The organism is Pseudomonas sp. PARCl1 (genome assembly GCF_947311875.1).
GTDB classification, from domain to species: Bacteria; Pseudomonadota; Gammaproteobacteria; order Pseudomonadales; family Pseudomonadaceae; genus Aquipseudomonas; species Aquipseudomonas juntendi.
Genome location: NZ_CAMZMX010000037.1, coordinates 1 through 55,732, shown reverse-complemented (window position 1 = coordinate 55,732; position 55,732 = coordinate 1). Strand labels below are relative to the sequence as shown.

Genomic DNA, 55,732 nt, shown 5'->3' with positions numbered 1-55,732 from the left:
CAGCTTCTTCTGCACCTTCCCGGGCCACATCTCGATGATGAAAGGCAAGGTTGTCGTCAAGTAATCAGCTGACGCCGAGCCCTGTAGGGGCGGGTAAACCCGCTCCTACAGGCATTGTTACAGCCTGATCAAGGGGCGAACGGCAATTCGCGCTTGTGCTGGGTCTTGCGGTAGGTGGCCACGATGATGTCGAACGCTGCCTGGTCGACCGGCTGCCCATGCAGGAACGCGTCGATCTGCTGGTAGGTCACCCCATGCGAGGCTTCGTCCGGTTTGCCCGGTGCCAGGTCTTCCAGGTCTGCAGTCGGCACCTTCTCCACCAGTGACTCCGGCGCGCCAAAACTGCGTGCAATGGCCCGCACCTGGTTTTTTACCAGGCCGCTCAGCGGCGCCAGGTCGCAGGCACCATCACCAAACTTGGTAAAGAAGCCCATCACCGCTTCGGCGGCGTGGTCGGTACCGATCACCAGCCCTGCGCGCGCGCCGGCGATGGTGTATTGGGCCACCATGCGCGTGCGTGCCTTGACGTTGCCTACCACGAAGTCCACCAGCGCCGGCGAGCCGCTTTTCAATTCCACCACTTCAGCCGCCAAGGCGCGCACTGCCGGGGCGATGTCCACGGTGTGCACTTCGTCGGCCCTGATCACGTCCAGGCAGGCCTGGGCGTCATGTTCATCATGCTGCACCTGGTACGGCAGGCGAACGGCGATGAAGGTATAAGCCTGGTCACCGGTTTCGGCGCGCAGTTCGTTGATGGCGCGCTGGGCGAGCAGGGCGGCGGTCAGCGAGTCGACCCCGCCGCTGATGCCCAGTACCAGGGTCTTGAGCCGGGCGTTGGCCAGGCAGTCCTTGATGAACGCCACGCGCCGGGCAACTTCTGCCTCTAGCGCGGCCGCGTCGGCGAACGGCGGCTGGACCTTCAGCGCCTGGGCAATTTCTTGCTGAACCGCTTGCATGGGTTACTCCTTGCTGGGGACTTTGAATACGTGACGCATGTAGGCAACGAAGTTGGCGTCGCGGCACTGGGTCTTGGCCGCTTCGTCGGAAATCTTGGCCACCGGTGCGCCGTTGCAGTCGGTCATTTTAAGCACGATGCTCATGGGGACCACACCCGGTATGTCGCAGGTCAGGTTGGTACCGATGCCAAAGCTGACGTTGATGCGCCCGCGCAGGGCCCGGAAGATTTCCAGCGAGCGGGTAAGGTTGAGGCTGTCGGAAAACACCAGGGTCTTGGTCATCGGGTCGATACCCAGTTTCTGGTAATGGGCGATCGCTTTCTCGGCCCAGGCTACCGGCTCGCCGGAGTCGTGGCGCAAGCCATCGAACAGCTTGGCGAAGTACAGGTCGAAATCGCCGAGGAAGGCATCCATGGTGATGCAGTCGGTCAGGGCGATACCGAGCAGGCCGCGGTACTCGCGCACCCAGCAGTCCAGCGCGGCGATCTGGCTGTCGATCAGCCGAGGGCCCAGCTGCTGGTGCGCCATGATCCACTCGTGGGCCATGGTGCCCAGCGGCTTGATATCCAGTTTCCATGCCAGGTCAACGTTGCTGGTGCCGACGAAACGGCCAGGGAAGTCGTCGCGCAGTACCCGGACCACTTCCTCCTGCACGCGGCTGGAAAAGCGCCGGCGGGTGCCAAAGTCGGCTACCTGCAGTTCCGCCAGTTCGTCGTCGCTGGCGTGGGCGCGCAGCCAGTCGAACTTGCGGTACAGCTGGTCGCGTGCCTCGGCCAGGCGCATATGCGGGTGCAGGTGGCGGTTGCGCACTTCGCTGATGATCGCCAGCAAAGGCACTTCGAACAGGATCACATGCAGCCAAGGGCCTTTGAGGCGCAGGAACAGCTGATCGTGCTCGATGCCGAGGTGCACATAGCGCAGGTTGAAGCGAAACAGCCGCAAAAACCGCAGGAAGTCGGGCTTGAGGAAACTGATGCGCTCCAGAAAACCCAGCTGGCCATCATCGAGCGTGAGGTCGTTGAGCACCTCCAGCTGGTGGCGGATTTCGCCTAGATACGGCCGCAAGTCCTCGCCGTTGCGGCAGCGGAATTCCCATTCGACGTCGGCGTCCGGGTAGTTGTGCAGCACACCCTGCATCATGGTGAGTTTGTAGAAATCGGTGTCGAGCAGGTTGTGCACGATGCGCTCGGCGAATGCGCTCTCGCTCATCAAAGGGGCTCCGGAGGCGGCGAATGGGGGACATTGTGCCAGCCTTTTCGGCCTTGTTGTGTCTGCGCTGGCCTGTTCGCGGGTGAACCCGCGCCTGCAGGGCCGCGTATCTGCCAAATCCGCGTGTTTTTCGGTGCACCCGCCAGCCTTGTAACGGTGCTGCCTGTAGCAGTCGCGCACCACGGGTGTGCAGTTCGGTGACGTCTGCTGTTACAGGCCGGTTGCACGTAAACACCCGGCAGGGTTGCAATGATGGCGCGCGGCGGTTGCGCCTTGTCTGTACGGGTGGTGGCGCCCGGCGCGTGGCAGACGGTTGCACGCTCAATAAAGAAAAGGCCGTCGGTCGCTTCTACGTGCCGATGGTGGTGTGATTTTCCGTAAGACAAAACTGATGGCACGGCCCTTGCTCTGAGCATTGGGCTGAGAAGTTGTAGTGCCAACCAAAAAAACTCTAGGAGCACCACCTCATGTCGCAGACGTTTTACAAGAAAGGTTTCCTGGCGCTTGCCGTAGCCACGGCACTGGGTGTTTCTTCGTATGTCCAGGCCGACGTCAAGATCGGCGTAGCGGGGCCGATGACCGGAGCCAACGCAGCGTTCGGCGAGCAGTACATGAAAGGTGCGCAAGCTGCGGCCGACAAGATCAACGCCGCGGGTGGCGTGAATGGCGAGAAAATCGTGCTGGTCAAAGGCGATGACGCCTGCGAACCGAAACAGGCCGTTGCCGTAGCCAACCGCCTGGTCGACCAGGACAAGGTGATCGGGGTGGTCGGCCACTTCTGTTCGTCCAATACCATCCCGGCCTCCGAGGTGTATGACGAGGCCGGCGTGATCGCCATCACGCCCGGTTCGACCAACCCACAGGTCACCGAGCGCGGCCTGAGGGCCATGTTCCGCATGTGTGGCCGTGACGACCAGCAGGGCGTGGTCGCCGGCGACTACATTGTCGACGTGCTCAAGGGCAAGAAAGTCGCGGTGCTGCACGACAAGGACACCTACGGCCAAGGCCTGGCTGATGCCACCAAGGCACAGCTGGAAAAACGTGGCGTCAAGCCTGTGTTGTACGAAGGCCTGACCCGTGGCGAGAAAGACTTCAGCGCCGTGGTTACCAAGATCCGTGCTGCCGGTGCCGATGTTGTCTACTTCGGCGGCCTGCACCCGGAAGCCGGCCCGCTGGTGCGCCAACTGCGCGAACAGGGCCTGAAGGACGTCAAGTTCATGTCGGATGATGGCATCGTCACCGACGAGCTGGTGTCTACCGCCGGCGGTGCGCAGTACGTCGATGGCGTGTACATGACCTTTGGCGCCGACCCGCGCCTGCTGCCAGACAGCAAGGCCGTGGTCGAGGAGTTCCGCAAGGCGGGCACCGAACCGGAAGGCTATACGCTGTACGCCTACGCCTCGCTGCAGGCGCTCGCCGCCGCCTTCAACGGCGCCAAGTCGAACAAGGGCGAAGACGCTGCCAAGTGGCTCAAGGCCAACCCGGTGCAGACCGTCATGGGCGAAAAGAAGTGGGACAGCAAGGGCGACCTGACCGTGTCCGACTACGTGGTCTACCAGTGGGACAAGGACGGCAAGTACCACCAGCTGGACAAACAAAAATAATAACGGCCACCCGCCCGGGTTGCGCATGCGCCCGGGCCTGAGCCCCTGCGGTACCTGTCCTTATTCGGAGACCTGCACGGTCGTGCACTGCTGGGGCCGCATTGTCCGTGGCCTTGCGTGGTCGGCATGCGTGCAGTCTCGCTCAGTGAGATTGCGTTATGGATGGTATTTTCCTGCAGCAACTGGTCAACGGCCTGACCCTCGGGTCGGTCTATGGCCTGATCGCCATCGGCTACACAATGGTCTATGGCATTATCGGCATGATCAACTTCGCGCACGGCGAGGTGTATATGATTTCCGCCTACCTGGCGGCGATCAGCCTGGCATTGCTGGCCTATTTTGGCGTCGAGTCGTTTCCCCTGCTGATGCTGGGCACGCTGTTGTTCACCATCGTCGTCACGGGGGTGTACGGCTTCACCATCGAGCGCATCGCCTACAAGCCGCTGCGTAACTCTACCCGCCTGGCACCGCTGATCAGCGCCATCGGCATTTCGCTGATCCTGCAGAACTACGCACAGATCAGCCAGGGCGCTCGCCAGCAAGGCGTGCCAACCCTGCTCGAAGGCGCCATGCGCATCGATGTCGGCACCGGCTTCGTGCAACTGACCTACACCAAGATCTTCATCCTGGTGGCGGCATTCCTGGGCATGGGCCTGCTGACCTATGTGATCAAGTACACCAAGCTCGGTCGCATGTGCCGCGCTACCCAGCAAGACCGCAAGATGGCCTCGATCCTGGGCATCAACACCGACCGGGTCATTTCCTACGTATTCGTCATTGGCGCAGTGATGGCCGCCCTGGCAGGCGTGCTGATCACCATGAACTACGGCACCTTCGACTTCTATGCCGGCTTCATCATCGGTATCAAGGCATTCACCGCTGCAGTGCTCGGTGGCATTGGCTCCTTGCCGGGCGCCATGCTCGGCGGAATCATCCTGGGGATCTCCGAATCGCTGTTCTCCGGCCTGATCAACTCCGACTACAAGGACGTGTTCAGCTTCTCGCTGCTGGTGATGATCCTTATCTTCCGCCCACAAGGCCTGCTGGGTCGCCCGCTCGTGGCTAAGGTGTGAACATGTCGATTGCCAAAATTGCTTCTGCCTCTGAAACCAAAGGTTTCGATATCAAACGCAGCCTGCTCGAAACCCTCGTCGCCGGCCTGCTGGCGCTGATCGTGTTCGGCCCGATCGTAGGCGTGGTGCTCGACGGTTATACCTTCAACGCCGAACCCCGCCGCGTGGCCTGGCTGGTAGGTGGCGTGATGCTCGGGCGTTTCCTGCTCAGCCTGTATGTGCAGACCGCTGCCGGCCGGCGCATGCTCGAAGGCTTCGACAGCGGTGGCTCGGGCGTGCATGTGCGGGCGCCGAACTATGTGTCGCGGCTGCGCTACATCATCCCGGCGCTGATCGTGATTGCCATCGTCTTCCCGATCTTCGCCAACAAGTACCTGCTGACCGTGGTCATCCTCGGCCTGATCTATGTGCTGCTGGGCCTGGGCCTGAACATCGTGGTCGGCCTGGCCGGCCTTCTCGACCTGGGGTACGTGGCCTTCTACGCCATTGGCGCCTACGGCCTCGCACTGGGTTACCAGTACCTTGGCCTGGGCTTCTGGAGTGTGTTACCGCTGGCAGCCATTGCGGCGGCCCTTGCCGGTTGCATCCTGGGCTTCCCGGTGCTGCGCATGCACGGTGACTACCTGGCAATCGTGACGCTGGGCTTTGGCGAGATCATTCGCCTGGTGCTGAACAACTGGCTGTCGTTCACCGGCGGCCCCAACGGCATGCCGGCGCCGTCGCCAACCTTCCTTGGCCTGGAGTTCGGCCGCCGGGCCAAGGACGGTGGGGTGCCCATCCATGAGTTCTTCGGCTTTGCCTACAACCCCAACCTCAAGTTTGTGTTCATTTATGCGGTGCTGTTCATGGTCGTGCTGGCCGTGCTCTACATCAAGCACCGCTTGACCCGCATGCCGGTCGGCCGGGCGTGGGAAGCGCTGCGCGAAGACGAGATCGCCTGCCGTTCGATGGGCCTGAACCACGTGCTGGTCAAGCTCTCGGCCTTCACCCTGGGTGCTTCCACCGCGGGTTTGGCCGGCGTGTTTTTTGCCACTTACCAAGGCTTCGTCAACCCCTCGTCGTTCACCTTCTTCGAGTCGGCCTTGATTCTCGCCATCGTCGTGCTGGGTGGCATGGGCTCCACCGTGGGCGTCGTCATTGCGGCATTCGTGCTGACCGTGGCGCCCGAGTTGCTGCGCAGCTTCTCCGAGTACCGGGTGCTGCTGTTCGGGGTACTGATGGTGTTGATGATGATCTGGCGACCGCGGGGGCTGATCCGCATCAGCCGTACCGGTGTGACCCCGCGTAAAGGAGTGGCGCCATGAGCGACGAAATCATTCTGTCGGTCGACAACCTGATGATGCAGTTTGGCGGCATCAAGGCGCTCAGCGACGTGAGCCTGAAGGTCAGGCGCAACCAGATCTTCGCCCTGATCGGCCCCAACGGCGCCGGCAAGACCACGGTGTTCAACTGCCTGACCGGCTTCTACAAGGCCAGTGGCGGGCGCATCGAACTGAATGTGCGCGGTAGCCACACCAATGTGATCCAGCTGCTGGGCGAGCGTTTCCAGGCGGCCGACTTCGTTTCGCCGGCACGCTTTGCCAGCCGCCTGTACTACAAGATGTTCGGCGGCACCCACCTGGTCAACCGCGCGGGCCTGGCGCGCACCTTCCAGAACATCCGCCTGTTCAAGGAAATGTCGGTGGTGGAGAACCTGCTGGTGGCCCAGCACATGTGGGTCAACCGCAACCTGCTGGCGGGGGTATTCAATACCAAGGCCTACCGCAAGGCCGAAAGCGATGCGCTGGACCACGCCTTCTACTGGCTGGAGGTGGTCGACCTGGTCGACTGCGCCAACCGCCTGGCCGGTGAGCTGTCGTATGGGCAGCAGCGCCGCCTGGAAATCGCCCGCGCCATGTGCACGCGACCAAAGATCATCTGCCTGGACGAACCGGCGGCGGGCTTGAACCCGCAGGAGACCGAGGCACTTAGCCAGATGATTCGCGTGCTGCGTGACGAGCACGATATCACCGTGGTGCTGATTGAACACGACATGGGCATGGTCATGAGCATTTCCGACCATATCGTGGTATTGGACCACGGCAACGTGATTGCCGAGGGTGCGCCACAGGACATCCGCAACAACCCGACGGTGATCGCTGCCTACCTGGGTGCAGACGAAGAGGAACTGGTATGAGTGCACCCATTCTCGAGCTGAAGGACCTGGACGTGTTCTATGGGCCGATCCAGGCGCTGAAAAAGGTATCGATGCACATCAACGAAGGTGAGACGGTCAGCCTTATCGGCGCCAACGGGGCCGGCAAGTCGACCCTGCTGATGTCGATCTTCGGGCAGCCGCGGGCGGCTTCCGGGCAGATCGTCTACCGTGGCACCGACATTACCCGCAAGTCATCGCACTACATTGCTTCCAACGGCATCGCCCAGTCGCCGGAAGGGCGCCGGGTATTCCCCGACATGAGCGTCGAGGAAAACCTGATGATGGGGACCATCCCCATTGGCGACAAGCATGCCGACGAAGACATGCAGCGCATGTACGAACTCTTCCCGCGCCTAAAAGAGCGGCGTAACCAGCGGGCCATGACCATGTCCGGTGGCGAGCAGCAGATGCTGGCGATTGCCCGGGCGCTGATGAGCCGGCCAAAATTGCTGTTGCTGGACGAGCCCTCGCTGGGGTTGGCACCCATCGTGGTCAAGCAGATCTTCTCGACCCTGCGGGAACTGGCGAAGACCGGCATGACCATTTTCCTGGTGGAGCAGAACGCCAACCACGCCCTGAAACTGTCGGACCGTGCCTACGTGATGGTCAACGGGCAAATTCGCATGACCGGGACTGGGCAAGAGTTGTTGGTCAACGAAGAAGTGCGCAGCGCTTACCTGGGTGGGCATTAGTTCCCCCTAGGGGCCGCGATCCATGCCCGGTCGCGGTCCCCTGTAGGAGCGGCCTTGTGTCGCGATGGGCTGCAACGCAGCCCCCTTCCCATGTGGACAACTCAACCTAACCGGGCCCTCAACCCGTTCACCCACAGCTACCCAACCCCGCTTCCCGCAAGCCAAATCTTTTCCACCGATAATGTGGAACCGCCTGTGGAAAACATGGTGGTATCCCCCTCCAACCCAACACCATCAAGCCCTACAGCGGCATGATCATTTTTTGATCAGTGCACCCCTGTGGATTGTTTTCCCAGGCAAATCACGTCATTCCAACCACTCCCAGCACTGCGCAAATTCTGTGGATAACTCTGTGTAAAAGCCTTGGACACCCCGCTACAGGCGGCATGCTTGAAAGCTTTCGCCACCACCGAAAAGAATGCCGCCGACCACGACGGGCTGAAAGGGTTCCGCCGGACAGCGAAGTTGCCCCCAATCCGTGGGGAAAGCCCTGTGGATAACATGCGCATAGCTGGCGCGGAGGCTTCTGCCACAAGGGTTTGCCGCACATGAACAAAAAATGACCAGCTGCCTTTTCGGCTTGCCGCCAGCGTTGGCCACGGGCATGCTGCAAAGCTGCCATGACCACCCACTGCGAGGAACAGAGCATGTCATCCACCGTATTCATCACTGGCGCCACGTCGGGTTTCGGCGAGGCCACAGCCCGCCGTTTCGCCGAAGCCGGCTGGAAGCTGGTGCTAACCGGTCGTCGCAAGGAGCGCCTGGACGCCTTGTGCGCCGAGCTTTCTGCCAAGACCGAAGTACATGGCCTGGTGCTCGATGTGCGTGACCGCAAAGCCATGGAGCAGGCCATTGCCAGCCTGCCAGCCGGCTTCGACAAGCTGCAGGGCCTGGTCAACAACGCCGGCCTGGCGCTGGGCGTGGATGCGGCGCAGAACTGCAGCCTGGACGACTGGGAAACCATGGTCGACACCAACATCAAGGGCTTGATGTACACCACCCGCCTGCTGCTGCCACGGTTGATTGCCCATGGCCGTGGGGCGTCGATCCTCAACGTCGGTTCGGTGGCCGGCAACTATCCGTACCCGGGCAGCAACGTGTATGGCGGCACCAAGGCCTTTGTCGGGCAGTTCTCGCTGAGCCTGCGCTGCGACCTGCGTGGCACAGGTGTGCGCGTGAGCAACATCGAGCCGGGCCTGTGCGAAAGTGAATTTTCGCTGGTACGGTTTGGTGGTGACCAGGCCAAGTATGACGCCACCTACGCCGGCGCCGAGCCTATCCAGCCGCAGGACATTGCCGAGACCATCTTCTGGATCCTCAACCAGCCCGCGCACATCAACATCAACAGCCTTGAGCTGATGCCGGTGAGCCAGGACTGGGCCGGGTTCTCGATCGACCGGTCGGTCAAGGGCTGAGCCAGGGCCGCTCGGCGGCCACAGCCGCGAAGGCTTCAGCTCAGGCGCTGCAAGCCTTCCAGGCAAGTTGCCAGGTGGTAGGGCGTAGTCGAAGGCATGTCATGCCGGCTGACGGCACCCTCGCCATCCCGGCATTCGTACCAGCCAGCCTCGCGCAGGAACCGCGCTTCCAGCACCTGCAACTGTTCAGGCAACCTGGCTTCACCGCCAGCGCGCAGCACCAGCGCACGCAGGTACTCCGCCTGTGCCCAGATGCGCTGGGTGGCGTCCAGCACCTGGCCGTCCACGCCCAGCATGGCGAGCACTGCGCCACCCTGCACCCCTTGTTGTTCGGCGTAGCTGAACGCCCGGTCGATCGAGGCATGCAGCGGCGTATCTCGCAGCAGCGGGGAGGTGTGCAAGAGGTAGAACCATTCGAACTGGTGGCCAGGCTCGTACCAGTTATCCACAGCCCCGCGCGGTTTCTCCAGCATCAGCCCATGGGCCGGTTCGACGAAATGCGCCTGGAGTGCTGCACACAGTTGCAGCAGTGACTGCCGGGTATGTTCGTCGTCGCGAACAGCCAGTACCTGCAGGAAGGCCTCGGCCAGGTGCATCTGTGGATTCTGCAGGGGCCCGCTGCCCAGGTCTGCCCAATCCTCGCCCAGGCTTGCTTCGTACAGGCCATCGTCCCTGGCGAACTGCTGGTCGATGATGTCGAGGCCGGCATTGAGTGTGGATTCCACCAGGCTTTCGCCGACCTTGCCCCAGTAATGCGCGCAGGCAAAGACGATGAAGGCGTGGGTATACAGGTCCTTGCGCCGGTCCAGCGGGTTGCCCTGGGCATCAATGCTGTAGAACCAGCCCCCGTGCTCCGCGTCGTGAAAGTGCTTCTGCAACGAGCGGAACAGCGCGGCTGCACGCTCGGCGGCGCCCGGTTGTTCGATGCGGCTGCTGAACAGGTACAGCTGGCGGGCGCAGGCCATGGCCCGGTAGCGCTGTACCGGTAACGGCCGGTGCTGGGCGTCGAGGGCTTCGTAGGGCAGTGCCATGTCGGCATTCCAGCCAGGGCCTTGCCACATTGGCACGATGCGCTCGGCGAAGTGCTGGTTGAAACGGGCCAGTGCGGGCAGGGTAGGGCGGGGGTCGGACATGTCGGCGCTCGTGGCTGTCGGGCAGGGCGCCATGGTAGCAGAAGTGGGGTTTTCGGTAGCCGGTGGTGCGCTTGCCCGGCTGGCCGGGCGGGGTTGAGCGAAAGGCGATCAGCCCGGGTTGCCTAACCCTTGCCAATGCCGCGCCCCGACGAAGATGAAGCGCAACTGCTGAGTGATCTTTTCCTGTGGCGACAGGGCCTGTGGATAACCCGCTTCTGGGCTGTCGATCAGCTCGGGCAGGGTGGCGAACACCGTTTTCACCACCAGGTCGGCCATCACCGTCAGCGCCGCGCTGTCCAGGTGCTGCCAGCGTTTCATGCGCGCAAGGTCGGTGGCCAGGTCGTCGCTTATGTTCTGACGCAGGCGGGCAATGGCCTGGCGCACCGGCTGTGACCCACCATACTGTTCCCGCGCCAGGAACAGAAACAGTGCGCGGTGGGCGGCGACTACATCGAGAAAGATGCGCACCGAGGCGTCGGTGATGCCGCCCAGCTCGAATTCGTTGTGGCGGACCAGGCGAATGGTCTGGCGGAAGGTGGTATCGATCTCGGCCACCAGGGCCAGGCCCAGGGCGTCCATATCCGGGAAATGCCGGTAGAAGCCGGTTGGCACGATGCCGGCTGTTTTCGCCACTTCGCGCAGGCTGATGCTGCCAAAGCCCCGGCCACTTTCCATGAGCTGGCAGGCGGCATCGAGCAGGGCCTGGCGAGTCTGTAGCTTCTGTTCGGCGCGCGGCAGCATGGTGCGGGCTTCTGTGACGGTGAGGCTGGGCACTCTAGTTAAAAAAACGAAGCCCGGTCAATGACCGGGCTGGGAGGGGAGCAAGCGGTGTGACACAGGTTGTTCTTTTCAGCCATGGCAATCAGCTCACGTGGCTGATTGCAACCAGGCGATCCGAACCACCTTCGGCCACGCGGCCGGACTGTTCGATGAGGCGATCCGAACCACCTTCGGCTACGCGGCCGGACTGTTCGATGAGGCGATCCGAACCACCTTCGGCCACGCGGCCAGATTGTTCGATCAGGCGATCCGAGCCACCTTCGGCCACGCGGCCGGACTGTTCGATGAGGCGGTCCGAACCACCTTCGGCCACGCGGCCGGATTGTTCGATCAGGCGGTCCGAGCCACCTTCGGCGACTGTTTTCAGCGGTTGGGCAATTTCGACAGCGCTCGAACGCGATTCCGCAGTGAGGTGTTGTTCTGCCGCTGGCAGGGCAAAGGCGTTGGCGGCCAGGATGGACAGGGTCAGGGTCAGCAGTTGGCGTTTCATGATTCGGTGCTCCTTTCGGGGGCTGGAAAGTGGGTACGAAGCCAATGCTACGCCGGGTAACGCCAGAGAGAAGTTCATACGGGTAATGGTAACAATCGACCATATTGATAGAGCTCGGCGAGCGCTCTGTTAAGCGCCTTGCAGGCTCGTTGATGGCAAAATGCCGAGGCTGTTGTGGGGTAACATGAGCGCGGCCGCGCCACGATTTGCTGAGCGAATGGCCAGGAAAAACTTCGCTAAGATGACGCTCCCGATAAAACCCCACGGGTTTTCATCAGTCCCAGATACTAAGTGCCCCGCCGCGCCTGTTTCGAGCCCCGCAAGGAGAATCACGCAATGACGCGTCCCGCCAGAATCCTCGTCTGGACCCTCGCCACCCTGCTCACGCTGCTGGCAATACTGGTAGTGGTGATCGCCACCTTCGACTGGAACCGCGTCAAGCCGTTGCTCAACGAGAAGGTGTCCGAGGCCTTGCATCGGCCGTTCGCAATCAACGGCAACCTCGCCGTGCATTGGCGTACCGAGCCAGAAGAAGGCGGTTGGCGTGCCTGGGTGCCATGGCCGCACTTCACCGCCGAAGACCTGACCCTGGGCAACCCGGAGTGGTTGCAGGAGCCGAAGATGGTGGGCCTGGAGCGCGTAGAGTTCCGCCTGGCGCCACTTGCGCTATTGGTGCAGAAGATCAGCATTCCGCGCATCAACCTGACCAAGCCCACGGCCAGCCTGACCCGGTTGGCAGATGGCCGGGCCAACTGGACATTCGATTTCGGGCCGAAGGACGAAAACGAGGCACCGTCCAAATGGCAGTTGGACATTGGTGCCATCGGCTTTGACCAAGGCAATGTCAGCTTCGACGACCAGACCTTGAAAACCCGCATGAAGGTGCAGGTTGACCCATTGGGCAAGCCAATCCCCTTCAGCGAAATCGTTGGCAAGGCCAGCGCTGAAAAAGCCGGCGGAGCGCAGGATTACGCCTTTGCTTTCAAGGCCCAGGGCCGCTACAAGGGGCAGCCGGTGTCTGGCACCGGCAAGATCGGTGGCCTGCTGGCGCTGCAGGACGCCACCCAGCCGTTCCCGTTGCAGGCCGACGTGCGCATTGCCGATACGCACGTGGTACTTGCCGGCACCCTGACCGACCCACGCAACCTGGGTGCCCTTGACCTGCGCCTGCGCCTGTCGGGCGCCAGCCTGGGCAACCTCTACCCCTTGACGGGGGTGACCTTGCCCGACACCCCGGCCTATTCCACGGACGGCCGGCTCAGCGCCAACCTGCATGCAGCCGAAGGTGCGCGTTTCAAGTACGAGGGTTTCAACGGCAAGATCGGCGACAGCGACATCCACGGCGACCTGGCCTTCGTCGCCAGCCAGCCACGGCCCAAGCTGACGGGCAAGCTGGTGTCCAACCAGCTGCTGTTCAAGGACCTGGCGCCGCTGATCGGCGCTGACTCCAATGCCGAGCAGAAGGCCCGTGGCGGGGCCAGCAAGCAACCGGCCGGCAAGGTGCTGCCGGTGGAAGAGTTCCGCACCGATCGCTGGGGCGCCATGGACGCCGACGTCACCTTTGCCGGCAAGCGCATCGTGCACAGTGCGCAACTGCCGTTCAACGACCTGGCGGCGCATGTGATTCTCGATGACGGGCTGCTACGCCTGGAGCCGCTGCGGTTTGGCGTGGCCGGTGGCAACCTGGCCTCCAACATTCGCCTGGATGGGCGCAGCGTGCCGCTGCAAGGGCGGGCACAGTTGACCGCCCGTGGCTTCAAGCTCAAGCAATTGTTCCCCGGTTTCGCGCCCATGCAGACCAGTTTTGGTGAGCTCAATGGCGATGCCGATATCAGTGGCCGTGGCAATTCCGTCGCTGCCCTGCTAGGCACGGCCAATGGCGACCTGCGCATGTTGGTCAACGATGGCGCCATCAGCCGCAGCCTGATGGAGATTGCGGGTTTGAACGTGGGCAACTATGTGGTCGGCAAGCTGTTTGGCGATGAGGACGTGCAGATCAACTGCGCGGCGGCCGATGTTGGCATCAAGGACGGCTTGGCCTCGACCCGGCTGTTCATCTTCGACACCGAGAACGCGATCATCTATATCAATGGCACGGCGAATTTTGCCAGTGAGCAGTTGGACCTGAAGATCACCCCTGAATCGAAAGGGCTGCGGCTGTTCTCGCTGCGTTCGCCGCTGTATGTACGCGGGCCATTTGCCAAACCCAATGCGGGTGTACAGGCGGTGCCCTTGGCGTTGCGCGGTGCGGGCATGGTGGCGTTGGGGGTTGTGGCAGGGCCTGCAGCCGGTTTGCTGGCGCTGATTGCACCCAGCAGTGGCGATGATCCGAACCAGTGCACACCGTTGTTGCAGCAGATGAAGGCAGGCAAGGCACCCGCTGCGGTGAAAGGGCGTAAATAGCAGCTAGCTGTGTTGCCGGCCATTGCCACCCGCGGGCGCTGTTTGAGGTGCGGGTTTACCCGCGAATGCGGTGGCGGAGGCGACGGTGAATGGCCAGGAGAGAGCCGCCGGTAGGCCCGGCCTCTTCGCGGGTGAACCCGCCCTTACAAGGGGCGCTAAGCACCTAATGCCAGTCAGTTAAGTAATTTGGGGCCGCTTTGCGACCCTTCGCGGGCACGCCCGCTCCTACAGGTAATCGCGCATGCCTTGAGTTCAGCGCCAAACCTGTGGGAGCGGGCGTGCCCGCGAAGGGCTGCAAAGCAGCCCCAGTAACGCTTAACTGACTGGCATTCCGCTAAGCGCCCCCTGGTCCTTACAAGCCTTGCAGCAAGTCGGACATGTCGTCTGCGTGCTCTTCTTCCTGCGCCAGGATGTCTTCGAAGATGCGGCGGGTGGTAGGGTCTTTGTCGCCGATGTACTGGATGATTTCGCGGTAGCTGTCGATTGCGATGCGCTCAGCGACCAGGTCTTCCAGCACCATCTCCTTCAGGGAGTTACCGGCCACATACTGAGCATGTGAGTTCTTGGTCAGGTTGTCGGGGTTGAAATCCGGCTCGCCGCCCAACTGCACGATGCGCTCAGCCAGCTTGTCAGCGTGCTCGGCTTCCTGGTTGGCATGCTCAAGGAATTCGCTCGCGGCAACGCTTGCCTTGATACCGCTGGCCATGAAGTAGTGGCGCTTGTAACGCAGCACACACACCAGCTCGGTGGCCAGGGACTCGTTCAGCAGGCGCAGGATCTGTTCGCGGTCGGCGTGGTAACCCTCGGTCACGGCGCCTTGCTCAACATGCTGGCGGGCACGTTCGCGCAGGGTTTTTACATCGGTCAGTTCTGTAGCACTCATATTCATCTCCGAAAGCATCAGGGTGGTCGTGGCATGCAGGGTGAGACTTACGCGCCGTGAACGGCCTCGCTGTCTTCTTCGCGTTGTTTACAGGTTTTGAAGCCCTTGGCATCAACATGGCCGGTGGCGTCGAAACGCACGTAATACGGTTGTTGCTTGCCATCGTGGTTAAGAATGTAGTCGTTGCAGGTGCCCCCGTGCGGCAGGTCGATCACATTCGATGGGCTACCGCCAATGGCGATGACCTTCTGCATGGTCATGCCGTGCTCCACCTGCTTGACCAGCGGTTCGTCACGGTAGGTGACGTAGTCGACCGGGTTTTCCGGGCGGCTGCCGCAGGCGGCCAGGGTGGCGCTTGCCAGAAGGATTGCCAGGGTCTGCTTGTACATGGTCCCGCTCCTTGCAAAGGGTCTGTGTGGTTTTGAACAACAGCGCGCGCTAGGAGTTCGATTGCGATGCCCACGAAAGCCGCTGTAGGGTTGGCCAAACCTCCACGCAAAGGGTCAGGGGCAATGCAGCAGGATTTGGCTACGCAATACCCCTTGGTACTGGTGCCAGGGATGCTCGGGTTCGTCCGGGCGGGGTTCTATCCCTACTGGTTCGGTATTGTCCCGGCCTTGCGCAAAGGGGGCGCGCGGGTGTTCCCGGTACAGGTTTCGCCGCTGCACAGCAGTGAGGTGCGCGGCGAGCAACTGCTGACCATCATCGAAGACATCTGCAGGCGCACAGGCGCCGCCAGGGTCAACCTCATCGGCCACAGCCAAGGCGCCCTGAGTGCGCGTTATGCAGCCGCCAGGCGGCCAGCCAGGGTGGCATCGGTCACCTCGGTGGCCGGGCCCAACCATGGCTCGGAGCTGGCCGACTACCTGCAACGCACAGCGCCGGGGAATTCGCCCCAGGGGCGTATGCTGAGGGCGGTGCTGCATGCCTTTGCCGTGGTGCTGGGGTGGCTGGAAACCGGTTGGCGGCGCGACCCGTTGCCGGTGGATGTGCATGCCTCGCATCAGTCGCTGACCAGCGCCGGGGTGGCACTGTTCAACCAGGCTTACCCACAGGGCTTGCCGGCCACCTGGGGCGGGGAAGGCGCCCATGAAGTCAACGGAGTACGCTATTACTCATGGTCCGGCACCTTGCAGCCCGGGCTGACCGACCGGGGGCGCAACCGCTTCGATGGCAGCAACCGTTTCTGCCGCCTGTTCGCCCGCAGCTTCGTCAGGGAAAAGGGCCAGTGCGACGGTATGGTGGGGCGCTTCAGCTCGCACTTGGGGCAGGTGATCGGTGACGATTACCCGCTCGACCACCTGGATATCGTCAACCAGCAGTTCGGCGCCGTAGGGCGGGGTGCCGAGCCGGTGCGGCTGTTCACCGAACACGCCGCGCGGCTCAAGGCGGCAGGCCTTTAACGGCGGATGTGGGGGGGCTGGGGGCTGAAATTCTTGGCTACACTCTCACCTCGACACCCGTGCATCGGGCACGGAGCCCAGGAGACCACTCCATGAAAGTGCTGCACATCCCGTTACTGGCCCTGGCGTTGATGTTCAGCGCCCAAGGCTTCGCTGCCAACACCGCGCAGCAGGAGAAAATGAAAACCTGCAATGCCGACGCCACCGCCAAGGCCCTCAAGGGTGATGAGCGCAAGGCCTTCATGAGCACCTGCCTGAAGAAGAGCGCCCCGCAAACCCAGCAGGAAAAGATGAAAACCTGTAACGCCGACGCCACCACCAAAGCCCTGAAGGGGGACGAGCGCAAAGCGTTCATGAGTGACTGCCTGAAGAAGAAGTGACCTACGCCTATGCCTGCGCCGTCAAGGCTGGCAGACTGCGGGCATTCCCGCTGTCTGCCTTCGAGGCTGTATGACCTTTACCCCGCGTCAGATTACCTTGGCCAGCCTGATCATCGTCATGGCCGGCCTGCTGCTAGCTTTGCCGCTGAAGTTATTGCCCAGCCTGCTGGCCGGCTTGCTGGTATTTGAACTGGTCAACATGCTGACCCCGCGCCTGCAACCCCTGCTGGCCGGGCAACGCGCGCGCTGGCTGGCGGTGGCGCTGCTGGGCACGCTGGTGGTGCTCAGCCTGAGCCTGCTGATTGCCGGCGCGTTCAGCTTCCTGCTGCACGAGGCGGAAAACCCCGGCGCCTCGTTGGACAAGTTCATGGCCCTGGTCGAACAGGCCCGCAGCCAGCTGCCGCCGTTCATCGAAGCCTACCTGCCCGCCAGTGCTGCCGAATTCAAGGTCGCCATCGGCGACTGGATCAAAAGCCACCTCAGCGACCTGCAACTGGTCGGCAAGGGCATGGCGCACATGTTCGTCACGCTGCTGATCGGCATGATCCTCGGCGCCATCATTGCCTTGCAGCGCATTCCCGATGTGTCCCGGCGCAAGCCGTTGGCGGCGGCATTGTTCGAGCGCCTGGCCTTGCTGGTACAGGCGTTTCGCAACATCGTCTTCGCCCAGATCAAGATTTCGCTGCTCAACACGGCCTTTACCGGCATTTTCCTGGCAGTGGTGATGCCGCTGTTCGGGGTGCACCTGCCGCTGACCAAGACGCTGATCGTACTGACCTTCCTGCTGGGGCTGCTGCCGGTGATCGGCAACCTGATGTCCAACACCCTGATCACCATCGTCGGCTTGTCGCTGTCGATCTGGGTGGCGGCGGCGGCGCTGGGCTACCTGATCGTCATCCACAAGGTCGAGTACTTCCTCAACGCCCGTATCGTGGGTGGGCAGATCAGCGCCAAGGCGTGGGAGCTGCTGCTGGCGATGTTGGTGTTCGAGGCGGCGTTCGGGCTCCCTGGGGTGGTGGCGGGGCCGATCTACTATGCCTACCTGAAAAGTGAGCTGAAGCGGGCCGAGCTGGTTTGAAGCGGCAAGCTACAAGCGGCAAGCTACAAGTTGCAAGTTGCAAGTTGCAAGTTGCAAGCTGAGCACCTATAGATGCACTAACACCTCTCAGCTTGTAGCTTGTAGCTTGTAGCTTGTAGCTTGTAGCTTGTAGCTTATCCGTACCGCTTGCGCGCTTCGATCGCCAGCCCACTACCAATACTGCCAAAGATATTGCCCTCCACATGCCGCGCATTGGGCAACATCGCCGACACGCTGTTGCGCAATGCCGGAATCCCGCTGGAACCACCGGTGAAGAACACCGTGTCGACCTGGCCTTCGCTCACCCCGGCCTTGGCCAGCAGCTCGCTCACGCTGCCGCGCACACGCTCCAGCAACCCCTCAATGGCCTCTTCGAACAGCACCCGGGTCAGTTCGGCAGACAGTTCAGGCTCGACCCGGTGCAGGTCGATGCGGCGGCTGTCGCGCTCGGTCAGTTCGATCTTGCTGGCTTCCACTTCCATCGCCAGCCAGTGCCCGGCACGCTGCTCGATCAGCTTGAACAGCCGGTCGATGCCGAAGCTGTCCTCGATGTCGTAGCGCATGCTGCCCAGCGCCAGCTGCGACTTCTGCGAGTACAGCGCGTTGATGGTGTGCCAGGTGGCCAGGTTGAGGTGGTAGCTGGTCGGCATCAGGGCGCCGCTTTTCATGCGGCTGCCGTAGCCGAACAGCGGCATCACGCCCTGCAGGCTCAGCTGCTTGTCGAAGTCGGTACCGCCGATGTGCACGCCGCCCGTGGCCAGGATGTCGCCCTGGCGCTCGGCCAGCAGGTGGCGCTCTGGCGACAGGCGGATCAAGGTGAAGTCCGAGGTACCCCCGCCAATGTCGACAATCAGTACCAGCTCTTCGCGGCTGATGGTCGACTCGTAGTCGAACGCGGCGGCAATCGGTTCGTACTGGAACGACACGTCCTTGAAGCCGAGCTTGCGTGCCACCTCGGCCAGGGTGTCCTCGGCCTCCTGGTCGGCGGCCGGGTCTTCGTCGACGAAGAATACCGGGCGCCCCAGCACGACCTGGTCGAACTCGCGGCCCGCGGCCGCCTCGGCACGCTTTTTCAGCTCGCCGATGAACATGCCCAGCAGGTCCTTGAACGGCAAGGCACTGCCCAGCACGCTGGTGTCGTGCTTGATCAGCTTGGAGCCCAGCAGGCTTTTCAGCGAGCGCATCAGGCGGCCTTCGTAGCCTTCCAGGTACTCGTGCAGTGCCAGGCGGCCATAGACCGGGCGCCGCTCTTCAATGTTGAAGAACACCACCGAGGGCAAGGTGATCTTGCCATCTTCCAGGGCGATCAGCGACTCGACCCCAGGGCGGTGCCAGCCAACCGTGGAGTTGGAGGTGCCAAAGTCGATGCCCAGGGCACGGGCCGGGGTTACGTCAGACATGGGAAAAGGCTTCCGGAGGCAAAACGGCCGCGCAGTTTATGCCAGTTGGCTACAGAATCAAGACCAGTCGTCTGCGATGGAGCAAAGCCAAGGCGGTCTTGAAAGGCTATGCTTGACCCCTATCTTCAGTAGCATCTTCAGTTGCAACACGCACTTTCACATTGGTGATCCACAGATGGACTTCAAAGACTATTACAAGATACTTGGCGTAGAGCCCACGGCGGACGAGAAGGCGATCAAGGCCGCGTACCGCAAGCTGGCACGCAAGTACCACCCCGATGTCAGCAAGGAACGCGACGCCGAGGAAAAATTCAAAGAGGCCAATGAGGCCTACGAGGTGCTGGGCGACGCGCAGAAACGCGCCGAGTTCGATGAGATCCGCAAGTATGGCGGCCAGCACGGCCGGCCATTCCAGGCGCCACCGGGCTGGGAAAACCGCGGTGGCGGTGGCGGCTTCGAGGGCGGCGATTTCTCCGACTTCTTCAGCTCGATATTCGGCAACCGTGGTGGCAACCCCTTCGGTGGTGGCCGGCAGCAGCAACGCAGTGCCGGCAGGCGGGGGCAGGACGTGGAACTTGAATTGGCCGTATTCCTTGAAGAAACCCTGAGCAAGGAGTCCAAGCAGATCAGCTTCCAGGTGCCGCAAACCAATGCCATGGGCCAGCGCACCGGTTTCACCACCAAAACCCTGAACGTGAAGATTCCGGCCGGGGTCACCGATGGCGAGCGTATCCGCCTCAAGGGCCAGGGCGCGCCGGGCAGTGGCGGCGGGGCCAATGGCGACCTGTTCCTGACCATTCGCATGGCACCGCACCCACTGTTCGATGTTGAAGGCCATGACCTGATCATCACCGTGCCGCTGGCGCCATGGGAGGCTGCGCTGGGCACCAAGGTTGCGGTACCCACCCTGGACGGCAAAATCAACCTCACCATCCGCCCGGACAGCCAGAGCGGCCAGCGCCTGCGTGTACCGGGCAAAGGCCTGGCGAGCAAGAACGGTGAGCGCGGTAACCTGTATGCACAGCTGAAGGTGGTGATGCCGCCGGCATCCGACGAGTCTGCCCGCGAACTGTGGGCAAAGCTCGCCGAGAAAGCGGCGTTCAACCCGAGGACACAATGGAGTAAGTGATCATGAGCAGCACCCTGATCGTTCAACTGGACATGCGTACCCTGTGTCAGGAAGCCGATGTCACGGCGGACTGCGTGATCGAAATCGTCGAACACGGCATTGTCGAGCCTTCTGGCCGAACGCCAGAGGACTGGCTGTTTGACGATCAGGCGCCGTTGTTGGCCAAGCGCGCGGCCAAGCTGCACCGGGAACTGGAGCTGGAGTGGGAAGGGGTGGCGCTGGCGCTGGAGCTGTTGCAGGAAGTGCAGCAGCTGCGCAGCGAGAACAGCATGTTGAAGCAGCGGCTGGGCAGGTTTACCCAGATGTAGGCTTGCGCGCCGGCCTTTGTGGGAGTGGCCTTGTGTCGCGAAAGGGCCCTCCCACAAGCGGCCGCATTTCAGCCTGGTTCAGCTCCCGGGTTCAGTACCCGCTGCATGAAGGTCAAATCCAGCCAGCGGCCGAACTTCACGCCAACCTGGGGCATCTGCCCGGTCACCACGAAACCCAGCCGCTCGTGCAGGCGGACCGACGCCGCATTGCCACTTTCGATGGCCGCGACCATCACATGCTTGCCGCAGCCTTGTGCACGCTCGATCAGCGCCGCCATCAACACCGCCCCCAGCCCCTTGCCCCGCTGGTCGCCGCGGATGTACACCGAGTGCTCCACGGTCAGGCGGAAACCCTCGAACGGCCGCCAGTCGCCAAATGAGGCATAGCCCAGCACGCCCGTGTCATCCACAGCCACCAGGATCGGATAGCCCTGCTGCGCACGTGCTTCGAACCAGGCCTGGCGGTTGGCCAGGTCTACCGGGGTTTCGTTCCAGATCGCCGTGGTAGTGCGCACGGCGTCGTTGTAGATATCGAGGATGCCCGGCACGTCGGCGGGCAGGGCATCGCGCAGCTGGTAACTCATGACAGGGTCTCGCAAGTACGGTGCTTGCAGGTTAAATGGTTACCAGGCCGCGCACACCCTCGGCTTGCATGTTTTCGCCGCGCCCGCGCTGCACGATCTCGCCACGGGCCATGACCAGGTACTGGTCGGCCAGCTCTTCGGCAAAATCGTAGAACTGCTCCACCAGCAGGATCGCCATGTCCCCCCGTGCGGCAAGGCGCCGGATGACGGCGCCGATTTCCTTGATAACCGACGGCTGGATGCCTTCGGTCGGTTCGTCGAGGATCAGCAGGCGCGGCCGGCTGGCCAGGGCGCGGCCGATGGCCAGCTGTTGCTGCTGCCCGCCAGACAGGTCGCCGCCCCGGCGCTGCTTCATTTGCTCAAGCACCGGGAACAGCTCGTAGATGAAGGCTGGCACTTCGCGGGCCTCCCGCGCGGGGAAACGCGACAGGCCCATCAGCAGGTTCTCCTCGACGGTCAGGCGCGGGAAAATCTCACGGCCCTGGGGCACGTAGGCGATGCCGGCGTGTACGCGTTGCTGGGGTTTGAGCGCGGTAATCGGCTTGCCTTCCCATTCGATGCTGCCATCCCGGGCGGGCACCAGCCCCATCAGGCAGCGCAGCAGGGTAGTCTTGCCGACCCCGTTGCGGCCCAGCAGGCAGGTCACTTCGCCGACTTTGGCTTCGAAGGAGAGGCCGCGCAGAATGTGGCTGCCGCCGTAGTATTGGTGCAGGGCGTCGATCTTGAGCATGTTGGTGTTCCTGAAAGTGTTGCTGTGCCTGTGCCGGCCTATTCGCGGGTGAACCCGCTCCTACAGGGACCGCACAGATTTCAAGACTTGTGCATTACCTGTGGGAGCGGGTTTACCCGCGAATAGGCCGGCACAGGTATCCCTGTCTAGCGGCCCAGGTACACCTCGACCACCCGCTCATCCGCCTGCACCTGCTCCAGCGACCCTTCTGCCAGCACACTGCCCTGGTGCAGCACGGTCACGTGGTCGGCGATGCTGCCGACGAACCCCATGTCGTGCTCGACCACCATCAGCGAATGCTTGCCGGCCAAGCCCTTGAACAGCTCGGCGGTGAACTCGGTCTCGGCATCGGTCATGCCCGCCACGGGTTCATCCAGCAACAGCAACTGCGGCTCTTGTACCAGCAGCATGCCGATTTCGAGGAACTGCTTCTGCCCGTGCGACAGCAGGCCCGCCTGGCGCTGGGCCAGCGGCAGCAGGCGCAAGGTGGTCAGTACCTCTTCGATGCGCTGGCGCTGCTCGCCGCTCAGGCGCGCAGCCAGGCTGGCCCATACCGATTTGTCGGTCTTCAGCGCCAGCTCCAGGTTCTCGTACACCGTCAGCGCCTCGAACACCGTGGGTTTCTGGAACTTGCGGCCAATCCCGGCTTGGGCGATCTGGTACTCGCCCAGGCGGGTCAGGTCGAGGGTGTCGCCAAAGTAGGCCGTGCCGCTGTCTGGGCGGGTCTTGCCGGTGATCACGTCCATCAGGGTAGTCTTGCCGGCGCCATTGGGGCCGATGATGCAGCGCAACTCACCCACCCCGATGTACAGGTTGAGCGCGTTCAGCGCCTTGAAACCGTCAAAGCTGACACTGATGTCTTCCAGGCTCAGCACCGTGCCGTGGCGGGTATCCAGGCCCGCCTTGCGGGTGTGGCCCAGGCCAATGGCGTCGCGGCCGGCGCCGAGCGGGTCGAATACCGGTTCAAGCATGAATTCGGGATGCACCGGGGGCACGCCTCTCATGGCTGGCTCCTTTTTTTCAACAGGCCGACCACGCCCTTGGGCAGGTACAGGGTGACGAGAATGAACAGCGCACCGAGGAAAAACAGCCAGAACTCCGGGAAGGCCACGGTGAACCAGCTTTTCATGCCGTTGACCAGGCCGGCGCCGAGCAACGGCCCGATCAGCGTGCCACGGCCACCAAGGGCTACCCACACGGCGGCTTCGATGGAGTTGGTCGGTGACATCTCGCTGGGGTTGATGATGCCCACCTGGGGCACGTACAGCGCCCCGGCCAGGCCGCACAGCACGGCGCTGAGCACCCATACCAGCAGCTTGAAACCGCGCGGGTCGTAGCCGCAGAACATCAGCCGGTTCTCGGCGTCGCGCACTGCGGTCAGCAGGCGGCCAAACTTGCTGCGGGTCAGCCGCCAGCACAGGTACAGGCTGGCCAGCAGCAGGCCGACCGTCAGCAGGAACAACACGGCGCGGGTACCTTGCGCGGTGATGTCGAAGCCCAGAATGGTGCGGAAGTTGGTGAAGCCGTTGTTGCCGCCGAAGCCGGTTTCGTTGCGGAAGAACAACAGCATGCCGGCGAAGGTCAGGGCCTGGGTCATGATCGAGAAGTACACACCCTTGATCCGCGAGCGGAAGGCGAACCAACCGAACACCAGCGCCAGCAGCCCGGGGGCCAGCACCACCAGGCACAGGGCCCAGGCAAAATGCTGGGTTCCGGCCCAGTACCATGGCAGCTCGGTCCACGACAGAAAAGCCATGAACCCGGGCAGGCCGTCCCCGGCCGCCTGGCGCATCAGGTACATGCCCATGGCATACCCGCCCAGGGCGAAGAACAGGCCGTGGCCCAGTGACAGCAGGCCGGCGTAGCCCCAGACCAGGTCCAGGGCCAGGGCGACGATGGCGTAGCAGAGAATCTTGCCGACCAAGGTCAGGGTATAGGCCGACACTTGCAAGGCGTGATCCGCCGGGAGCAGCGACAACAGCGGCAGGGCGACCAGCAGCAGGGTGACGACGGCGCCGATGGCCAGCGACAGGCGCGGCCCGGCCTTTTGCGTAGCGGTGACTAGCAGTGGCTGGTTCATCAGTCGATTACCCGTCCCTTGAGGGCGAACAGGCCTTGCGGGCGCTTCTGGATGAACAGAATGATCAACGCAAGGATGAGGATCTTGCCGAGTACGGCGCCGATCTGGGGTTCCAGCAGCTTGTTGGCAATGCCAAGGCCGAACGCCGCCCACAGGCTACCGGCCAGTTGCCCGACCCCGCCGAGCACCACCACCAGGAACGAGTCGATGATGTAGCTCTGGCCCAGGTCCGGGCCGACGTTGCCCACCTGGCTCAGGGCTACGCCGCCCAGCCCGGCAATGCCCGAGCCAAGGCCGAAGGCCAGCATGTCGACGCGCCCGGTAGACACACCGCAGCATGCCGCCATGTTGCGGTTCTGGGTCACCGCCCGCACGTTCAGGCCCAGCCGCGTGCGGTTGAGCAGCAGCCAGGTCAGCAGCACCACCGCCAGGGCGAAGCCGATGATCACCAGGCGGTTGTAGGGCAGCACCAGGTTGGGCAGCAGCTGGATGCCGCCCGACAACCATGCCGGGTTGCTGACTTCGACGTTCTGCGCGCCGAACAGCAGGCGGATGGCCTGGATCAGGATCAGGCTGATCCCCCAGGTGGCCAGCAGGGTTTCCAGTGGGCGGCCATATAGATGGCGGATGACCGTGCGCTCCAGCGCCATGCCGACCCCGGCGCTGATGGCGAAGGCCACCGGCAGGGCGATCAGCGGATAGAACTCGATGGCACCCGGGGCATAACGCTGCACCAGCACCTGGACCATATAGGTGCTGTAGGCGCCGAGCATCAGCATCTCGCCATGGGCCATGTTGATCACGCCCAGCAGGCCGAAGGTGATCGCCAGGCCGAGCGCCGCCAGCAGCAGGATCGACCCCAGCGACAGGCCACTGAACGCCTGGCCGAGCAGCTCGCCGAACAGCAGCTTGCGCTGCACCTGGGCCAGGCTGGTTTCGGCAGCGGTGCGCACGCCCGGGTCGCTTTCCGCGTTGGGTTGCAGCAGCGCTTCAAGGCGGGTGCGGGCCAGCGGGTCGCCGGTCTCCCCCAGCAGGCGTACGGCGGCCAGGCGTACGGTGGGGTCGCTGGCGCCCAGTTGCAAATTGGCCAGGGCCAGGCCCAGGGCTGCGTGTACGGCAGCGTCCGGCTCGCTGGCGAAGCGCCGGTCGAGGAACGCCATTTGCGCCGGTTGTGCGCTTTTTTGCAGTTGCTGGGCGGCAGCCAGGCGGGTGTCGCTGTCGTCGCTGAGCAACTGGTGGCTGGCCAGGGCATTGTCGATCAAGCCGCGCAGGCGGTTGTTCAGGCGCAGCTTGCGGGTGTCGTCGGCGGCGATGCGGCCCTGGCGCAGGTTTTCCAACAGCGGTAGGCGTGCAGCATCGGGTTGCGCTGCCCAGTTTCCGAGCATTTGGGCCTGCTCCGCGGGCTTGGCGGTGAGGAAGAATTCGCCCTCGCTGGCGTGGGTTGCCAAGGGCATTAGCAGCAGAAGTGTGAGCAGGAGTCTGAGCATGCGGGCAATCCTGGAAATCGGTGTTGGATTCTTCGCGCGTAAACCCGCTTCTACAGGGATTTCACCGGTCCAGAGGGCAGTGGGGATCCTGTGGGAGCGGGCAAGCCCGCGAATGGGCTGCAAAGCAGCCCCCTGCACTCAGTTACCTTTCACGGCGTAATCTGGCCGCTTGTCATTGCCCGGAATGAACGGGCTCCATGGCTGCGCCCGCAGCGGCTGCTCGGTTTCCCAGACCACGCTGAACTGCCCGTCATCCTGGATCTCGCCGATCATCACCGGCTTGTGCAGGTGGTGGTTGGTCTTGTCCATGGTCAGGGTGAAGCCTGACGGTGCCTTGAAGGTCTGGCCGGCCAGGGCCTCGCGGACCTTGTCCACGTCGGTGGACTTGGCTTTCTCGACCGCCTGGGCCCACATGTGGATGCCCACGTAGGTGGCCTCCATCGGGTCGTTGGTTACCGCCTTGTCGGCACCGGGCAGGCCTTTGGCCTTGGCGTAGGCTTTCCAGTCGGCGACGAACTTCTGGTTGACCGGGTTATCCACCGACTCGAAGTAGTTCCACGCCGCCAGGTGGCCCACCAGCGGCTTGGTATCGATACCGCGCAGCTCTTCTTCGCCCACCGAGAACGCCACCACCGGCACGTCGGTGGCTTTCAGGCCCTGGTTGGCCAGTTCTTTGTAGAACGGCACGTTGGAGTCGCCGTTGACCGTGGAGATGACCGCCGTCTTGCCGCCTGCGGAGAACTTCTTGATGTTGGCGACGATGGTCTGGTAGTCGGCGTGGCCGAACGGCGTGTACACCTCTTCGATGTCCTTGTCGGCCACGCCCTTGCTGTGCAGGAAGGCCCGCAGGATCTTGTTGGTGGTGCGAGGGTAGACGTAGTCGGTGCCCAGCAGGAAGAGGCGCTTGGCGCTGCCGCCGTCTTCGCTCATCAGGTATTGCACCGCGGGGATGGCTTGCTGGTTGGGGGCGGCGCCGGTGTAGAACACGTTTGGCGACATCTCTTCACCCTCGTACTGCACGGGGTAGAACAGCAGGCCGTTGAGTTCCTCGAACACGGGCAGCACCGACTTGCGCGACACCGAGGTCCAGCAGCCGAACACCACCGCGACCTTGTCCTGGGTCAGCAGCTGGCGGCTCTTCTCGGCGAACAGCGGCCAGTTGGAGGCCGGGTCGACCACCACCGGTTCGAGCATCTTGCCGTTGACCCCGCCTTTGGCGTTGATTTGCTCGATGGTCATCAGCGCCATGTCCTTGAGCGACGTCTCGGAAATGGCCATGGTCCCCGACAGCGAATGCAGGATGCCGACCTTGATGGTCTCGGCGGCCTGGATACTCCAGCTCAGGCCCATTGCCGCAATCGATGCGCTGAGGGTAAAGGCCTTGATCAGACTGCGACGCTTCATGTGCTCTCTCCGCTGGTTTTTATGTGTTGGGCAAGCGGGAGGAGCTTTGCAAGGGGTGTGCCTAACGGCGAAACGGGCGGGATAGAGCAGTGGTGCGAGGTGTTGGGGCGTTGGCGCGGGCCAGCATGGTGCTTGTGGGGTTTGCGTGCACAGGATTGGGGCTGCAACGCAGCCCCCAAGGTCATTAACCGTTGCGCACTGTGGAACGCGGCTGACGGCGGCTGCGCACGCCCTGGTAAGTGGATGCCAGCAACAGGAACCAGATCGGCGTTACCACCAGCGCCGAGCGGGTGTCGGCCTCCAGGCTCAGCAACACCAGGATGAAGGCAAAGAACACCAGGCACACGTAGCACATGAAGCGCCCGCCCGGCATCTTGTACTTCGACGCCTGGTGCAGCGCCGCCCGTTGCTTGCGGTACTTCAGGTACGACAGCAGGATCAGCGTCCAGATGAACATGAACAGCACCGCCGACACCGTGGTCACCAGGGTGAATGCCTCGACCACGTTCGGCACCAGGTAAATCAGCACCGCCCCCAGCAGCAGGCAGGTGCAGGAGAAGTACAGGCCGTTGGCAGGTACCGAGCGGCTGGACAGTTTCTCGAACGCCCTGGGCGCATCACCTTCCTGCGACAGGCCGTACAGCATGCGGCTGGTGGAGAACACGCCGCTGTTGGCCGACGAGGCGGCCGACGTCAGCACCACGAAATTGATGATGCTCGCCGCGGCCGGCAGGCCGGCCAGCACGAACAGCTCGACGAACGGGCTCTTGCCCGGTACCACGTCGCGCCACGGGGTCACCGCCATGATCGCGATCAGTGCCAGCACATAGAACACGATGATGCGTACCGGGATCGAGTTGATCGCCCGCGGCAGGGTGCGCTCGGGGTTTTTCGCTTCGGCAGCGGTGGTGCCGACCAGCTCGATGCCGACGAAGGCGAACACGGCGATCTGGAAGCCGGCGAAGAAGCCCATCACCCCGTTGGGGAACATGCCGCCGTCATTCCACAGGTTGGCCAGCTGCGCCGTGCGCCCGCTGGGCGAGGTGAAGCCGGTGATGACCATGTACAGGCCGGTGGCGACCAGGCCGAGGATGGCGACGATCTTGACCAGGGCGAACCAGAACTCCAGCTCACCGAACATTTTCACCGTTACCAGGTTCAGCGACAGCAACAGCGCCACGCAAGTCAGCGCGGGTATCCACTGCGGCAGGTCGGGGAACCAGAACTGTGTATAGGCGGCGATGGCGACCACATCGGCGATGCCGGTGACCACCCAGCAGAACCAGTAGGTCCACCCGGTGAAGTAGCCAGCCCAGGGCCCGAGCAGGTCGGCGGAAAAATCGATGAAAGACTTGTAGTTGAGGTTCGACAGCAGCAGCTCGCCCATGGCGCGCATGACGAAGAACAGCATGAAGCCGATGATCATGTAGACGAAGATGATCGATGGGCCGGCCAGGCTGATGGTCTTGCCCGAGCCCATGAACAGGCCGGTGCCGATCGCGCCGCCGATGGCGATGAGCTGGATATGGCGGTTGGTCAGGTTGCGCTGCAGATGCGGTTCATCTGGCGCTGTGGGTGAGGTTTGCGTCATAGGCAGCATTCCCTTGTAAAGGTCAGTCTTCTTGTCAGAGGTAGCCGGCTAGGCTAACACGGGCGTCCCAATTCGGCGCGTGACAGATCGACTCTGCATTTGGGTAGCAGTGTGATGCCTGTGCCGCCCTCTCTACAAAGCCAACGCAGTTCGTTGTAGGAGCAACGGTCTTTCCCAAAATTTGACAAGCCTGCGCGATTCATTGTGGGAGCGGGCAAGCCCGCGAAGCAGGCGACGCGGTGTCTGGCACCGGCTGCGCCGGTGTTCGCGGGCACGTCCGCTCCCACAAGTGGAGCGGTGAATGGCAGCTTCTGCTCCTACTCGTGCTCTAGGCACCTACGGCATTCAGCTTGTCATTCACCGCTCACGCACAATTAGGCGCTGGCCAACACCCGGCGGCGCCTCACCACCAGGCTGTCCACCGCCCACATCACTACCATCGACACCCCCACCAGCGGGAACATCACCCCCAGCACCAGCATCACCGCCACCGCTGCCTTCCAGCGCGGCAGGTCATGGCGCAGCGGCGGTACGCCCAGGCCGCCCTCGGGCCGGCGTTTCCACCACATCACCAGCCCGCTCACCGAGCCCAGCAGGATCATCAGGCACACCAGCAGGATGATGACCTGGTTGACCACGCCAAACATCCTGCCTTCATGCAGCATCACCCCCAGTTCGGTGGCGCGGGCGACCGGGCTGTAGTCCTGCCAGCGCACGTCGGCCAACACCTTGCCGGTGTACTGGTCGACATGCAGGGTGGCGTCATTGCGCGGGTCATCGGCGAACACGGCGACGGTGAACACCCCATCGGCGGTGGTGGGCAGGGTAATGCTGTAGCCCGGCTCGACCTGCCGCGCGGTGGCGATGTCTTCGACCTGCTGCAGGCTTACCTGCGGCGCTGCCGGTTTGGCCGACATCATGTGGTGCCCGGCGTGTTCGGCATGCGCGCCAGACTGCGGCATGGGCGTATTTTCCATGGCCCACGGCACGGTCTGGCGGTGCGCGTCGTTCAGTTCGCCTGCCTGCTGGTCCGACTTGGGCACGTTGGTCCACATGGCCGCCGGGAAGCGGTTCCACAGCTCGGCGTACTGCTTGCCCCACAGGCCGGTCCAGGTCATGCCGCTGAGCAGCATCAACAGCAGCAAGGCCGAACCCCAGAACCCGGTTACCGCATGCAGGTCGCGCCACAGCAGGCGGCCACGTGCCGACAGCCGGGGCCACACTACCCCTGCGCCGGTGCGCCCGCGCGGCCACCACAGGTACAGGCCCGAGACCACCAGCACGATGCCCCAGCCGGCAGCCAGTTCCACCAGACGGTCACCGACGGTGCCGACCATCAGTTCGCCATGCAGGGCACGGGCGATGGCCTGCAGGTTCAGCTTGCCGTCCTGTTCGCCGAGGACCTTGCCGCTGTAAGGGTCAACGAAGACGTTCAATTCCCGCCCGCCGTCATGCACCACGAACTGCGCGCTGCGCTCGGCATTCAACGGTGGCAGGTATTGGCCCACGTGGCCCTTGGGGTAGGCCTGGTGCACCTCGGCCAGCAGCGTATCGGCGGCCTGGCGATGATGGCCGGCTTCGACCACCATCAGATCGCGGTACAGCACTGGGTCGAGTTGCGGCTTGAACAGGTAGATGATCCCGGTGATGGCCAGCAGGATCATGAAGGGGGCCACGAACAGCCCCGCATAAAAGTGCCAACGCCAGGCCAGGTTATAGAAACTGATGCGTGTTCCTCTCATGGGAACCTCCTTTTGACCCGCAGATGGGCGCAACCGAAGCTGCGCCCGTGGTTAGTGTCAGAAGCTGAAATCGACCTTGGTCCAGAAGGTCCTGCCTGGCTCGTTGACCGGCTGTGGGTCGCTTGCCGGGTAGCCGAACCCGGCGTTGCCGGCCAGGTTCAGGTGCTCGGCGTATGCCTTGCCGAACAGGTTGTCGACCCCGGCGCTGAGCTTGAGGTTGGTGTTGACCTTGTAGGCGCCGTTGAGCGAGAACACGCCGAAGCCGGCGCTTTTTTCGTAGTCCTTGCCGACCACGTTGCCCTGGTTCTCGGCGATGCGGTTCTGCGCCGCCACCAGCCGCCACAGCGCACCGACGCTCCACACATCACGGCTGTAGGTCAGGCCCAGGCGGCTTTCCAGCGGGGGCATCTGTGGCAGCGCCTTGCCGTCACTGCTGTTCTTGCCCCACGCGTACGCCAGGCTGGCATCGGCCTTCCAGTGCTCGGTCAGCTGGTAGGCCGCGCCCAGTTCGCCACCCATGATACGCGCATCGACATTCTGGGCCTGCGAGGTGCTCATGCCCATCATGCCGGGGCGGTAGTCGAACAGGATGTAGTCACGGATCTGCCCAACATAACCCGAGGCCCAGGCTTCCAGGCGTTCGCTACGGTACTGGATGCCGAAGTCCAGCTGGGTGGTCTTCTCGGGCTTGATGCCGTCGAAAGCGTTGGCCGCACCGGGTGGTGCCAGCTTGGGCGAAAACAGCTCCCAGTAGTCGGGGAAGCGCTGGGCATGGCCCAGGCCAATGTAGGTGGTGGCTGGCAGGCCTGCCAGGTCATGTTCGTAGCGCACGAAGCCGCTGGGCAGGGTGGCCGCGCGGGTGTCGCCCTGGGTGGCGCTGCCTTGGCGGAAGTCGCGGGCCGAGGCGCGGTCCAGGCGGGCACCGCTGACCAGGCGGTCCTCACCCGTGGCGTACCAGGTCAGTTCGCTGAAGGCACCGTAGTTGTGGAAGTCGGCGTCCTTGGTCCAGGCCTGGCCCTTGTGCGCGTCCACGCCCATCCCGCCACGCTGGCGGTGCTCGTTGGTTTGCGCGTCGAGGCCGCTGATCAGTTGCACGTCGGCCCAGCGCCAGGTGGCCTTGATGCGTGCGCCCAGGGTTCGGCGGTCTACGTTGCTGACCATGGGCATGCCCATCATGCCGCTGCCCGAGGGCGTGCGCAGGCTGTAGTTGTCCATCACGTGGTCGGCGTAGTTGTAGTAGACCTGCGCTTCAAGCGTGTCCAGCACCTCGCCGAGGTTGGACTTTTCAAAGCGCAGGCCCAGGCTTTCGCGCTTGAACTGCGAGCCGTCCATGCCACGCCCGGCGTAGCGGGCTTCGCCATCGCCCTTGCCGGCAGTCAGCTCCAGCAGGGTGTCCTGGTCGGGCGTCCAGCCCAGGGCGACATCGCCGTTCCACTTGTCCCAGCGTGACGGCACGGTGTCGTTGTTACCGTCGTGATAGTCGTCCGAGCGCGACTGGTTGCCGACGAACCGTGCATAGGCCTGGCTGTTCCCGGCAGCGGCATCCAGCACTTTGTCGAAACGGCCGTTGGAGCCGGCCAGCAGGCTGGCATTGACCCGGCTGCCGAGGCTGCCGAACTGCTCGGGTTCGCGTTCGAACAGTATCGTGCCCGCCGAACCGCCTGGCCCCCAGATCACGCTCTGCGGGCCCTTGATAACGGTCAGCCGGTCATAGGTTTCGGGGGAAATGTAGGAGGTCGGCGCGTCCATGCGGTTGGGGCAGGCGCCGAGCATCAGCCCGCCATTGGTGAGGATGTTCAGGCGCGAGCCGAACATGCCGCGCAGGACCGGGTCGCCGTTGGTACCGCCGGCGCGGATCGCCGAGAAACCGGGAATGGTTTTCAGGTAGTCGGCGCCATCGCTGGCCGGCACCGGCTGGCGTGGGTCTTTCGGGTTGGTGACCACGGTCAACGGCGAACTCGGTGCCACGGCGGTGACGACCGTCGGGCTCAGCTCGGCGGCCAGGGCTACCGGCGCAAGCAGCGAGCCGCACAGTGCGGCGATGGTCCCACGCAGGGACAAGGCAAAAACAGGGGTGCAGCCAGACATAATGATTCCAGTCGATCAGTCATGAGGTAGCACGAAGCCCGCTGGCTTCGTGCACAAAATGTCGGTTCAGGTGCTGATCGAGGAAGGCGGTGCACGGCTGCGCGCACCGGGGAATACAGCCTGCCGGGCATGGCCCTGGTGCGTGGGTGCAATCAGGTGGCTGGTGGGGACGACGCTGCCGGCGCTGAGTGGGCTGAGGGCCTGCGGCAGGGCCGGGCAGTTGAACAACAGGCTGCAGTAGCCGCACTTTTCCCACATCACATGCAGCTGGCCGTCGCTGCCGTGGCCGTGATGGCTGTCGCCAGCGTGCTGATGGGCAGCCGGCATGGGCATGTCCATCGGCATGGCCATGCCGGCGTGGTGGTTCATCGGCATCGCCTGGGAAATCAGCGGGCCGATGAAGATCATCCACATGGCGAACAGGCTCAGCCATCCGCCACCGGCGCGCCTGCGGTCAGGGCGGGTGGTACGGCGCATGCGGGGGGAGGGCAGGCTCATGGCCAGCGCCTGTCAGCTGCGGTCAGTGTGCGTGTTCGTGCGCTTGCGGCTGGTTCGCTGGCGCTTGCTTCTGCACGGCCACTTCGACGGTGACATCGCCGGCCTTCTCGAAGTGCAAGGTCAACGGGAAGCGCTTGCCGTCGACCAGCAGGCTGCGATCCTTGGGCTGCATCAGCATCACGTGGTAGGCACTGGGGGCGAAGGTCAGGTCCTTGCCGGCGGGCACCACCACGCTGGGTACCTGTTGCATTTTCATGGCGCCGTTGGCGCTCATGGCATGTTCGTGCAGTTGCGCATCATCGCTGATCGGGCTGTTGACGCTGAGCAGGCGGTCGTCGGCCTGGCCGTTGTTGTGCACCACGAAATACGCCGCCACGTTGGGCGCATTGGGTGGCAACTGCAGCGACCAGGGGTGGGCAATGTGCAGGTCACCCACGCTGTATTCGTGGGCATTGGCGAAAGCGCCAGGCAGCATCAGGGCGGCCAGGACGAGGGCGTGCTTGAGCATGGTGAATCTCCGTTCTGTTTCAGGTTCAGGCAGTCAACGACGGAACTCAGGCCAGCGGAGAGGCACGAGGGTTTAACGCAGGCCAGAGCTGGCGCGGCGTGGGTTGGTAGTCAGCCGGTGGCGGCAACAGCCCGGCGAATAGTGTCGGCGGGTTGTGCAATTGCGGCGGGTATGCCGGCAGGGCCAACAGCGGCGCGGCGCCAGAGCAGCACCAGCAGTTCATCAAGGCGGCGCTGTCGTCGCTTTGCGGGCCCAGGTCGATCTTGGCCAGTGCCTGGACATCGACCTTGGCCTTGTTGGCCATGCTGGAACAGAAGGCCCCCCACAGCAGCTGCTCGGCCGGGCCCTTGGGCGCGGCAGAGGACAGCGGCATGGCCAGCAGGTTGAACAGCACTGCAAGGCAGGCTATCCAGGCGATGTGCCGACGTGGGGGCATGGAGAGATCCGGTCAGGAATCGTGGTGGGTATTGTAAGGCGGAGTATAGGTAAATACGCGGGGTGCGGTGAAGTGACGCAGCGCGTGGTGCTATCAAGCCTTGCCACGCCCCATCAGCCCACGCACGGTTTCCTGCAGGTCCGCCGGCAACACCACCACCTTGGCATTGTTGCTCCCGGCCAGGTTTTCCATCGCCCCGACATAGCGCTCACCCAGCAGGTACATGGCCGGCACGGTTTCGTTGCCCACGGCTTCCTTGACCAACGAAATAGCCCGGGCCGAAGCCTCGGCCAGGCTGATTTGCGCCTCGGCGTCCAGCCTGGCGGCTTGCAGGCGCGCTTCGGCTTCCAGGATGGCCGCCTGCTTGGCGCCTTCGGCACGGGTCACGTCGGCCTTGCGCTCCCGTTCGGCGGCAGCCTGGCGCTCCATGGCCAGTTGCATGTTTTCCGAGGGCTTGATGTCCTGGATTTCCACCGAACGCACGGTCACGCCCCAGTCTTCGGTCTGCTCGGACATCGCCTCGCGCAGGCGTGCCTTGATCTGCTCGCGGCTGGACAGCGCTTCGTCCAGGTCCATGGCACCGACGATCGCGCGCAGCGAGGTCATGGTCAGGCTGGTGACGGCGAAGGAGAAGTTCTGTACGCCATACGAGGCTTTCTGCGGGTCGACCACCTTGGCGAAGCACAGGGCATTGGCGACGATCACCGCGTTGTCCTTGGTGATGATTTCCTGCTCCTGCACATCGAGGATGATGTCCTTGGTGGGCAGGCGGTAGGCGACCACGTCCATGTACGGGATGACGATGTTCAGGCCGGGCTTGAGGGTGCTGTGGTAGCGGCCCAGGCGCTCGACGATCCATTCCTCGCCTTGGGGCACGATGCGAACCCCCTTGAACACGGTGATCAGAACGAACAGCGCGATGGCGCCAACGACGATGAGGCTGGTCATGATGCAAAATTCCTTTTTGTGCGGTTTCAGGCCCGGATGACGCGGGCGGTATTGCCCTCGATGGCGGTCAGGCGCACCCGCTCGCCGGCGGCGATTTCGCTGTCGGCGATGCAGGTCCATTCTTCATTGCCGAGGATCGGCTTCTGGAAGCGCACGCGGCCCTTGTGGAACTCCGACACCGCGGCGGTCAGCAGGCCCACTTCGCCGATCACGCTGTCGGCGGTCCAGCGCACATCCGGCTGCTTGCGCCGGAACAGCTTGAACCACAGTGCGGTGGTGGCCGATGACAGCACCACCCACAGCAGTACCTGCATGTCCAGGGCCAGGCTGGGCGCGGCCAGGGCAACCAGCGCGACCAGCACGGCACCGATGCCGAACCAGAGGATGAAGAATGTCGGCAGGACCAGTTCCAACAGGATCAGCCCGATGCCGAACAGCAGCCAGATCCACCATTGCATTTCCATATGGGTTGCGCCTTCCAGGGGGAGGTGCTGAGTGTAAGGCAGCGGGGCGCTACTGGGCCACTTGCAGGGCGTACGGAAAAATCCGAAAAAGCTGTCAGTGCAGGCCCAGCGCGGCCAGCAGCGCCAACGGCGTGTCGAATGCACGATCCACCGCTGGCAACGCCGGGCGTTTCAGGACCAGCACCGGCACCCCCAGCTCACGCGCCACTTCCAGTTTGGGTTCGGTCGCCACGCTGCCGCTGTTCTTGCTGATCAACACGTCGATGCTGCGCCGCTGGAACAATGCCCGTTCATCCTCGAGAACAAACGGCCCGCGCGCACCGATCACCTCGCAGCGCTCATTGCCGGGGCAGGCCTCCAGTGCCCGCAAGGTCCAGAACTGCTGTGGCGGAATTTCGTCCAGGTGCTGCAGCGGCTCACGGCCCAGCGTGAACAGCGGCCGGCGAAACGGCTGCAGTGCTGCGATCAAGTGCGCCCAGTCTGCCACTTCGCGCCAGTCATCCCCCTTTTGCGCCTGCCAGGCCGCGCGGCGCAGGGCCCAACAGGGGATGCCGGCGCTGCGTGCGGCCTGGGCGGCATTGCCGCTGATCTGTGCTGCATAGGGGTGGGTGGCGTCGATCAGCAGGGTAATGCCCGAGTCGCGCAAGTAGCGCGCCAGGCCTTCGGCGCCACCGAAGCCACCGACCCGCACCTGGCATTGCAGGTCCTGCGGCACACGGCCGATACCGGCCAGGCTGTAGACATGCTGGGGGCCGAGGCGGCGGGCGATGGCCAGGGCCTCGGTGATGCCACCCAGCAGCAGGATACGGGCGGTCATGCCACGCCAGCCTTGCCGACAATGCCGCCCTGGCGGTCGATGGCGAACACTTCCACCTGCACTGCCGCCGGCACCACGCTGCGGGCAAAGGCCAGGGCATGGGCGCACACCGCATCACCCAGCGCGATACCGGCCGCATGCGCCAGTGCGAGAGCCTGCTGGCTGGTATTGGCGTCGATGATCGCGGCTTGCAGGGCTGTGTCAGCACCGATCGCCGCTGCCCAGCCGGCCAGCTGCGGCAGGTCGATGCTGGAATGGCGGCTGTGCAGGTCCATGTGCCCGGCAGCCAGCTTGCTGATCTTGCCAAAGCCGCCGCACAAGGTCAGGCGCGGCACCGGCACCTTGCGCAGGTGCTTGAGCACCGCGCCGACGAAGTCGCCCATTTCGATCAGGGCGATTTCGGGCAGGCCGTAGACACGGCGCATGGTGTCTTCACTGGCGTTGCCGGTGCAGGCGGCGATGTGGGTGTAGCCGTTGGTGTGAGCCACGTCGATGCCCTGGTGGATCGAGGCGATATAGGCGGCGCAGGAGAATGGCCGCACGATACCGCTGGTGCCGAGGATCGACAGGCCGCCGAGGATGCCCAGGCGCGGATTCATGGTCTTCAGCGCCAACTGTTCACCACCCTGCACGTTGACCGTGACCTCGAAGCCTCCAGGGTGGCCACACTCATCGGCCAGGCGCTGCAGGTGCTCGCTGATCATGCGCCGGGGCACCGGGTTGATGGCAGGTTCACCGACCGCCAGCACCAGCCCGGGGCGGGTCACGGTGCCGACGCCGCTGCCAGCGACAAAACGCACCCCAGGTTCGCCCAGCAGGCGCACCCGGGTGTACAGCAGCGCACCATGAGTCACGTCGGGATCATCGCCGGCATCCTTGACGGTCCCGGCTTCGGCGCATTCGCCCACCAGGCGACAGAATTCCAGGCGCATCTGCACCACCTTGCCTTTGGGCAGGGTGATAGCCACGGCGTCGTCACGCTGCCCGGTGAGCAACAGCTTGGCTGCCGCCAGGCTGGTGGCGGTAGCGCAACTGCCGGTGGTCAGGCCGCTGCGCAGTGGGGCGGGCTGTTCGCGGGTTTCTTCACGCATCGACGGGTTTCTGCACTTCCAGCAGGGTGATCGGCAGCGCCTGGCGCCAGGTGTCGAACGCGCCCAGTGGCTGGGCATGGGCGACATGCACGCGGGTCAGTTCGCCGCCGTGCTGTTGGCGAAAATGCGCCAAGGCCAGTTCGCTTTGCAGGGTCACCGCATTGGCCACCAGGCGCCCGCCAGGGCGCAGGCTGGCCCAGCACAGGTCGAGCACCCCTTCGCGGGTGACGCCGCCGCCGATGAAAATGGCATCGGGCGGCTCCAGCCCATGCAACGCTGCCGGCGCCTTGCCGCGAACCAGCTGCAGGCCGGGAACACCCAGCGCATCGCGGTTATGTTCGATGAAGCCCTGGCGGCCTTCGTCGGCCTCGATGGCCAGGGCGCGGCAGGCCGGGTGGGCGCGCATCCATTCGATACCGATCGAGCCGCAGCCAGCACCCACGTCCCACAGCAGTTCGCCTGGCTGCGGCGCCAGGCGCGCCAGGGTCATGGCGCGGACATCGCGCTTGGTCAGCTGGCCGTCGTGGCGAAAAGCGCTGTCGGGCAGCCCGGCCAAGCGATGGTGACGGGGGGCGTGGGGCGTGGCCTTGCAATCGATGGCCACCAGGTTGAGCGCAGCGATATCGGTGTGCGGCCAGTCCTGGGCAGTGCCGACCAGCGTGCGTTCGGCTTCGCCACCGAGGTGCTCGAACACCTGCAGGCGGCTGGGCCCGAAGCCACGTTCGCAGAGCAGTGCAGCGATGGCCGCCGGGCTGTCGCCATCGTTGCTCAGCACCAGCAGGCGCAGCCCGCTGTGCAGGTGGGCGTTGAGGGCAGCCAGCGGCCGCGCCACCAGTGACACCACGTGCAGGTCCTGCACTGGCCAGCCCAGGCGGGCCGCTGCCAGGGCGCAGGAGGAAGGCATCGACAGCACGCGCATTTCGGCCGCGGGCACCAGGCGCGCCAGGCTGGCCCCGACGCCGTAGAACATGGGGTCGCCGCTGGCCAGCACGCACACCGGCTCGCCACGCAGGGCCAGTACCGGGTTCAGCGAGAATGGGCTGGGCCAGGGCAGTTGTTCAGCGCGCGTGCAGTGCGGCAGCAGGGCCAGCTGGCGGGGGCTGCCGACAATCTTCGTGGCACCCAGCAGGGCGCGCCGGGCTTGTTTGCCCAAGCCAGGGAAGCCGTCTTCGCCGATGCCTACTACTGTCAGCCAGGGTGTCATTCATACCTCTTAAAGATTCTGGGGCGCACAGCGCACCAGAATTTCTGCTCAAACCCGAATGATGCTCGACCACCGGCTTTTCATGCCGCCGGCCAAAGCAGGCATAATACCGCGCCTTCTACACTCAAGCGCACTTTCACAGATTGCCGGATACTCCATTGACCCAGGCCGATGCCCCCGCTGTTACCCCACGTCCCTCGGCTTGCCCGGGGTTGTGGCGCATCGTCAGTGCCCGGGATGGCGGTATCTGCCGGATCAAACTACCGGGCGGCCTGCTGCTGGCCGACCAGGCCGATGCAGTAGCCGCCGCTGCCGAGCGATTCGCCGGCGGCGTGATCGAGGCCACCAACCGTGGCAACCTGCAGATCCGCGGCATCGGCAATGCACACCACGCCCTGGTCGAGACCTTGCTCGCGGCAGGCCTGGGCCCGCGCGATGCGGCAGGCGACGATGTGCGCAACCTGATGCTCAGCCCGCTGGCCGGGCATGATCCGGCCATGCTGCTGGATGCACGGCCCCTGGCCGGGCAGGTTCTAGACCTGCTCGAAAGCACCCCGCGCCTCCACCAGTTGTCGGCCAAGTTCGCCGTGCAGCTCGATGCCGGCGAGGCCCTGGCCATGCTCGAACACCCTCACGACCTGTGGTTGTCGGCCTTGCGCCTGGGCCGGCAAACCTGGCTGGCGTTCGGCCTGGCGGGTTGCCCGGCAGATGGCCAAGTGCTGGGTGCGGTGCCGCTGGCCGATGGCCTGGCCTTGGTGCGTGCCGTGCTCGACCGTTTCCTCGACCTGGCCAGCCCCGCGCATTCGCGCATGCGCCAGCTGCTGGAAGCCTGCCCGGCCGGCGAGTTTGTCGAAGGCCTGCCTCTGGATATCCGCCGCGACGCTGCCGTGCTCGGCTGGCGCCGGCACCAGCCTGCTCCCGTGTGGTTGGGCAAGCTGCCCCAGGCCCGCGGCCTGGCCCTTGGCGTTGCCCCGGCGCAGGGCCGCCTGACCCCGGCCATGCTGCGCGGCGTCGCCCAGGTCTGCCGTGAGCTGGGCGACGGCAGCCTGCGCCTGAGCCCATGGCAAAGCCTGGTGCTGACCAACCTGCCGGCGCAGCACATCGAGCAGGCCCAGGCCGGGTTGTCTGCCCTGGGCCTGCTTTGCCACGTGGATGAGCCGCTGGCACGTATCAGCGCCTGCACCGGCAGCAGCGGCTGCGCCAAGGCCCTGGGCGAGACCAAGGGCGATGCCGTGGCCCTGGCCGCGCTGCTCGGCCCTGGCGCCCCGGGCAGCGTGCACTTGTCTGGCTGCCCCCGTTCCTGCGCCGTGGCCCACGTTGCCCCGGCCACCCTGTTGGCCCGTTCACCGGGCCGTTATGACCTGTACCTGCGTGACGCGTGCCAGCCAGGCTTTGGCGCCCTGCGCGGCACCGACCTTACCTTGAATGAAGCAGGCGCCATGCTCGACCTGCCGACGGAGCACCTTGATGATTGACTACATCCGCGATGGTCAGGAGATCTATCGCAATTCCTTCCGGATCATCCGCGAGGAAGCCCGGCTCGAGCGGATCCCCGCAGACCTCGAAAAGCTCGCCGTGCGGGTGATCCACGCCTGTGGCATGGTCGAGGCCATCGATGGCCTGCAGTTCTCTGCAGGCGCTGGCCATGCCGGGCGCGAAGCGCTGCGCAACGGCGCACCGATCCTGTGCGATGCGCACATGGTCGCCGAGGGCATCACCCGGGCCCGCCTGCCAGCCGACAACCAGGTCATCTGCACCCTGCGTGACCCCAGCGTGCCTGGCCTGGCCAAAGAGGCCGGCAACACCCGTTCGGCCGTGGCCCTGGAGTTGTGGCGCCCGCACCTGGAGGGCAGCGTGGTGGTCATCGGCAACGCCCCCACCGCCCTGTTCTACCTGCTGGAAATGCTCGACGCCGGTGCGCCCAAGCCGGCGCTGATCCTCGGCTTCCCGGTCGGCTTCGTCGGTGCTGCCGAGTCCAAGGCGATGCTCGCTGCCGACAGCCGCGGCGTGCCGTTCGTGATCATGCAAGGCCGCCTGGGCGGCAGCGCAATGGCTGCTGCCGCGGTCAACGCCCTGGCCACGGAGGTGGAATGATGGCGCCGCGTGGACGACTGCTGGGCCTGGGCGTAGGCCCCGGCGACCCCGAGCTGATCACCGTCAAGGCCCTGCGCCTGCTGCGCGAGGCCCCGGTGGTCGGCTACTTCGTGGCCAAGGGCAAGCGTGGCAATGCCTTCGGCATCATCGAGGCGCACCTGCAGCCTGCCCAGACCCTGCTGCCGCTGGTCTACCCGGTGACCACCGAAGCCCTGCCGGCGCCTTTGTCCTATGAACAGGTCATCAGCGACTTCTACGACGAAGCCAGCGTGCAAGTGGCCGAGCACCTGGATGCCGGCCGTGACGTGGCGGTGATCTGCGAAGGCGACCCGTTTTTCTACGGCTCGTACATGTACCTGCACGACCGCCTGGCACAGCGTTATGAGGCCGAGGTGATTCCTGGCGTGTGCTCCATGCTGGGGGGCGCTTCGGTGCTGGGCGCGCCCTTGGTGTACCGCAACCAGAGTTTGTCCGTGCTGTCGGGGGTGCTGCCGGCCGATGAGCTGAAGCGCCGCCTGGCCGACGCCGATGCGGCGGTGATCATGAAGCTTGGCCGCAACTTCCCCAAGGTCCGCGACGTGCTGGCCGAGCTAGGCCTGGACGGGCGCGCGCTGTACGTTGAACGGGCGACCATGGCCAACCAGAAAATCGTGCCGCTGGACCAGGTCGACCCGCTGTCGTCGCCGTACTTTTCGCTGATCATCGTGCCGGGGGAAAAATGGCAGGGCTGACCATGAACCCGGCACCGGCCATCGTCATTCTCGGGCCAGGCAGCCTGTTGACGGCACAGCGCATCCAGCAGTGTTATCCACAGGCTTTGATCCATGGCCTGCAGGGCCGGGTGGAGGGCGCCGACTGCTACTACAGTGCCTTTGGCGACACCCTGCGGGCGCTGTACCAGCAAGCCACCCCGATCATTGCACTGTGCGCAGCCGGTATCGTCATTCGCAGCCTGGCGCCCCTGCTCGGCGAGAAGGGCAGCGAACCGCCGGTGCTGGCCGTGGCTGAAGATGGCAGTGCGGTGGTGCCATTGCTCGGTGGCCTGGGCGGGGTGAACGTGATGGCGCGGAAAATCGGCGCGGCGCTGGGTGTTGCCGCCGCTATCACCACCAGCGGCGAACTGCGTTTCGGCACCTGCCTGCTGAACCCGCCGCAAGGCTATGCCCTGGCCGATGTCGAGCAAGGCAAGCGCTTTGTTTCCGACCTGCTGGCTGGCGAGTCGGTGCGGGTCGAGGGGCATGCGCCCTGGCTGCAGCAGGCGCAATTGCCCGCCAGCGAGGTGGCCCGGCGCACCATTCATGTGGGGCACCTGGCGCGCCCTGCCAGCCGCGACGAGTTGCTGATCCACCCGCGCTCGGTGGTCGTGGGGGTTGCAAGCGGCGCGCTGCACACTATCCGTGCTGCCTTGCAGCAGGCCGGCATCGCCGAGCCAGCTGTGGCCTGTGTGTTGGCGGGCGAGCACGCCATGGCCGACACCACCCTGCACGAAGCGGCGCAGGCTTTGGGGGTTGCCCTGCGCTTCGCGGCCCAGCCAGGCGATGTTGCCAGCATGCTGGCGGCGGCATTGCCCGGTGCCCAACTGATCGGGCAGGGCGACGTGGTCATCGCGGTGGCTCCCGCCCCGGTCGAGGTGGAGCGGCTGGGCCGCCGCCGCGGCCGTTTGGCCGTTATCGGCCTGGGGCCGGGCGCTGCCGAGCTGATGGTGCCAGCGGTCAAGGCGGAATTGGCCCGGGCGCAGGACGTGCTTGGCTATGAAACCTATGTGCGCATGGCCGGGCCGTTCCGTAGCGACCAGGTGCTGCACTGCACCGACAACCGCGAAGAGATGCAACGCGCCAGGCATGCTTTCGAGCTGGCGGCCCAAGGCCGTTCGGTGGTGGTGGTGTCGTCGGGCGACCCGGGGGTGTTCGCCATGGCGGCGGCAGTGCTCGAAGCGCTGCACGCGTCGACCGACCCGGCGTGGCACCGGGTCGACCTGGAGATCCTGCCGGGGGTATCCGCCTCGCTGGCGACCGCTGCCCAGGCAGGTGCACCGCTGGGCCATGACTTCTGCGTGATGTCGCTGTCGGACAACCTCAAACCCTGGTCCATCATCGAGAAGCGCCTGGACCTGGCCGCCCAGGCTGACCTGGTGTTGGCATTCTACAACCCGATTTCCCGCTCGAGGCCGCATCAGCTCGGCGTGGCGCTCGAGGTGGTTCGGCGGCACCGTGCTGGCAACACGCCTGTAGTCCTGGGGCGTGATATCGGTAGGCCAGGGCAGACGCTCAAGGTAGTCACATTGGCCGAGCTGCTGCCAGAAATGGTCGACATGCGCACCATGGTGCTGGTGGGCTCCTCCACAACCTGCGTGTTTCCTCGCCTCACGGGTGGGGTGTGGGCCTACACGCCACGTTGGTACCCTTCGGCCAGCTAGCTGCCGCGGAAACCCTTCAGCGCGCTGTCTTGCGAGCACGCTGGCTAAGGTGGCTGCCCCTGATTCAGGGGTAACCACCAAGGAGTTTCCCGATGTCTGAAACACAAGCCACTACCCGCGACGCCGCCGTCCTGGTCGAAGGCAACCTGCTTGCCTGTGGCGCGGGTATGTCCGTGCAAAGCCGCCATGACTGCAAGAATGCATACCACTTTGCCACCTTGGTGGCGGACAAAGCCTTCGATGCCGAAAAGCAGAGCAGGGAGTGGTATGACAAGCTCATCGATGTGATGCGTGACCTGGGCTTCACCATCCCCAAGCGCAGCTTCGAGCAGGAAACATCGGCTGAGCTGTCGGTCACCGTCGGCGCCATTGCTGTACGTGCTATAGCCGTTGCCGGCAACGCAATGTTGGGCGGCACCCCACTGGGCAGCCTGGCCAAAAAGGCCTTCGACAAGATGGCCACCGTCGAGAGCGACGCCAAAGTGCTCGACCACAAGCGCAAGAACAAGACCCGGGGCATGGTCGGCCTGGCTGCGTGCATCGAGACCGAACAAGGTGATGTGGTCATGGTGATCAGTTGCATCCAGGCGTCTGCCCCGCAGCTGGACGACGACGTGCTGGGCATCCAGTGGAAGCTGAACAAGAGCCGCTACTACGCCGGTACGGCGGTGCTCACCCTCAACAACTTCGTCTACGACAAAGTGCGCGAAACCGTGGAAAACAAACTGGGCGTGCGCAGCGTCGAGAACGTTCTGCAGTACGACATCTGATTGCCTGGCGGCATTTCGCCGATGCCGCCTTTTCGACTCTCCTTGAAATGAGGCAACACACATGGATAAAGCATCCGAGCAACTGATGCTGATCGGTGGCACGGCGTTGGTTTACCCGCAGAGGGCGGGCGAAATACTGCGCCAGGCCGCTTTCGACTCGATACTGTACGCCCAACTGGTGGCCAACAAGCACGCCGGGTCGCGTTTCGAGCAGTATGACGCCTGGTACGCGGCCAACCGCGAGGCATTTCGCCAATTGGGCTGGATCAAGCTGGCCAGCACCCACGACCTCAAACAGCTGGGGCAACCCGTTCGCAGCACCCAGCCCCAGCCGCTGGAAGCCTGGTTGAAAATGCGCGCGATCAGCCCCGAAGCCCTTCTGAGCACGGTAAGGGCAGGCCTGCGCCGCTCTGCCCAGGGTGTTGGCCATTTGCTGAAGTTCAGCGCCCAGGAGCAGGGCCAGCGCTCCAGGCTGGTCGTGGAGGTGGGGCTGCTGAAGGCCGGGCCGACCCTCGATCTTTGCAGCATCACGCTGCAGGTCGACGAGCGTATTTCTGCCGTGCCCTTGGATGTGCTGCTGAGCGAGCAGGTACTCAGGGGCGAAGCCGAGTTCGATGGTATTTCCCTGGCACTGGATAACGGGCGCTTCGAGCACCAGCGCACTGCACTGCAGGCGCTGATGGAGGACAGGAATGCCCGGGGTGACTACCGCTTCGACCCTTATGCGCCAGTAGTGGGGGCAACACCATGACGAACGTTGCCCCTGCGGTAATCGGTGCCGGTATCGTGTCGTTCTTGCCAGGAATGGACGCAGCCCAGGCGAGCAAGGTGAAGCTGGCCCTGGCGATGGCCGAGCGGGCCACGCAAACAGCGTACAGGGAGGGCTTGATCGAGAACTGGTTCGACTACTACCGCAACCAGCTCAAGTTCATGGGCTGGGACTCGGTGTCTCCCGAGCAGGCGCATTGCCCCGACCCGCGCCGTGCCAAACAGACCGATCAGGTTCTGGAAACCATCGCTGACAAGGCGGGGGAGCGCTATGCAACGGCGACCGGGCTCTCCATCCGGAAACTGTTGAGGCAGCCCTCGGTGCTGCGTGAGCTGGAACGGTGTGCATACGAGCGCCAGCATTTCCAGCTACTGCCATGTGCGCCCGCCGGTGCCGGCCGGGTCGACATGGTGCTTTACCATGAGGTCGACAGCCACGCGGCATTCAAGGCTGGCTTCCTCAGCCACAAGCGTAGCCACCGGGTGGTGCGGGCGGAACTGGTGCGGTTCAATGTGCTGGCCTTCGAGAACAGCTTCTTGGGCAAAGTGCAGGAGCGGGTGGTGCAAGCCTCGTTGAACCGTATTCTCGAATACGGCCTTTAAGGTGCCAGGTAGCCCTTGATGCCGGTGAAGATGATCTGTGCAGCCAGAGCGCAGACGAACAGGCCCATCAGCCGGCTGACGATCTGCAGGCCCTGGTCACCGAGCAGGCGCTCGATGCGGTGCGACAGGTACAGCACCACACCCACGGTGAAGCTGGCCAAGGCTATGCCGATGATTGCCAGCAACTTGTCGCCCCAGTGCGGTTGGCTGACGCCCATTACCAGCAGGGCGCCGATGGTACCGGGCCCGACGGTCAACGGGATGGTCAGCGGCACGATGGTGACGTCCTGTTGCACGTTGTCGGCCTGTACCGCGGACTTGCCTTGGGCCATGCCCAGCGCAGAAATGAACAGCACACTGCCCGCGCCGATCCGGAAGGCGTCGGCGGTGATGCCGAAAATACCGAAGATCGCCCGGCCGAACAGGTACAGCAGCACGCTGGCGATGAGCGCGGCAAAGGCTACCTTCCAGGCCAGTTGCTTGCGTTCTTTGCTGGAGTGGCCACGGGTCAGGCTGATGAAGCACGACAGCACGAAGAACGGGCTGTAGAGCACGAGCATTTTCAGGTAGACGCTGAACAACTCATGGAGCATGAGCGCGGGTCCTTGGCAAAGTTGGTTGGCGTGGGCTTGGGCTGTGGTGGGCCTGCGCCGGCAGGTCAGGAAATGTGCGCCGGGTCTGTCGCGGCTTCGCGCTGGCTGGCCCAGTACTGAATCAGTTCGCGCAGTTGCGACAACTCCACCGGCTTGGCCATGTGCCCGTCCATGCCGGCCAGCCGCGCGCGTTCCTTGTGCTCGGCAAGAATATGCGCCGTCAGCGCCACCACCGGGGTGCGCTGGCGCTTGTTGGCGGCTTCCCAGGCGCGCAGCTGCCGGGTGGCCGAGAAACCGTCCAGCACAGGCATTTCACAGTCCATCAAGACCAGGTCGTAATGCCTTTCTTTCATGGCCTGCAGGGCTTCCTCACCATTGCTGGCGGTGTCTGGTTGCAGGTTCAGCTTGCCGAGCATGCCGCGTATCACCTTGGTCGAAATGCTGTTGTCCTCGGCCACCAGTACGCGGAAATCTGCTGGCAAGTCCAATGCCTGCGGGACCCCAGGCGGGCTGGCGGGTAGCGCCTGCTCGCGGCCGCGCTGGGCCAGCTCCTCGGCCAGGGTGGTTTTCAGGGTATAACCGGCCACCGGCTTGGCGAGTATCCGTTTGACCCCGGCGTTACGCGCGATGACTTTGCTGGGCGCGTTGCTGATACCGGTGAGCATGACCACCAGAATGTCGTGGTTCAGGCTGGGGTCTTCCTTGATCTTGGCGGCCAGCTGCATGCCGGTCATGCCGGGCATGTTCTGGTCCAGCAGCACGGCGTCGAAGTAGTCGCGCAGGTGCGCCTTGGTGCGCAACAGGGCCAGGGCCTCCTTGCCTGACGGCACCGCGCTGACATTCATGCCCCAGGCACTGCACTGCTGCACCAGCACTTTGCGGCAGGTATCGTTGTCGTCCACTACCAGCACCCGGGCATCGCGCAGCGGGCCTTCGAGGTCGGCCAGGGGCTGTTCCAGGCGCGAAGGGTCCAGCGGCAGGGTCAGCCAGAGGGTATTGCCCATGCCGGTGCTGCTCTTGATGCCGAATTCACCTTGCATCAGGCCGATCAGTTGCTTGGCGATGACCAGCCCCAGGTGGCCGCCCAGCTTGCTGCTGGAGAGGAAATGGTGGCTGTGCAGTTCGGCCTGCAGCAGGGCCTCGCGGTCTGCGGCCGGCAGCGGCTCGCCACTGTCCTGCACGGCAATGCGCAGGCGTGGCACCTCACCACGCTGATCCAGGGCCACCACCAGCAGGATCTCGCCCTGGTCGGTGTTTTTCAGTGCGTTTTCCAGCAAGCTGGACAACGCCTGGCGCAGCCGCGTGGGGTCACCGCTGATGACCCGCGGCACCTGCGGCTGGGTAAAGCTGATCAGCTCGATGTTCTGCTGTTCGGCCTTGGCGCGGAATATGTTCAGGCAGTCCTCGATCAGCGCGTTGAGGTCGAACTGCACATCATCCAGCTCGATCTGCCGGGACTCGAGCTTGGAAATGTCGAGTATCTCGTTGATCAGGGTCAGCAGTTCGTTGCCCGCGCTGTGGATGGTCTGCACGTAGTCGCGCTGCTTGACCGACAACGGCGTGCCCAGCAACAGCTCGGTCATGCCCAGCACCCCGTTCATCGGGGTGCGGATTTCGTGGCTGATCTTGGCCAGGAACTCGGCTTTGGCGTTGATTTCTGCATCGCTGGCAGCCAGTGCCCGGCTGACGCTGAAGCGCTCTTCACTCATGCGCCGCAAGCGCTCGCTGACCGCCAGGTTGAGCAGCAGGCCGCTGGCCACGGCCAGGCCCAGCAAAATGCTCAGTAGCCATGGCGTGGAAGTGCGGGTAAAGCCGAGCAGGGCCGGCAACAGCACCAGGCCACCCAGGTTGAACAGCACCATTGCCAGGCAGAACAGCCGGGCGGGGGCATAGCCCTTGTACCACTGGTAGCTGCTGACCAGCAGCATGCTCACGGTGCCCAGCGCCATCAGGGCGTAGGTCATCAGGTTGAGGGGCAGGGTATCGACGAACAGCAGCACCAGGCCGCTGAGCCCGACCAGCAGCATTTCACCTTGCAGCAAACGGTTCAGCCGGGGCGAATTGCACGGCGAGAAGAAGTGCTGGGTGAAATACAGCCCGGCCAGCCCCGCCAGTACCAAGGTCAGGTAGGCCGCGGGCGTTTGTGCGCTGTGCCAGACATGCCACCACGGGCCGCTGAGGTTCAGCAAGATAAGGCCGCTGAGCAGCATCAGGCCGTGATACAGCGCCAGCACCAGGGAAGTGCTGGAGCGGCTGTAGAGGAAGCGGATCAGGTTGTGCAGGATCAGCATCACCAAACCGCCGAACAGCATGCCGAACAGCAGCGGCTGGCGCTGGTCGGCGGCGGCCTGGGCGGCGGGCTCCAGGCTGATGGCCGGGCGCAGCTGGTGTTCGGACACCAGGCGCAGGTAGATGTCCACCGGTTGCTTGCTGTTGGGCAGGGGGAGTACATGGTCGCTGCCGCGCAGGGTGGGGCTGGCGTTGCCGGCCTGCCGCCCGTGGTGCAGCTGACGCAGAAGTTGGTCGCCTTCGAGGGCGTAGAGGTCCAGGCCAGACAGGTCCGGGGCGAAAACCCGCAGTAATTGTTCCTGGTCGCCCGGTTCCAGGCGGTAATGCAGCCACAGGGCTTGTTCTGCCGGTGCGGCATCCAGTTCGGCAAGCATCAGCGGGCTGAACTGGTTACGGTAGCGCTCGGAACGCACGTCGCTCAGTTGCAAGTTGGCCTGTTCATCGAGCAGCACCGACCAGCCCCCGCCATGATCGGCCGCAGCCGGGAACATGCAGAGCAAGGTCAGCAAGCTGACGATAAGAGCTGAGGCAATCCGAAGCCGACGCACTACGAAATCCCTTCTTGGCCGATGTGCCGGGTATCAACTATGCGCGGCGCACCAAGCCGAAGGCAAGGCCCATGGCGGGCCTTGTCGACGAGCCGGGCGCCGGGTGCACAGGGCACCGCGGCGTGCCGGTAGTGGTTACTGCTGGTGTTCACCGCGCTCACGGGCAATGGCCCGGTAGCCGATGTCGGTGCGGTAGAAGCTGCCGTTCCAGCTGACTTCCTTGGCCAGGCGGTAAGCCTGCTGCTGCGCGTCGGCAACGGTGCTGCCCATGGCGGTGGCACACAGCACGCGGCCGCCGTTGGTGACCACCTGGCCATCCTTGAGCGACGTACCGGCATGGAACACCTTGCCTTCGATCTGCGCTGCAGCGTCCAGGCCGTTGATCACGTCGCCCTTGGCGTAGTCGCCCGGGTAACCGCCAGCGGCCAGTACCACGCCCAGGCTCGGGCGTGGATCCCACTGGGCTTCGACCTTGTCCAGCGCCTTGGCGAAGGCCGCTTCTACCAGCAGCACCAGGCTCGACTCCAGGCGCAGCATGACTGGCTGGGTTTCCGGGTCACCGAAGCGGCAGTTGAATTCGATGACCTTGGGGTTGCCCGCCTTGTCGATCATCAGGCCGGCATACAGGAAGCCGGTGTAGACGTTGCCTTCCTCTGCCATGCCGCGCACGGTGGGCCAGATCACCTGGTCCATCACGCGCTGGTGCACGTCGGCGGTAACCACCGGGGCAGGGGAGTAGGCACCCATGCCGCCGGTGTTGGGGCCCGTGTCCTGGTCACCGACGCGTTTGTGATCCTGGCTGGTTGCCATTGGCAGTACGTTGTGGCCATCGACCATGACGATGAAGCTGGCTTCTTCGCCGTCGAGGAACTCCTCGATCACCACACGCGAACCGGCGTCACCGAAGGCGTTGCCAGCCAGCATGTCACGCACGGCGGCTTCGGCTTCTTCCAGGGTCATGGCGACGATCACGCCTTTGCCCGCGGCCAGGCCGTCGGCCTTGATCACGATCGGCGCGCCTTTTTCCTGCAGGTAGGCCAGCGCCGGCTCGATCTCGGTGAAGTTCTGGTAGTCGGCGGTCGGGATCTTGTGGCGTGCCAGGAAGTCCTTGGTGAAGGCCTTGGAGCCTTCCAGCTGGGCCGCGCCCTTGGTTGGGCCGAAGCAGTCCAGGCCGCGGCTGCGGAACAGGTCGACCACACCGATGACCAGCGGCGCTTCCGGGCCGACGATGGTCAGGTCGACGTTCTTCTCGGCGAAGTCGGCCAGTTGCTCCAGGGCGCACACATCGATGGCGACGTTTTCGCACTTGGCTTCGATGGCGGTGCCGGCGTTGCCTGGGGCAACGAAGACTTTTTCTACGCGTGGGTCCTGCGCGACTTTCCAGGCCAGGGCGTGCTCACGGCCGCCGCTGCCGATGATCAAAACTTTCATGTCAAAACCTCGATTCAGGTGACCCCGAGGCGGGCGGGGAGCGCTGTGGGAGCGGGCGTGCCCGCGAATGCGGCGGTGAATTCACCATCGTATTCGCGGGCGCGCCCGCTCCCACAGGATCGCCGCTTGCCCGGGGGCCGCGTAATTAGTGGCGGAAGTGACGCATACCGGTGAATACCATCGCGATGCCCGCTTCGTCAGCCGCGGCGATGACTTCTGCGTCACGCATCGAACCACCCGGCTGGATCACGGCGCTGATACCCACTTTGGCGGCATTGTCGATGCCGTCACGGAACGGGAAGAACGCATCCGAGGCCATGACCGCGCCCTGTACCTGCAGGCCGGCATGCTCGGCCTTGATGGCGGCGATGCGGGCAGAGTTGACGCGGCTCATCTGGCCAGCGCCCACGCCGATGGTCTGGCGCTGCTTGGCGTAGACAATGGCGTTGGACTTGACGAACTTGGCCACTTTCCAGGCGAATACCAGGTCGTGGATTTCCTGCTCGGTTGGCGCACGTTTGGTAACGATCTTCAGGTCATCGGCAGTGATCATGCCGATATCACGGCTTTGCACCAGCAGGCCGCCGTTGACACGCTTGAAGTCCCAGCCGGCAGCGCGCTCGGCTGGCCACTCGCCGCATTCCAGCAGGCGCACGTTCTGCTTGGCAGCCACTACGTCGCGCGCCGCCTGGGAAATTTTCGGGGCGATGATCACTTCGACGAACTGGCGCTCGACGATGGCCTTGGCGGTTTCGCCGTCCAGTTCACGGTTGAAGGCGATGATGCCGCCGAATGCCGACTCGGTGTCGGTGGCATAGGCCAGGTCGTAGGCCTTGCGGATGCCGCCTTCGTCTTCCGGCACCACGGCCACGCCACACGGGTTGGCGTGCTTGACGATGACGCAGGCCGGCTTGACGAAGCTCTTCACGCACTCCAGCGCGGCGTCGGTGTCGGCCACGTTGTTGAACGACAGTTCCTTGCCTTGCAGCTGCACGGCGGTGGAGATGCTGGCTTCGCCCTTCTTGGCTTCTACGTAGAACGCCGCGCTCTGGTGCGGGTTCTCGCCGTAGCGCATTTCCTGGGCCTTGACGAACTGGCTGTTGAAGGTGCGCGGGAATTCGCTGCGTGCAGCCGTCGACAAGGTCTGCTGGGCCTGGTCGATGGTGCCCATGTAGTTGGCGATCATGCCATCGTAGGCGGCGGTGTGCTCGAACGCCTTGAGCATCAGGTCGAAGCGCTGGGCGTAGGTCAGGCCACCGGCCTTGAGGCCTTCGACGATGCCGGCGTAGTCGCTGGCGTTGACCACGATGGCCACGTCCTTGTGGTTCTTGGCTGCCGAACGGACCATGGTCGGGCCGCCGATATCGATGTTTTCGATGGCGGTCGGCAGGTCACAGCCAGGCTTGGAAATGGTGGCTTCGAACGGGTACAGGTTGACTGCAACCAGATCGATCGGCTTGATGCCGTGCTCGCTCATGATGGCGTCGTCGGTACCGCGACGACCGAGGATGCCGCCGTGGATTTTCGGGTGCAGGGTCTTGACCCGGCCGTCCATCATTTCGGCAAAGCCGGTGTAGTCAGCCACTTCCACCGCGTCAACGCCGTTGTCCTTGAGCAGCTTGTAGGTGCCGCCGGTGGACAGGATCTCGACACCGAGCTGTTGCAGCTCACGGGCGAATTCGAGGATACCGGTCTTGTCGGAGACGCTGATCAGGGCGCGGCGGACTGGCAGGCGGGTAGTCTGGTCGGTCATTTCGGGTTCCAATAACGCGGTGGAGTCAGCAAAAAAGGCGCCTCTGTTCAGGGAGCCGCCTTTTCTGGTCGGGATTCTGTGTTACAGCAAGTCGTACTGCTTGAGCTTCTTGCGCAGCGTGCCTCGGTTCAGCCCGAGCATCTCGCTGGCCTTGGTCTGGTTGCCCTTCACGTAGTTCATGACGCTTTCGAGCAGGGGGGCCTCCACTTCGGAGAGCACCAGGTTGTAGACGTCCGTGACGGTCGCGCCTTCCAGATGGGCGAAGTAATTGTGCAGCGCCTTCTCGACGCTGTCGCGAAGGGTCTGGCCCTCTTCGCTCGGCGTGTTCAGGTGCTGTTTCAGGTTGGCGTTGTCGCTCACGGGCGTTGTTCCACTCACAAAATTCTCGGTCATCATCGTCATGCGGCCACCCCTTGTCCGTCCTCTGTCTCAAGGCTCTGTCGACGCTCGCTGAAAAACGCGCGAACGTTGGCGCACTGCGCTTGTGTGTCTTCCAAAGCGTTGAACCGGGAGCGAAACTCCTTGCCGCCGGGTCGTGTTGCCAGGTACCAGCCAACGTGCTTGCGGGCGATACGTACGCCCATCACATCGCCATAGAAGGCATGCAGCGCGGCCAGGTGTTGCAGCAGAATGTGTTCCACTTCGTCCAGCTGCGGCGCCGGCAGGTGTTCGCCGGTGCGCAGGTAATGCTCGATCTCGCGAAAGATCCATGGCCGCCCCTGGGCAGCCCGGCCAATCAGCAGGCCATCGACCCCGGTGGCATCCAGCACCGCCCGGGCCTTTTCGGGCGACGTGATGTCGCCGTTGGCAAAAACCGGGATCGACACCGCCTGCTTGATGGCAGCGATGGTGTCGTATTCGGCTTCGCCGGTGTACAGGTCGGCGCGTGTGCGGCCATGTACCGCCAGCGCCTGGATGCCGGCCTGCTCGGCGATTTTCGCCACGTTCAGGCCGTTTTTGTTCGCCCGGTCCCAGCCGGTGCGGATCTTCAGGGTCACCGGAACGTCCACGGCGCCGACCACGGCGTGGAGAATTTCGTGGACCAAGGCTTCATCCTTCAATAAAGCAGAGCCTGCAGCTTTGTTGCAGACTTTTTTTGCCGGGCAGCCCATGTTGATATCGATGATCTGGGCGCCTGCCTCGACATTGGCCCGTGCTGCCGCTGCCATCATCTGCGCATCACCGCCGGCGATCTGCACCGAGCGCGGCTCGGGATCACCCTCATGGATGCGGCGCAGGCTCGACTTGCGGCTGTTCCACAGGTTCATGTCGCTGCTGACCATTTCCGACACGACCATGCCTGCGCCCAAGCGCTGGCAAAGTGTACGGAAAGGCTGGTCCGTGACCCCGGCCATGGGCGCGAGGATCAGGTTGTTGCGTAGCGTGTATTGGCCGATGCGTACCGCCGACATAGGTGATCCCTGTTGTGGGGCCGAATCTTGGAGTTCGAAAAAGGGTTGGCATGATACCCGCTCTCGGTGACCGGATAAAGATGGAACTGGATAAAATCTGAACAACCGGGGCTGGCGACAAGCGGCAAGTTGCAAGCCACAAGACAAGCAAGCCGACAGCCGGCCTGCTCCGTCTTGTAGCTTGTAGCTTGTAGCTTGTAGCTTGTAGCTTGTAGCTTGAAGCTTGAAGCTTGAAGCTTGCCGCTTATTCCGGCGAACGGAAGCTCAGGCTGTAATTGACCGCCTTCGGGCCGGGATCGAGGATGTCCAGGGCTATGTGGATCGGCGTCTGGCTGGGCATTTCGCCACGCCCCGCCAACTCACCCGAAAGGTATTCGCTGGGCTTGAAGCGGCGGCTGGCGATCAACTGGCCATTGAGGTCGGCGAAGCGCAGTTCGAGTAACGGGAATGGCTGGGCAAATGGCGCACGGTTGTAGATGATCGCATCAACGATGAGCGCGCCTTTGAAATCCGGGTGGCTGCGTACCACCAGGTTGCTGCTCTTGATCCGGCCAATGTCGACACGGGTGGGCACCTGGCAGCCGACCAGCGGGCACAGCTGCAGGAACATGGGCCGGTACTGGTCCTGGCGGGCCATTTCGTCGAAGTGGAACCACACGTACTGGAAGGCCAGCAGGCCGGCGGCCAGCAAAGACAGCACGCCCCACAGGATCCGCTTGCCCCAGTTGGGCGCAGGCTTTTCCCAGCCCAGTTGCAGGGGGTCGTCGACCACGTCGACCAGCGGCTCCTTGCGCGGTGTGCGCTCGGGCTTGCCGGCAAGGCCGGGTTCCAGGCGTTCACCGGGCAGCGGTTCGCCAAGCTCGTCGTCACGCGCCGACAGCTGCAGTGGCAGCGGTTCATCGTCGCGCGCGCTCAGGCCTTTTTCCGGGATGTCGTCATCGTCAGTGTGCAGCGGTTCGCCGAGTGTTTCAGGCTCACCGGTTTCGCCAGTGCGCTGCACGGGCGGCTGGTCGTCGAAGTCCAGGTCGAAATTGCTGCCCAGTACGGGCTCGGTGCGCTCGCCAGGGGCAGGCTGCAGGTCTGGCGCCTGTGGCTCTGGCGTCAGCAGCACTGGCGCAGGCTGTGCCTGCAGTGGCGGCTCGAGGGGGTCATCGGTTGCCGTGCCGAACAGGTCGTCCACAGGCTCATCGGCATGCTCCTCATCGCGCCGCGCTTGCAACCCGTCATCCTGCCGGGCGGCGCGTGCCTGCGCCGGCCCCCCACGCCGCTCAAGGCGCTCCAGCTCTTTGTCGAGGTCAAGGGCATCGAGCGCCTCGGCGGTGACGGCCCAGTCCTCCCCGGGCGCAGGTGTGGGCGCACTGCTGGCCGCCTCGGGCGGGGCAGGCGTTGCCGCCTCGGCGTCGGGCAGCGCTGGCGCCGCCGGGGCAGCAGGCGCCGCCGCCGGTGCTGGCGCGGCGCTGGCGGCGCGGTTCTGCTCCAGCAACTGCTTGGCGGCGTTGAACACCTGCAGGCAATGGCCGCACCGCACCACGCCGCGCGCTACGCTCAGCTGGTGGTGGGTGACGCGAAAGCTGGTCTGGCAATGCGGGCACTGGGTGACGAAACTGTCGGTCATGCGGCAATCCGGGAGCTGTGCAGAAAAGTATTCTAGGCCCGCTTAGCGGCGCCGACCACTGATGCGCACCCAGCCGTCGCGCACGACGATCGGGTCCAGGTCGAAGTCGGCGGCATAGGCTGCGGCCACTTCCTCGCCCTGCTCGGCAAGGATGCCCGACAGTGCCAGCAGGCCACCTGGGCGAACCAGCCCGGACAGCTGCGGGGCCAGCGACACCAGCGGGCCGGCAAGGATGTTGGCGACCAGCACGTCGGCCTGCATCGCCGGCATGTGCTCTGGCAGGTACAGGGCCAGTTTCTCGTCGGCGATGCCATTGCGCTGGGCGTTGTCGCGGGAAGCCTCGATGGCTTGCACGTCGATGTCGGTACCCACCGCCCCGCGGGCGCCGAGCAGCAGGGCGGCGATGGCCAGAATGCCCGAGCCGCAACCGAAGTCCAGCACCTGGGTGCCTTCGAGCTGCTGGCCATCGAGCCATTCCAGGCACAGGGCGGTGGTGGGGTGGGTGCCGGTGCCGAAGGCCAGGCCCGGGTCGAGCAGCAGGTTGACCGCGTCTTTCTCGGGGGCGTCATGCCAGCTGGGCACGATCCACAGGCGGCGGCCAAAGCGCATGGGCTGGAAGTTGTCCATCCAGCTGCGTTCCCAGTCCTGGTCCTCGACCACTTCGGCCTGGTGCTCGGGCAGTTCGGCGCCGGTCAGCAGGCGCAGGTGGGCGAACACCTGCTCAGCGTCGGTATCGGCTTCGAACAAGGCCAGCAGATGGGTGTGCGACCACAGCGGGGTGGTATTGAGGTCGGGTTCAAAGATCGGCTGGTCATCGGCATCCATGAACGTGACAGAAACGGCGCCTACTTCAAGCAGGGCGTCTTCGTAGGTTTCGGCTTGTTCCGGGCTGATGGCCAGGCGTACTTGCAGCCAGGGCATGGCGGGCACCTTTGGTAAATCGACAGGGGCAGCCCTAGGCTGCGCGAAGGCTGGCAGTTTACGCGAGTGCGCAGGGTTTGTAGAGAATGCCTGGCACCGGCCTTGTGGGGGCAACTGTCTTGTATTGCCTGGGCGGGCCTCATCGCCGGCAAGCCCCACGGGGATCGCATCAGGGCTGACAGGTGTTTGCCACAAGGTATGCAGCGCCTGTTAGAGCGAGCGCCGCCCGCGCGGCGCATCGCGAGCTGCGCTCGCTCCTACGTTTGTTTCGGGCCAATTATTCCTGTGGGATTCGCGCGCGAACGCCTTGGTGC

General features: G+C 64.1%; 53 protein-coding genes (1 of these 53 cut by a window edge). 20 read left to right on the top strand and 33 right to left on the bottom strand.

What is annotated here, in order from left to right:
• Positions 1–64, top strand: the end of a protein-coding gene (gene azu, locus QME24_RS18405) for an azurin (protein ID WP_029885725.1). The gene continues 386 nt to the left of window position 1, outside the view; only the last 64 of its 450 coding nucleotides appear in the window; the start codon falls outside the window, past its left edge; it ends in the stop codon at positions 62–64.
• Between the two features lie 64 nt (positions 65–128).
• On the opposite strand, the gene nadE is transcribed toward azu, so the two are convergent.
• Complete coding sequence (gene nadE / locus QME24_RS18400; RefSeq protein ID WP_009683309.1) at positions 129–956, bottom strand: ammonia-dependent NAD(+) synthetase; 828 nt, start codon at positions 954–956, stop codon at positions 129–131.
• A gap of 3 nt (positions 957–959) precedes the next feature.
• Positions 960–2,165, bottom strand: a complete 1,206-nt coding sequence (gene pncB, locus QME24_RS18395) for a nicotinate phosphoribosyltransferase (RefSeq protein ID WP_009683308.1) — start codon at positions 2,163–2,165, stop codon at positions 960–962.
• A gap of 467 nt (positions 2,166–2,632) precedes the next feature.
• On the opposite strand from pncB, the gene QME24_RS18390 reads away from it, so the two are divergent.
• The 6 genes from QME24_RS18390 (at position 2,633) to QME24_RS18365 (ending at position 9,146) form a co-directional block, all read left to right on the top strand.
• A complete protein-coding gene (locus QME24_RS18390; RefSeq protein WP_280091396.1) occupies positions 2,633–3,769 on the top strand; it encodes a branched-chain amino acid ABC transporter substrate-binding protein in 1,137 nt (378 codons plus the stop codon).
• 158 nt (positions 3,770–3,927) lie between these two features.
• Positions 3,928–4,842 carry a branched-chain amino acid ABC transporter permease gene (locus tag QME24_RS18385; protein WP_009683306.1) on the top strand — a complete coding sequence of 305 codons (915 nt, stop codon included), beginning with the start codon at positions 3,928–3,930 and terminating at the stop codon, positions 4,840–4,842.
• Between the two features lie 2 nt (positions 4,843–4,844).
• Positions 4,845–6,146: a high-affinity branched-chain amino acid ABC transporter permease LivM gene (gene livM, locus QME24_RS18380; protein ID WP_009683305.1), complete on the top strand. Its 1,302-nt coding sequence runs from the start codon at positions 4,845–4,847 to the stop codon at positions 6,144–6,146.
• Positions 6,143–7,018, top strand: a complete 876-nt coding sequence (locus QME24_RS18375; RefSeq protein WP_029885721.1) for an ATP-binding cassette domain-containing protein — start codon at positions 6,143–6,145, stop codon at positions 7,016–7,018. Before livM ends, QME24_RS18375 begins: the two co-directional genes overlap by 4 nt.
• Positions 7,015–7,731, top strand: a complete 717-nt coding sequence (locus QME24_RS18370) for an ABC transporter ATP-binding protein (protein ID WP_009683302.1) — start codon at positions 7,015–7,017, stop codon at positions 7,729–7,731. Before QME24_RS18375 ends, QME24_RS18370 begins: the two co-directional genes overlap by 4 nt.
• Positions 7,732–8,378: 647 nt before the next feature.
• Positions 8,379–9,146 carry an SDR family oxidoreductase gene (locus QME24_RS18365; protein WP_029885720.1) on the top strand — a complete coding sequence of 256 codons (768 nt, stop codon included), beginning with the start codon at positions 8,379–8,381 and terminating at the stop codon, positions 9,144–9,146.
• Between the two features lie 35 nt (positions 9,147–9,181).
• On the opposite strand, the gene QME24_RS18360 is transcribed toward QME24_RS18365, so the two are convergent.
• The 3 genes from QME24_RS18360 to QME24_RS18350 form a co-directional block, all read right to left on the bottom strand.
• Positions 9,182–10,279 (bottom strand): AGE family epimerase/isomerase, encoded by a 1,098-nt coding sequence (locus QME24_RS18360; RefSeq protein ID WP_029885719.1) that lies wholly within the window; start codon positions 10,277–10,279, stop codon positions 9,182–9,184.
• Positions 10,280–10,387: 108 nt separating this feature from the next.
• Positions 10,388–11,020 (bottom strand): TetR family transcriptional regulator, encoded by a 633-nt coding sequence (locus QME24_RS18355; protein WP_009683298.1) that lies wholly within the window; start codon positions 11,018–11,020, stop codon positions 10,388–10,390.
• Positions 11,021–11,141: 121 nt separating this feature from the next.
• On the bottom strand, positions 11,142–11,549 hold the full coding sequence (locus QME24_RS18350; RefSeq protein ID WP_054904947.1) for a hypothetical protein: 408 nt from the start codon (positions 11,547–11,549) through the stop codon (positions 11,142–11,144).
• A 336-nt stretch (positions 11,550–11,885) separates the two neighbouring features.
• Between QME24_RS18350 and QME24_RS18345 the strand changes: the two genes are divergently transcribed.
• The gene (locus tag QME24_RS18345) at positions 11,886–13,952 is read left to right on the top strand and encodes an AsmA family protein (protein WP_280091397.1); all 2,067 of its coding nucleotides are present in this window, start codon (positions 11,886–11,888) and stop codon (positions 13,950–13,952) included.
• A 352-nt stretch (positions 13,953–14,304) separates the two neighbouring features.
• On the opposite strand, the gene QME24_RS18340 is transcribed toward QME24_RS18345, so the two are convergent.
• Both QME24_RS18340 and osmE read right to left on the bottom strand, forming a co-directional pair.
• Positions 14,305–14,835, bottom strand: coding sequence for a ferritin-like domain-containing protein (locus QME24_RS18340; RefSeq protein ID WP_009683295.1), 531 nt, complete (start codon positions 14,833–14,835; stop codon positions 14,305–14,307).
• A gap of 47 nt (positions 14,836–14,882) precedes the next feature.
• Positions 14,883–15,224 carry an osmotically-inducible lipoprotein OsmE gene (osmE, locus tag QME24_RS18335; protein ID WP_009683294.1) on the bottom strand — a complete coding sequence of 114 codons (342 nt, stop codon included), beginning with the start codon at positions 15,222–15,224 and terminating at the stop codon, positions 14,883–14,885.
• 123 nt (positions 15,225–15,347) lie between these two features.
• On the opposite strand from osmE, the gene QME24_RS18330 reads away from it, so the two are divergent.
• From QME24_RS18330 to QME24_RS18320, 3 genes are all read left to right on the top strand, one after another.
• The gene (locus tag QME24_RS18330) at positions 15,348–16,238 is read left to right on the top strand and encodes a triacylglycerol lipase (RefSeq protein WP_280091398.1); all 891 of its coding nucleotides are present in this window, start codon (positions 15,348–15,350) and stop codon (positions 16,236–16,238) included.
• Positions 16,239–16,330: 92 nt separating this feature from the next.
• Entirely contained in the window at positions 16,331–16,618 is a 288-nt protein-coding gene (locus QME24_RS18325) for a PsiF family protein (protein WP_029885715.1), read from the top strand.
• A 70-nt stretch (positions 16,619–16,688) separates the two neighbouring features.
• Positions 16,689–17,696, top strand: coding sequence for a membrane protein (locus tag QME24_RS18320; protein ID WP_009683291.1), 1,008 nt, complete (start codon positions 16,689–16,691; stop codon positions 17,694–17,696).
• A 134-nt stretch (positions 17,697–17,830) separates the two neighbouring features.
• Here QME24_RS18320 and QME24_RS18315 read toward each other — a convergent pair whose 3' ends face one another.
• Entirely contained in the window at positions 17,831–19,096 is a 1,266-nt protein-coding gene (locus QME24_RS18315; protein ID WP_029885714.1) for an Hsp70 family protein, read from the bottom strand.
• Between the two features lie 175 nt (positions 19,097–19,271).
• Here QME24_RS18315 and cbpA point away from each other — a divergent pair, with 175 nt between their 5' ends.
• Positions 19,272–20,225 carry a curved DNA-binding protein gene (gene cbpA, locus QME24_RS18310; RefSeq protein ID WP_054904944.1) on the top strand — a complete coding sequence of 318 codons (954 nt, stop codon included), beginning with the start codon at positions 19,272–19,274 and terminating at the stop codon, positions 20,223–20,225.
• A gap of 2 nt (positions 20,226–20,227) precedes the next feature.
• Entirely contained in the window at positions 20,228–20,533 is a 306-nt protein-coding gene (locus QME24_RS18305; protein WP_009683288.1) for a chaperone modulator CbpM, read from the top strand.
• A 68-nt stretch (positions 20,534–20,601) separates the two neighbouring features.
• Here the strand turns inward: QME24_RS18305 and QME24_RS18300 are convergent, their stop codons facing one another.
• The 17 genes from QME24_RS18300 to cbiE form a co-directional block, all read right to left on the bottom strand.
• Entirely contained in the window at positions 20,602–21,117 is a 516-nt protein-coding gene (locus tag QME24_RS18300; RefSeq protein ID WP_029885713.1) for a GNAT family N-acetyltransferase, read from the bottom strand.
• Between the two features lie 31 nt (positions 21,118–21,148).
• Entirely contained in the window at positions 21,149–21,847 is a 699-nt protein-coding gene (urtE, locus tag QME24_RS18295; RefSeq protein WP_232892823.1) for an urea ABC transporter ATP-binding subunit UrtE, read from the bottom strand.
• Positions 21,848–21,993: 146 nt separating this feature from the next.
• Positions 21,994–22,851, bottom strand: coding sequence for an urea ABC transporter ATP-binding protein UrtD (gene urtD / locus QME24_RS18290; RefSeq protein WP_029885711.1), 858 nt, complete (start codon positions 22,849–22,851; stop codon positions 21,994–21,996).
• Positions 22,848–23,927, bottom strand: coding sequence for an urea ABC transporter permease subunit UrtC (gene urtC / locus QME24_RS18285; protein ID WP_009683284.1), 1,080 nt, complete (start codon positions 23,925–23,927; stop codon positions 22,848–22,850). The genes urtD and urtC overlap by 4 nt, the downstream gene beginning before the upstream one ends.
• Entirely contained in the window at positions 23,927–25,381 is a 1,455-nt protein-coding gene (urtB, locus tag QME24_RS18280; protein WP_280091407.1) for an urea ABC transporter permease subunit UrtB, read from the bottom strand. The genes urtC and urtB overlap by 1 nt, the downstream gene beginning before the upstream one ends.
• A gap of 171 nt (positions 25,382–25,552) precedes the next feature.
• The gene (gene urtA, locus QME24_RS18275; protein ID WP_280091399.1) at positions 25,553–26,818 is read right to left on the bottom strand and encodes an urea ABC transporter substrate-binding protein; all 1,266 of its coding nucleotides are present in this window, start codon (positions 26,816–26,818) and stop codon (positions 25,553–25,555) included.
• A 184-nt stretch (positions 26,819–27,002) separates the two neighbouring features.
• Positions 27,003–28,409, bottom strand: a complete 1,407-nt coding sequence (gene cycA / locus QME24_RS18270) for a D-serine/D-alanine/glycine transporter (RefSeq protein ID WP_280091400.1) — start codon at positions 28,407–28,409, stop codon at positions 27,003–27,005.
• 374 nt (positions 28,410–28,783) lie between these two features.
• The gene (locus QME24_RS18265; protein WP_054904941.1) at positions 28,784–30,151 is read right to left on the bottom strand and encodes a PepSY domain-containing protein; all 1,368 of its coding nucleotides are present in this window, start codon (positions 30,149–30,151) and stop codon (positions 28,784–28,786) included.
• Positions 30,152–30,208: 57 nt separating this feature from the next.
• A complete protein-coding gene (locus QME24_RS18260; RefSeq protein ID WP_173891230.1) occupies positions 30,209–32,239 on the bottom strand; it encodes a TonB-dependent copper receptor in 2,031 nt (676 codons plus the stop codon).
• A 66-nt stretch (positions 32,240–32,305) separates the two neighbouring features.
• Positions 32,306–32,737, bottom strand: coding sequence for a DUF2946 domain-containing protein (locus tag QME24_RS18255; protein ID WP_054904939.1), 432 nt, complete (start codon positions 32,735–32,737; stop codon positions 32,306–32,308).
• Positions 32,738–32,759: 22 nt separating this feature from the next.
• Entirely contained in the window at positions 32,760–33,245 is a 486-nt protein-coding gene (locus QME24_RS18250) for a copper chaperone PCu(A)C (protein ID WP_029885705.1), read from the bottom strand.
• 46 nt (positions 33,246–33,291) lie between these two features.
• On the bottom strand, positions 33,292–33,681 hold the full coding sequence (locus QME24_RS18245) for a DUF2946 domain-containing protein (protein WP_054904938.1): 390 nt from the start codon (positions 33,679–33,681) through the stop codon (positions 33,292–33,294).
• A gap of 93 nt (positions 33,682–33,774) precedes the next feature.
• Positions 33,775–34,629, bottom strand: coding sequence for an SPFH domain-containing protein (locus QME24_RS18240; protein WP_009683275.1), 855 nt, complete (start codon positions 34,627–34,629; stop codon positions 33,775–33,777).
• Positions 34,630–34,655: 26 nt separating this feature from the next.
• Positions 34,656–35,093 (bottom strand): NfeD family protein, encoded by a 438-nt coding sequence (locus tag QME24_RS18235; RefSeq protein WP_110676679.1) that lies wholly within the window; start codon positions 35,091–35,093, stop codon positions 34,656–34,658.
• A gap of 94 nt (positions 35,094–35,187) precedes the next feature.
• The gene (locus tag QME24_RS18230) at positions 35,188–35,910 is read right to left on the bottom strand and encodes a cobalt-precorrin-6A reductase (protein WP_280091401.1); all 723 of its coding nucleotides are present in this window, start codon (positions 35,908–35,910) and stop codon (positions 35,188–35,190) included.
• Positions 35,907–37,001, bottom strand: coding sequence for a cobalt-precorrin-5B (C(1))-methyltransferase (locus QME24_RS18225; RefSeq protein WP_029885701.1), 1,095 nt, complete (start codon positions 36,999–37,001; stop codon positions 35,907–35,909). Before QME24_RS18225 ends, QME24_RS18230 begins: the two co-directional genes overlap by 4 nt.
• On the bottom strand, positions 36,994–38,205 hold the full coding sequence (gene cbiE, locus QME24_RS18220; RefSeq protein ID WP_280091402.1) for a precorrin-6y C5,15-methyltransferase (decarboxylating) subunit CbiE: 1,212 nt from the start codon (positions 38,203–38,205) through the stop codon (positions 36,994–36,996). Before cbiE ends, QME24_RS18225 begins: the two co-directional genes overlap by 8 nt.
• A gap of 143 nt (positions 38,206–38,348) precedes the next feature.
• Between cbiE and cobG the strand changes: the two genes are divergently transcribed.
• The 7 genes from cobG (at position 38,349) to QME24_RS18185 (ending at position 44,856) form a co-directional block, all read left to right on the top strand.
• Positions 38,349–39,680, top strand: a complete 1,332-nt coding sequence (gene cobG, locus QME24_RS18215; protein WP_280091403.1) for a precorrin-3B synthase — start codon at positions 38,349–38,351, stop codon at positions 39,678–39,680.
• The gene (locus QME24_RS18210) at positions 39,673–40,299 is read left to right on the top strand and encodes a precorrin-8X methylmutase (protein ID WP_009683269.1); all 627 of its coding nucleotides are present in this window, start codon (positions 39,673–39,675) and stop codon (positions 40,297–40,299) included. The genes cobG and QME24_RS18210 overlap by 8 nt, the downstream gene beginning before the upstream one ends.
• Positions 40,296–41,030, top strand: coding sequence for a precorrin-2 C(20)-methyltransferase (locus QME24_RS18205; protein WP_033690487.1), 735 nt, complete (start codon positions 40,296–40,298; stop codon positions 41,028–41,030). The genes QME24_RS18210 and QME24_RS18205 overlap by 4 nt, the downstream gene beginning before the upstream one ends.
• Positions 41,018–42,715 (top strand): precorrin-3B C(17)-methyltransferase, encoded by a 1,698-nt coding sequence (gene cobJ / locus QME24_RS18200; protein WP_280091404.1) that lies wholly within the window; start codon positions 41,018–41,020, stop codon positions 42,713–42,715. Before QME24_RS18205 ends, cobJ begins: the two co-directional genes overlap by 13 nt.
• Positions 42,716–42,807: 92 nt before the next feature.
• Positions 42,808–43,485 carry a hypothetical protein gene (locus QME24_RS18195; protein ID WP_192441100.1) on the top strand — a complete coding sequence of 226 codons (678 nt, stop codon included), beginning with the start codon at positions 42,808–42,810 and terminating at the stop codon, positions 43,483–43,485.
• A gap of 61 nt (positions 43,486–43,546) precedes the next feature.
• Positions 43,547–44,236, top strand: coding sequence for a hypothetical protein (locus QME24_RS18190; RefSeq protein WP_082414636.1), 690 nt, complete (start codon positions 43,547–43,549; stop codon positions 44,234–44,236).
• Positions 44,233–44,856 carry a hypothetical protein gene (locus QME24_RS18185; RefSeq protein WP_054913304.1) on the top strand — a complete coding sequence of 208 codons (624 nt, stop codon included), beginning with the start codon at positions 44,233–44,235 and terminating at the stop codon, positions 44,854–44,856. The genes QME24_RS18190 and QME24_RS18185 overlap by 4 nt, the downstream gene beginning before the upstream one ends.
• Here QME24_RS18185 and QME24_RS18180 read toward each other — a convergent pair.
• From QME24_RS18180 to prmA, 8 genes are all read right to left on the bottom strand, one after another.
• Positions 44,853–45,449: a MarC family protein gene (locus tag QME24_RS18180; RefSeq protein ID WP_009683262.1), complete on the bottom strand. Its 597-nt coding sequence runs from the start codon at positions 45,447–45,449 to the stop codon at positions 44,853–44,855. The two genes, QME24_RS18185 and QME24_RS18180, sit on opposite strands and share 4 nt — an antisense overlap.
• 65 nt (positions 45,450–45,514) lie before the next feature.
• A complete protein-coding gene (locus QME24_RS18175; RefSeq protein ID WP_110676693.1) occupies positions 45,515–48,286 on the bottom strand; it encodes a hybrid sensor histidine kinase/response regulator in 2,772 nt (923 codons plus the stop codon).
• A 135-nt stretch (positions 48,287–48,421) separates the two neighbouring features.
• Positions 48,422–49,717, bottom strand: a complete 1,296-nt coding sequence (gene purD / locus QME24_RS18170) for a phosphoribosylamine--glycine ligase (protein ID WP_054913305.1) — start codon at positions 49,715–49,717, stop codon at positions 48,422–48,424.
• Positions 49,718–49,862: 145 nt separating this feature from the next.
• Entirely contained in the window at positions 49,863–51,470 is a 1,608-nt protein-coding gene (purH, locus tag QME24_RS18165; RefSeq protein WP_009683258.1) for a bifunctional phosphoribosylaminoimidazolecarboxamide formyltransferase/IMP cyclohydrolase, read from the bottom strand.
• A gap of 81 nt (positions 51,471–51,551) precedes the next feature.
• Positions 51,552–51,872 carry a DNA-binding transcriptional regulator Fis gene (fis, locus tag QME24_RS18160; protein WP_003249693.1) on the bottom strand — a complete coding sequence of 107 codons (321 nt, stop codon included), beginning with the start codon at positions 51,870–51,872 and terminating at the stop codon, positions 51,552–51,554.
• Positions 51,869–52,882 (bottom strand): tRNA dihydrouridine synthase DusB, encoded by a 1,014-nt coding sequence (gene dusB / locus QME24_RS18155; protein ID WP_009683257.1) that lies wholly within the window; start codon positions 52,880–52,882, stop codon positions 51,869–51,871. Before dusB ends, fis begins: the two co-directional genes overlap by 4 nt.
• A gap of 244 nt (positions 52,883–53,126) precedes the next feature.
• Positions 53,127–54,497, bottom strand: coding sequence for a DUF3426 domain-containing protein (locus QME24_RS18150; protein WP_280091405.1), 1,371 nt, complete (start codon positions 54,495–54,497; stop codon positions 53,127–53,129).
• Positions 54,498–54,539: 42 nt separating this feature from the next.
• Complete coding sequence (prmA, locus tag QME24_RS18145) at positions 54,540–55,418, bottom strand: 50S ribosomal protein L11 methyltransferase (RefSeq protein WP_280091406.1); 879 nt, start codon at positions 55,416–55,418, stop codon at positions 54,540–54,542.
• Positions 55,419–55,732 lie beyond the last annotated feature (314 nt).

What these genes read in the sequence shown, in the direction of transcription:
- QME24_RS18315 (WP_029885714.1), bottom strand. Translation starts at nt 19,096, where the DNA reads ATGTCTGACGTAACCCCGGCCCGTGCCCTGGGCATCGACTTTGGCACC.
- dusB (WP_009683257.1), bottom strand. Translation starts at nt 52,882, where the DNA reads ATGTCGGCGGTACGCATCGGCCAATACACGCTACGCAACAACCTGATC.
- QME24_RS18305 (WP_009683288.1), top strand. Translation starts at nt 20,228, where the DNA reads ATGAGCAGCACCCTGATCGTTCAACTGGACATGCGTACCCTGTGTCAG.
- QME24_RS18375 (WP_029885721.1), top strand. Translation starts at nt 6,143, where the DNA reads ATGAGCGACGAAATCATTCTGTCGGTCGACAACCTGATGATGCAGTTT.
- QME24_RS18320 (WP_009683291.1), top strand. Translation starts at nt 16,689, where the DNA reads ATGACCTTTACCCCGCGTCAGATTACCTTGGCCAGCCTGATCATCGTC.
- QME24_RS18195 (WP_192441100.1), top strand. Translation starts at nt 42,808, where the DNA reads ATGTCTGAAACACAAGCCACTACCCGCGACGCCGCCGTCCTGGTCGAA.
- purH (WP_009683258.1), bottom strand. Translation starts at nt 51,470, where the DNA reads ATGACCGACCAGACTACCCGCCTGCCAGTCCGCCGCGCCCTGATCAGC.
- osmE (WP_009683294.1), bottom strand. Translation starts at nt 15,224, where the DNA reads ATGTACAAGCAGACCCTGGCAATCCTTCTGGCAAGCGCCACCCTGGCC.
- QME24_RS18360 (WP_029885719.1), bottom strand. Translation starts at nt 10,279, where the DNA reads ATGTCCGACCCCCGCCCTACCCTGCCCGCACTGGCCCGTTTCAACCAG.
- QME24_RS18185 (WP_054913304.1), top strand. Translation starts at nt 44,233, where the DNA reads ATGACGAACGTTGCCCCTGCGGTAATCGGTGCCGGTATCGTGTCGTTC.
- QME24_RS18150 (WP_280091405.1), bottom strand. Translation starts at nt 54,497, where the DNA reads ATGACCGACAGTTTCGTCACCCAGTGCCCGCATTGCCAGACCAGCTTT.
- pncB (WP_009683308.1), bottom strand. Translation starts at nt 2,165, where the DNA reads ATGAGCGAGAGCGCATTCGCCGAGCGCATCGTGCACAACCTGCTCGAC.
- QME24_RS18390 (WP_280091396.1), top strand. Translation starts at nt 2,633, where the DNA reads ATGTCGCAGACGTTTTACAAGAAAGGTTTCCTGGCGCTTGCCGTAGCC.
- cbpA (WP_054904944.1), top strand. Translation starts at nt 19,272, where the DNA reads ATGGACTTCAAAGACTATTACAAGATACTTGGCGTAGAGCCCACGGCG.
- QME24_RS18365 (WP_029885720.1), top strand. Translation starts at nt 8,379, where the DNA reads ATGTCATCCACCGTATTCATCACTGGCGCCACGTCGGGTTTCGGCGAG.
- QME24_RS18260 (WP_173891230.1), bottom strand. Translation starts at nt 32,239, where the DNA reads ATGTCTGGCTGCACCCCTGTTTTTGCCTTGTCCCTGCGTGGGACCATC.
- QME24_RS18345 (WP_280091397.1), top strand. Translation starts at nt 11,886, where the DNA reads ATGACGCGTCCCGCCAGAATCCTCGTCTGGACCCTCGCCACCCTGCTC.
- cobJ (WP_280091404.1), top strand. Translation starts at nt 41,018, where the DNA reads ATGGCAGGGCTGACCATGAACCCGGCACCGGCCATCGTCATTCTCGGG.
- QME24_RS18180 (WP_009683262.1), bottom strand. Translation starts at nt 45,449, where the DNA reads ATGCTCCATGAGTTGTTCAGCGTCTACCTGAAAATGCTCGTGCTCTAC.
- urtD (WP_029885711.1), bottom strand. Translation starts at nt 22,851, where the DNA reads ATGAGAGGCGTGCCCCCGGTGCATCCCGAATTCATGCTTGAACCGGTA.
- QME24_RS18245 (WP_054904938.1), bottom strand. Translation starts at nt 33,681, where the DNA reads ATGCCCCCACGTCGGCACATCGCCTGGATAGCCTGCCTTGCAGTGCTG.
- QME24_RS18265 (WP_054904941.1), bottom strand. Translation starts at nt 30,151, where the DNA reads ATGAGAGGAACACGCATCAGTTTCTATAACCTGGCCTGGCGTTGGCAC.
- QME24_RS18325 (WP_029885715.1), top strand. Translation starts at nt 16,331, where the DNA reads ATGAAAGTGCTGCACATCCCGTTACTGGCCCTGGCGTTGATGTTCAGC.
- QME24_RS18340 (WP_009683295.1), bottom strand. Translation starts at nt 14,835, where the DNA reads ATGAGTGCTACAGAACTGACCGATGTAAAAACCCTGCGCGAACGTGCC.
- QME24_RS18210 (WP_009683269.1), top strand. Translation starts at nt 39,673, where the DNA reads ATGATTGACTACATCCGCGATGGTCAGGAGATCTATCGCAATTCCTTC.
- QME24_RS18190 (WP_082414636.1), top strand. Translation starts at nt 43,547, where the DNA reads ATGGATAAAGCATCCGAGCAACTGATGCTGATCGGTGGCACGGCGTTG.
- QME24_RS18250 (WP_029885705.1), bottom strand. Translation starts at nt 33,245, where the DNA reads ATGCTCAAGCACGCCCTCGTCCTGGCCGCCCTGATGCTGCCTGGCGCT.
- QME24_RS18330 (WP_280091398.1), top strand. Translation starts at nt 15,348, where the DNA reads ATGCAGCAGGATTTGGCTACGCAATACCCCTTGGTACTGGTGCCAGGG.
- QME24_RS18255 (WP_054904939.1), bottom strand. Translation starts at nt 32,737, where the DNA reads ATGAGCCTGCCCTCCCCCCGCATGCGCCGTACCACCCGCCCTGACCGC.
- urtC (WP_009683284.1), bottom strand. Translation starts at nt 23,927, where the DNA reads ATGAACCAGCCACTGCTAGTCACCGCTACGCAAAAGGCCGGGCCGCGC.
- fis (WP_003249693.1), bottom strand. Translation starts at nt 51,872, where the DNA reads ATGACGATGATGACCGAGAATTTTGTGAGTGGAACAACGCCCGTGAGC.
- QME24_RS18350 (WP_054904947.1), bottom strand. Translation starts at nt 11,549, where the DNA reads ATGAAACGCCAACTGCTGACCCTGACCCTGTCCATCCTGGCCGCCAAC.
- QME24_RS18225 (WP_029885701.1), bottom strand. Translation starts at nt 37,001, where the DNA reads ATGCGTGAAGAAACCCGCGAACAGCCCGCCCCACTGCGCAGCGGCCTG.
- QME24_RS18370 (WP_009683302.1), top strand. Translation starts at nt 7,015, where the DNA reads ATGAGTGCACCCATTCTCGAGCTGAAGGACCTGGACGTGTTCTATGGG.
- urtA (WP_280091399.1), bottom strand. Translation starts at nt 26,818, where the DNA reads ATGAAGCGTCGCAGTCTGATCAAGGCCTTTACCCTCAGCGCATCGATT.
- QME24_RS18300 (WP_029885713.1), bottom strand. Translation starts at nt 21,117, where the DNA reads ATGAGTTACCAGCTGCGCGATGCCCTGCCCGCCGACGTGCCGGGCATC.
- prmA (WP_280091406.1), bottom strand. Translation starts at nt 55,418, where the DNA reads ATGCCCTGGCTGCAAGTACGCCTGGCCATCAGCCCGGAACAAGCCGAA.
- cbiE (WP_280091402.1), bottom strand. Translation starts at nt 38,205, where the DNA reads ATGACACCCTGGCTGACAGTAGTAGGCATCGGCGAAGACGGCTTCCCT.
- QME24_RS18385 (WP_009683306.1), top strand. Translation starts at nt 3,928, where the DNA reads ATGGATGGTATTTTCCTGCAGCAACTGGTCAACGGCCTGACCCTCGGG.
- nadE (WP_009683309.1), bottom strand. Translation starts at nt 956, where the DNA reads ATGCAAGCGGTTCAGCAAGAAATTGCCCAGGCGCTGAAGGTCCAGCCG.
- urtB (WP_280091407.1), bottom strand. Translation starts at nt 25,381, where the DNA reads ATGCCCTTGGCAACCCACGCCAGCGAGGGCGAATTCTTCCTCACCGCC.
- urtE (WP_232892823.1), bottom strand. Translation starts at nt 21,847, where the DNA reads ATGCTCAAGATCGACGCCCTGCACCAATACTACGGCGGCAGCCACATT.
- purD (WP_054913305.1), bottom strand. Translation starts at nt 49,717, where the DNA reads ATGAAAGTTTTGATCATCGGCAGCGGCGGCCGTGAGCACGCCCTGGCC.
- livM (WP_009683305.1), top strand. Translation starts at nt 4,845, where the DNA reads ATGTCGATTGCCAAAATTGCTTCTGCCTCTGAAACCAAAGGTTTCGAT.
- QME24_RS18235 (WP_110676679.1), bottom strand. Translation starts at nt 35,093, where the DNA reads ATGGAAATGCAATGGTGGATCTGGCTGCTGTTCGGCATCGGGCTGATC.
- QME24_RS18355 (WP_009683298.1), bottom strand. Translation starts at nt 11,020, where the DNA reads ATGCTGCCGCGCGCCGAACAGAAGCTACAGACTCGCCAGGCCCTGCTC.
- QME24_RS18240 (WP_009683275.1), bottom strand. Translation starts at nt 34,629, where the DNA reads ATGACCAGCCTCATCGTCGTTGGCGCCATCGCGCTGTTCGTTCTGATC.
- cycA (WP_280091400.1), bottom strand. Translation starts at nt 28,409, where the DNA reads ATGACGCAAACCTCACCCACAGCGCCAGATGAACCGCATCTGCAGCGC.
- QME24_RS18205 (WP_033690487.1), top strand. Translation starts at nt 40,296, where the DNA reads ATGATGGCGCCGCGTGGACGACTGCTGGGCCTGGGCGTAGGCCCCGGC.
- QME24_RS18230 (WP_280091401.1), bottom strand. Translation starts at nt 35,910, where the DNA reads ATGACCGCCCGTATCCTGCTGCTGGGTGGCATCACCGAGGCCCTGGCC.